The following is a 52,580-nucleotide window of genomic DNA, read 5'->3' on the forward strand; positions in this document are numbered from 1 at the left end:
TCCAGGCTGATCTGCGTCAGGCTGAGGTCGGTGTGCTGGATCAGCAACTTGGCCCGGGCCAGGCGCTGGGCGCGGATCCAGTCCTGTGGCGACAGGCCGGTGCTGCATTTGAATGCACGGGAGAAGTGACTGCGCGACAGTGCACATGCCCGGGCCAGTTCAGCCACTTCGAGACTTTCGCCCAAGCGATCCAGGATCAACTGTTTGATCTGGCGTTCGCGCTGCGGACTGAGTCCGCCAGTCGTGTTCTTCCGCGGTTCGCAGGCAGGGGCGAGGGCGACGGTTTGCTGTAGATAAGCCATGGCCAAGGTCCGTGTCGGTGGGGAATACACGGTCGGCGCATTCCCTCAGGTCAAAAAAGCAACGCTGCGCAGAGGGCTTCATTGTTGGGCGAGGGCGTGAGGCTGACGAGTTAATCGTTGTTAATTTCCTCGCTCAGGCTGGAACTCAGCACATCCTTGCAAGTCAGCGCCCGGCGCTTTGCGCGACGATGTCGACAAAGCACGGCCGCCGTTGGCCAGGTTCAAAGGGGAATGCAATGAAAGGCTTGGTGAAAGCAGCAACGACCCTGGCGGTCATGCTGGTAATGTCCGGCGCGATGGCGCAGGCACCGCAGGTGGGCACTCAGGCGCCGGGTTATTTCCGCTTGGCGGTGGGCGATTACGAAGTCACCGCGTTGTTCGACGGTTACAACGATTTGTCGCCGAAGTTGTTGCAGGGCATGAGCCAGAGTCAGATTCGCGCGCTGCTCGCACGCCGTTCGATTGAAACCGCGGGCGTGCAGACGGCGTTCAATGCCTTTCTGGTCAACACTGGCAAACAACTGATTTTGGTCGACACGGGCGCAGGACAGTGCATCGGCGCCACCGCAGGCCAACTCTCGGCCAACATGCAGGCCGCCGGTTACAAGCCTGAACAGGTCGACACGATTCTGCTGACGCACCTGCATCTCGATCACGTCTGTGGTCTGGTCGATGCAGAGAAGAAACCGCTGTTCACCAATGCCACCGTCTATGCGGCCAAGGCCGAGGCCGATTACTGGCTTGATCCGGCAGCACTGGCCAAGGCTCCGGCCGGCGCCAAAGAGTTTTTCAAGATAGCCCAGGACTCTACGACGCCCTATGTTGCCGCTGGCCGCTTCAAGACGTTCGCCGCCGGGCAGTCGCCATTGCCGGGACTGGTCGAAGCAACCCTCGAAGCCGGGCATACGCCGGGCAGCACCACGTACCGCTTCACCTCGCAGCAGCAGAGCATCGTGTTCATGGGCGATCTGGTGCACAACCTCGCGGTGCAGTTCTTGCACCCGGAAGTCTCGATCGGTTTCGACGTCAACAGTCAGCAAGCGATCGCCAGTCGGCAGGCAGTGTTCAGTGCTGCGGCAGCGAGCAAGACCTGGGTGACGGCAGCGCATCTGCCGTTCCCGGGCATCGGCCACATCGCCGCCGAGGGCAAACATTTCCAGTGGGTGCCGGTGGAGTACGGCCCTTACAAACGCGCGGCGAAAGTGCCGTTGATCGAGTAAAGTGCCCAGCGCCAGTGGCAAAACGCGTCTGACACCGATAAGGAAACCACGCCCATGAACCGTAACGATCTGCGCCGCGTCGACATGAACCTGCTGGTGATTTTCGAAGCGTTGATGTTCGAAAAGAACCTGACCCGCGTTGCCGAAAAACTGTTCATGGGCCAACCGGCGGTCAGTGCTGCGCTGGGGCGCTTGCGTGATCTGTTCGACGATCCGTTGCTGCTGCGCAACGGTCGCGGTATGGAACCGACGGCGCGGGCGCTGGCGATCCTCAAGGAGCTGCAACCGGCGATGGACGTGATTTCCGGCGCAGTCAGCCGCGCCAAGGAATTCGAACCGGCGAGCAGTTGCGATGTGTTTCGCATCGGACTGTCGGACGACGCCGAGTTCGGTCTGTTTCCGCCGCTATTGCGCCAGCTTCAGCAGGAGGCGCCGGGGATTGTCGTGGTGGTACGCCGCGCCAACTACCTGTTGATGCCGGCGCTGTTGGCCTCTGGCGAAATCTCCGTGGGCGTCAGCTACACCACGGATCTGCCGGCCAATGCCAAGCGCAAGAAGCTGCGTGATATTCCCTGCAAAGTGCTGCGCGGCGACGACCGTCCGGGGCCGCTGACGCTGGACGAATATTGCGCGCGTCCGCATGCGATGGTGTCTTTCTCCGGTGACCTGAGCGGCAATATCGATCTGGATCTGGCCAAGATCGGCCGCTGCCGCCGAGTCGTCCTCGGTGTGCCGCAGTTCAGCGGCTTGCGCGCCTTGCTCGCCGGTACCGAGATGATCGCCACGGTGCCGGATTACGCCGCCTGTGCCTTGGTCGAAGGCTGCGCCCTGCGTGCCGAAGACCCGCCATTCCCGATCGATGCCGCGCAATTGTCGATGGCCTGGAGCGGGGTGCACGACAACGACCCGGCAGAGAAATGGCTGCGCTCGCGGATCAGCCAGTTCATGGCGGCGCCGCTGGATATTCCGGCGCTTTAACCGATCTCGATTACACAAGCAGTTCTCCTGTGGGAGCGAGCCTGCTCGCGAAAGCGGTGTGTCAGTTAGTGTGGATGTGACTGACTTGACGCCTTCGCGAGCAGGCTCGCTCCCACGTTGTTTTTGTGGCGGTCTACAAATTGAATGCACGCTGCCAATCCCCGTGTGGGAGCGAGCTTGCTCGCGAAAGCGGTGTGCCAGGCAACGTATATGTGACTGACCTGACGCCTTCGCGAGCAGGCTCACTCCCACTTTGTTTTTGTGGCTGTCTGCAAATTGAGCGCATGCCGCTAATCCCTGTGGGAGCGAGCCTGCTCGCGAAAGCGGTGTGTCAGTTAGTGTGGATGTGACTGACCTGACGCAATCGCGAGCAGGCTCACTCCCACATTGTTTTTGTGGCGGTCTGCAAATCGAATGCACGCCGCCAATCCCTGTGGGAGCGAGCCTGCTCGCGAAAGCGGTGTGTCAATCAACGTATATATGACTGACCTGACGCCTTCGCAAGCAGGCTCACTCCCACATTGTTTTGTGGCTGGCGGCAGAACATCAAAGACCTGAAAAGCAACTAAGCACACCCATCCAATTTCTTCCGCCCCGGCCTTGGCATGATTCCCGTCAATGACATTCAAAGGGTCGGGTCATGATTGCTACGAGGGATGAACAGGCGCGCGACATCGGGTTGCTGTACCTGCGGGTCAGCGGCGGGTTGTTTCTGTTGTGGGTGCACGGCTTGCCCAAGTTGCTGGACTTCACCGCGCAACTGCAGCTGATCGAAGACCCGTTCCACCTCGGCGCCCGCCTCACGCTGATCCTGGCGATCTTCGCCGAAGTCCTCTGCCCATTGCTGATCGTCGCCGGTGTGCTGGCGCGATTGGCCTGCCTGCCTATTCTCTTTGTGCTGCTGGTGGCGTTGCTGGTCGTGCACCCGCAATGGAGTGTGACCGAAGGGCAGTTCGGCTGGTTGCTGTTGATTCTTTTCACCACTGTATTGATCGCCGGGCCCGGACGGCTGGCGATTCCTGTTCGTTTGCCCGGAGTGCTGCGTTATGCCTGAAGTCCTCAATTCACAAGCACCGGGGGCCGATGAGACCGTCACGTTGATCATCAAGCACTCGGTCAAGGCCGGTTTCGAGTCGGCGTATGAAGCATGGCTGCGCAATATCGTGCGGGTTGCCGGGCAGCGCGAGGGGCATCTGGGTGTGGACGTGGTGCGCGGCAAGCGCGGGCGTCTGGATTTTTACACTTGCGTGCTGCGCTTCAGCTCCACCGAAGCCATGCAAGGCTGGCTGGAATCCTCCGAGCGTCAGGCGCTGGTGGCTGAAGCGGCGCCGATGCTGGCTGACGGTGATCAGACCGAAGTCGCCCCGGTCAACGAATTCTGGTTCTCGCCCCTGGGCGATGCCGCTTCGCCGCCGCCGCGCTGGAAGCAGGCTGTCGTCACGCTGCTGGTGATTCTGCCGCACACCCTGCTGGTGCCGCTGATCTGGGCGCCGCTGCTGGCGCTGCATCCGTTTCTGTCCAACTACGTGGTCGCCACGTTCCTGATCACCCTGACCATTGTCCTCTCGGTGGTCTACGTGGTGATGCCGCCGGTTACCCGTTTGTTCACCCCGTGGCTGGAAGCCAGTCAGGCCCATGAACACCTCGATTCCCAAGAAACCTCGCCGCGTTGAGCGGGGTTTGCTTCTTTTCACTTTCGCTTGAGGAACTGCGATGAGCGCCGATCTGATTTTATTCAATGGCCAGTTTCATACCGTAGACCGGGAAAAACCACTGGCCAGTGCGGTGGCGATCAAGGACGGCCGCTTCGTTGCCGTCGGTAACGATGCCGAGGCCATGGCCCTCAAGGGCAGCGCCACACAAGTGGTCGACATGAAGGGCCGCTGCGTCATCCCTGGCCTCAACGACTCGCACCTGCACCTGATTCGTGGCGGTTTGAACTACAACCTCGAACTGCGCTGGGAAGGTGTGCCATCGCTCGCCGACGCGCTGCGCATGCTCAAGGACCAGGCCGACCGCACGCCAACCCCGCAATGGGTGCGCGTGGTCGGTGGCTGGAACGAATTCCAGTTCGCCGAAAAACGCATGCCGACCCTGGAAGAAATCAACCAGGCCGCGCCGGATACTCCGGTGTTCATCCTGCACCTCTACGACCGTGCGCTGCTCAACCGCGCCGCCCTGCGTGTGGCCGGTTACACCCGCGACACGCCGAACCCGCCGGGCGGCGAGATCGTGCGCGACAGCAACGGCAACCCGACCGGCATGCTGGTCGCGCGGCCGAACGCGATGATTCTCTACTCCACACTGGCCAAGGGGCCGAAGCTGCCACTGGAATACCAGGTCAACTCGACCCGCCAGTTCATGCGTGAACTCAATCGCCTCGGCCTGACCAGTGCGATCGACGCCGGCGGTGGTTTCCAGAACTATCCGGACGATTACCAAGTAATCGAACAACTGGCCAAAGACGATCAGTTGACCGTTCGCATCGCCTACAACCTGTTCACCCAGAAGCCGAAAGAAGAGCTGACCGATTTCCAGAACTGGACCGGCAGCGTCAAGTTGCATCAGGGTGACGACTACCTGCGCCACAACGGCGCCGGCGAAATGCTGGTGTTCTCCGCCGCCGACTTCGAAGACTTCCTCGAACCGCGCCCGGACCTGCCGCAGACCATGGAACAGGAACTGGAACCGGTGGTGCGCCACCTCGTTGAGCAGCGCTGGCCGTTCCGTCTGCACGCCACGTACAACGAATCGATCAGCCGCATGCTCGACGTGTTCGAGAAGGTCAACCGCGACATTCCGTTCAACGGTCTGCCGTGGTTCTTCGACCACGCCGAAACCATCACCCCGCAAAACATTGAGCGTGTGAAAGCGCTGGGCGGCGGTATCGCGATTCAGGATCGCATGGCATTCCAGGGTGAATACTTCGTCGATCGCTACGGCAAACAAGCCGCCGAAGCCACGCCACCGATCAAGCGCATGCTCGCCGAAGGCGTACCGGTCGGCGCTGGTACCGACGCCACGCGAGTGTCCAGCTACAACCCGTGGACCTCGCTGTACTGGATGGTCAGCGGCCGCACCGTTGGCGGTCTGGCCCTCTACGAAGAAGGCTTGCCACGCAGCACCGCGCTGGAACTGTTCACCCAGGGCAGCGCCTGGTTCTCCTCGGAGCAGGGCAAGAAAGGCCAGATCCGTGTCGGCCAACTGGCAGACCTCGCTGCACTGAGCGCGGACTTCTTCAGCGTTGAAGAAGAAGCGATCAAGTGGATCGAGTCGGTGATGACGGTGGTCGGCGGCAAGATCGTCTACGCCGCCGGCGATTTCGAAGACCTCGGCCCGCGTTCGATTCCGGTGCTGCCGGACTGGTCGCCGGTAGTCAAAGTCCCGGGCCACTGGCGCCCGAACTCGCCGTTGCAAGCGCAGGTTCACCAGTGCAGCGGGCCATGCGCCGTGCACACCCATAGCCATGAAAAAGCGCGGATGTCGAATGCACCGGTCAGCGATTTCGCCGGTTTCTGGGGCGCGTTCGGCTGTTCCTGCTTCGCGTTCTGAGTTTGAAAAAAGCGCCGGGCATCAGGGCCGGCGCTTCCCGCAACAACCATCCATCCAGGAGTTTTGCCATGAGCGTTCCTTACAAGCGTCTGAACAAAGATGATGCCGTCGTCCTGCTGGTCGATCACCAGACCGGTCTGATCTCGCTGGTGCAGGATTTCTCGCCGAACGAGTTCAAGAACAACGTGCTGGCACTGGGCGACATCGCCAAGTTCTTCAAGCTGCCGACCATTCTGACCACCAGCTTCGACGCAGGTCCCAACGGCCCGATCGTGCCTGAGCTGCTCGAGCAATTCCCTGACGCGCCGTTCATTCAGCGTCCAGGCCAGATCAACGCCTGGGACAACGAAGACTTCGTCAAAGCGATCAAGGCCACCGGCCGCAAGCAACTGATCATCGCCGGTGTAGTGACCGACGTTTGCGTAGCTTTCCCGACCCTGTCGGCGATCGCTGAAGGCTTCGAAGTGTTCGTCGTCACCGACTCGTCGGGTACCTTCAACACCACCGTGCAACAAGCGGCGTGGGCGCGGATGTCGGCCGCCGGTGCACACCTGATGAACTGGTTCGCTGTGGCCTGCGAGCTGCAGGGCGACTGGCGCAACGACATGGAAGGTCTGGCGCATCTGCTGTCCGAGCGTCTGCCTAACTATCGCAACCTGATCAACAGCTATACCAAGTTCACTGCCAAGTAATCTGGTCGAAAGTCAAAAGCCCCTCACCCTAGCCCTCTCCCGGAGGGAGAGGGGACTGACCGCGTTGTTTGCTAGAGTTGCATCGACCTGCAATACCGAGCCGAGCTCCGCTCTTGAAACGCATGGAGATCGGCTCCCTTTCCCCTCGCCCCCCTTGGGGGAGAGGGCTGGGGTCAGGGGGGCTCTTGATCTTCAGCGCTTCTGCAACCACCCCAAAAATCCTCCCTTCTTCACCGCCACCGGTTTGGCCATCAACGCGAGGCGACTGTTCTGCTGACGCACCGCCTGCAACTTGTTCAAGGCCCGGCCGACTTCGCTGCGCTTGTCCATGCACTCACGGGTCAACTGTTTGTCGAGACGATAAATGATGCTCGACGTCAGTGCTGTGAACGTCGCCTGCGATGGTGTATCGGCAAGAATGCTCTGCTCACCCATGACTTCGCTCGGCCCCATGCGCCCGGCCTCGGTCTGGCCATTGCCGTCAGGCACCGTCGCGCTGACCACGCCCGTGGCGATCACGAACAGACTGTCCGGCACCTCGTCCAGATCCAGCACCACCTGACCCGCCGTGTACTGCTGCGCGACCATCGACTCAGCCAGGCGATCACGTTCCTCACTGCTCAGCGAGCGGAAAATCTTCACCTCATCCAGCAATGCGCGAGCACGGCTCGACGGTTCGATCACGCCGTCGGGATGCCGGGAAATACCCGCCGCTTCGAGATGGCGGTGGGCGAGGTCGAACAGTTGATTGCGCACTTCGCTCTTCTTGCCCAGCTCAGCGATGAAACCGCTGGCAACGTATTCCGACATGGTTTCGCCGGCCTCTTTGAGCACGGCTTTCGGCGCCGGGCTCAGCAGCAGCGAACTGCTGCCCTGCAAAGTGCGATCAAGGGCATCGAGTACCCGCCGCGGGCGAATGTGGTTTGGCACTTTGATACTGATCGAGACGCCGTGCATGTTGTTCGGTCGGCTGAGGTTGACGATCTTTGCCTTGGCCGCCACCGAGTTCGGTACTACGGCCATGGTGCCGGCGCTGGTCAGCAGGTGCGTGGCGCGCCAGTCGATATCGAAGACCTTGCCTTCGACGCCGTCGATCATCACAAGATCGTCCACCTGATACGGCTTGGTGGTGTTGAGGACGATGCCGGAAAACACGTCGGCGAGGGTGCTTTGCAGCGCCAGACCGACCACGATGGCGACCACCCCGGAAGTGGCCAGCAGACCTTTGACCGGCAGCTCCAGCACGTAGCCGGCCGCCGCGACAATGGCGACCAGAAACACCAGCGCGCCGATGACGTCCTGCAGCAAGCGACCGCTGTGGCCGATGCGGCGCATCAACGCCAGGCCGATCACTTCGGTCAGCACCCGTGCTGCGTACAACCACCAGAGAATCCCCAGCGCCGTCGCACCCAGCTGCGCCACGCGATCATCGGCGAAAAGTGGGGCCTGCAACGGGCTGACACCGGCGTTGATCACCAGCGCGCTGAATGCCAGAAACAACGCCAGACGTACGCCGACTCGCGGTGCACGATGCGAGAAAGGCGAGAAATGCCAGAGCGCGGCGTCGAGCAGCAACAGCACAGCGCTCCAGGACAGCAGGTGGGCGTAGAAAAGAGTCATGACCGGTACTCCGCGACGCTGGTGAGAAAAAAGATCGCAGCCTGCGGCGGCTCCTACAGGGAATCGTATTCCAGGGTAGGCGCTGCCGCAGGCTGCGATCTTTTGCTTTTATGGATTCAGATGAGTCTTCAGTTCAGCCGCCGCCTGGCGCACCGCTGCTTTGACTTCCGGAATCTGGCTCAGCGGATTGAGCAGACCAAAGTCATGAATCATCCCGTTGTAGCGCACCGAGGTCACCGCCACGCCGGCCGCATCCAGATGCCGCGCATAGCCTTCGCCTTCGTCACGCAGCACGTCGAACTCGGCGGTCTGCACCAGCGCAGCGGGCAGGCCCTTGAGCTGTTCGCTGCTGGCGTTGAGCGGCGAGGCATGGATCTGCGCACGCTCGGCCGGGTTGGTGGTGTAGTTGTCCCAGAACCATTGCATCATGCCCTTGGTGAGGAAATGGCCCTCGGCAAATTGCTGGTACGAACCGTCGTCGAATTGCGCATTGGTTACCGGCCACATCAACAGCTGGAAGCGCAGCGCCGGGGTTTTCTGCTCCTTGGCCATCAACGCCACGACCGCCGCCATGTTGCCGCCGACGCTGTTGCCGGCCACCGCCAGACGCTTGCCATCGACACCGATGTTCTTGCCGTGCTCGGCCACCCATTTCGTCGCGGCGTAAGCCTGATTGATCGCGGTCGGGTACTGCGCTTCCGGCGACGGGGTGTAGTCGACATACACCGCAACAGCGCCAGAGCCGACCACCAGATCACGAATCAGGCGCTGATGCGTCGGGAAGTCACCGAGCACCCAGCCGCCACCGTGGAAGAACATGAACACCGGCAACTCGCCTTTGACCTTGGCCGGGCGCACCACTTTCAGGTTGAGGGTCTGGCCATCAACCTTGATCGCCTTGTCGCTGACTTCCACACCGGACAGATCAACCTTCACCGAAGCCTGCGCACCGGTCAGCACCGCACGGGCGTCTTTCGGGCTCAGTTGCTCCAGCGGACGACCACCGCCAGCGGCGAGGGCATCGAGGAACGCTTGGGTGTTGTGTTCGACGCCAGGGCTGCCAGCGGCGAAAGCGCTGCTGACGGACAGGGCGAGGAGCGACGCGGCGAGGGTTTTCTTGACGATGTTCATGGTGGAAATCCTTTTGAATGGTTTTGATTTTCTGATCGTTCCCACGCTCTGCGTGGGAATGCAGCCGGGGACGCTCCGCGTCCCAACGATCAGATGGCTGCCTTCGGCAGCTCTTTGTGTTCAGGGTTGTTTTCAAACCGTGAGCACAGATTAATGGGCTGCTGAAAAGCGAAAAAGCGGCTATAAAGCGTTTAACTGTCCACCAGAGAGTGACAATGAACCCGTTCGAAGACATGCGTATTTTTTGCCAGGTCATGGACTCCGGCAGCTTCACCGCTGCGGCCGATCAGTTGGGGCTGTCCAAGCAGTTCGTCAGCCGCCGTTTGATGCAACTGGAAGAGCGCCTCGGTGTGCGCTTGTTGAACCGCTCGACCCGCCGCCTCGACGTCACCCCCCTGGGGCAGAGCTATTACGAATCGGCGTTGCGTTTGCTCGGAGAAGTCGAGCAGGTCGAGCAGGGCATCGCCGGCGAAACCGCCGAGCCGCGCGGCACGATTCGCCTCAGCGCGCCGCTGTCGTTCGCGGTGGCGCATCTGGGTTGTCTGCTGCCGTTGTTCCTGCAGCGTTATCGCGAAGTCACCGTCGAGGTCGATTTAAGCGATCGCCCGGTCGACCTGCTCGGCGAAGGTTACGACCTGGCCCTGCGCATCGGCGTGCTGGAAGACTCGACACTGATCGCCCGGCGCATCGCCAGTATCGAACGGGTCTACTGCGCCAGCCCGGCCTACCTCGCCGAACGCGGCACACCACTCAAACCCGAAGACCTGCACAGCCACGATTGCCTGCCTTACGGCCACGGTCGCTCGGTGCAATGGCGCTTCAACGAAGCACCGGGCAAACCGCTGCTGATCAACGTCACCGGGCGCATGCGCGTCAACAACGGCGAACTGCTGCGGGACGCCGCGGTGCAGGGGATGGGAATTACTTATCTGCCAACCTTCATCGTCGGCGCGGCGTTGAAGGACGGGCGGCTGGTGCCAGTGCTGGATGATTTACGCCCGGAGCCACTGACCCTGTCGGCGGTTTATCCGCAGCATCGCCAGGCTTCGCGGCCGGTGCAGGCGCTGGTGGAGTTTTTGCGTGAGCGGCTTAACCAGAGTCATGTGAATCTTTGATAGTGGTTCCTGCTGGGCAAACGGCGTGTTATCGATTGGGCAAACGTCACACCGTTATTTCCTGCGATGTCTTTATGGATATTCCTGTCGGGTATGCAAAACGCTAAGTATCTCGACTCGATCCGTCACCTCATAAATCACTACGTAGTTAGGATGTACAACGATTTCCCGGGTGCCGGGAGATCGACCTTTACGGTAGAGATGGGGATGAACAGAGAGTGAGGTTGTGGATTCTTCGATGGATTTCGAGAGACTCACTGCGGCTGCAAAGTTTCTCTCGCCAATGTATCTGAGGATGTTCGAAAGATCGGCCTTGGCTTCGGGCCGCCACTCAATCTGCATCGGCCTTTTTTCGCATGGATTCGATCAAGGCATGCATGTCCGCCATCACGTCCTCATGGGGGAGACTCGGATGGGGATCATCTCTGGACGCCTGCACCTTGGCTCGCAACCAGCGATCATGACTGGCAGCCTGCTCGTCGTTTTCAAACCCTGAATCGTCGGGAAAGATTTTGCCGTCCATTGTGCCTCCGGGATCAATGCCTGGCAGTCTATTCGGTGCAGGGATTGCTGTCGTCGTTGTCTGGATGAACTGCATCTGGGTCGAGCTCCATGAGTACTTGTAGTTCGACAAATCCTAGACTGAGCGCTTCCGACGGCCAACCGACGGAAGATGTAGGAAAACGGTTGGGGTATCCCGAGTTCCTTCCTTTTTCTGTAGGACTCGCTGAAGAGGACTGCGCAGTGTGATTACAACATTGGAACAACCGCCACCCCGGGTCTGTTCTAGACTCACGCAGCTCAATCACGAGCCTCACCCGGAGTAGCGCCATGGAAGTGCCCAACCCCAAAACCGCCATCGAAAGCAATCGCCAAGCGTGGAACGATTCCGCTCGCCATCATCAGGATTCGCCGGACTGGCAGGCATTGCTCAACGATGTCGCGCAGGCAGAGTTTTGCTGCCTTGATGACACCTTGCGGGGCTTGCTGGACGTCGACGGCAAAGACGTGATTCAACTGGGCTGCAATAACGGTCGGGAGAGCCTGTCGCTGTTTGCGCTGGGTGCGCGCAGTGTCGTCGGCGTCGATCAATCCGCAGCGTTTCTTGAGCAGGCCCGCGAGCTGAACAGCCGCTCGCCGCACAATGCCGAATTCGTCGAGAGCGACATCCACCATCTGCCCGCATCGCTGCATAACCGCTTCGACGTAGCCTTGATCACCATCGGGGTACTCAACTGGATGCCTGACATCGGCGAATTCTTCCATCATGTCGCGCAGGTGCTGAAGCCGGGCGGCAAACTGGTGATCTACGAAACCCATCCGTTTCTGGAAATGGTTGATCCGCAGGCTGAAGATCCCTACCGCCTCGCCAGCTCGTATTTCCGTGTCGAGCCGTTTGTGCAGGAAGAACCGATTGTGTATGTCGGCAAGGTCGAGCAGCCGGCGGCAAAGTCGTACTGGTTCGTGCATACGCTGGGCGCGATCTTCAGCGGCGCCATTGGAGCGGGGCTGAGCATTGTGGATTTTCAGGAATATGCGCATTCGAACCGGGAAGAGGTGTATGACTGCTACCTGAACCAGCAGGCGCAGTTGCCGATGTGCTTTAGCCTGGTGGTGAGCAAGGCCTGAGAACCTTTTTTGCGACGGCTGGCCTCTTCGCGAGCAGGCTCGCTCCCACATTGGTTTCGCGTACGGCGACTATCCAGTGTAGGAGCGAGCCTGCTCGCGATGGCGGCCTTGCGACAGCTACAAAATTCAGGTAACGGCGCGATTGAGTACGTGCCCCGGCTGCGCATAAAGATCAATGCCCAACGCATGAATCACCTTCAACACTGTGTCAAAGCGCGGCTTCGCTCCGGGAGCAAAAGCTTTGTACAAACTTTCACGACCCATGCCTGAATCCTTGGCGATCTGCGTCATTCCTCGCGCCTTTAACACGTAGCCGATTGCGCGAAGGAATTCTTCGCTGTCTCCGTCTGCAAGCACCTGTGACAGGTACTCACTGATGGCTTCATCACTGTCGAGCAGGGCGACCATGTCGAAATTCGTCAAAGTCTGGCTCATGGTTAAACCTCCTTTGCCATTTTTTGTGCGCGTCGGATGTCTGCGCTTTGTGAGGATTTGTCGCGCCCGATGTCGTGCTTGACTCTATCCAAGTGGATACAGATAAACAGTCGGCCAAGTCTTTCCCGAATGTTGGAAGTGTCGTCACAGTTTGTAGGCAACCAGCCAATCGCTTGTGAGAGCTGCGGGTGCAGCTACTGGCCTCATCGCAAGCAGGCTCGCTCCCACAGGGAAACGCATTCCAGTGTGGGAGCGAGCCTGCTCGCGATGGCGTTATCAAAACCGCCGCAAATATTCAGCCTGAATCAAGCCTGCGCGGGCGTACTTGCTACTGGTCTTTCCGGCTTGCGCAGCGCCTCCAGCCTCGACTCGCTGTAGCGCGTTTCGCGGAAGAAGCGCCAGTGGCCGAACAGGTCGTAAACATGCGTGATCCGCCCTTGTTCCTTATAGCCCAAGCGCACATGCATCTTCAGGGCCTGGATATTGGCGTTGTCACAGATATCCACCACCTTTTTATACCCCCCGGCGTCCATGACTTGCCAAAGTGCGGTCTGTGCGTCGACGGTCAAGGTGCTGCCGAAATAGGGCCGGGCAATTTCGGCACCGAACTGGAAGTACTCACCGGGCTCGATCGTGAACGTGTAGCGGTAGAAGTGCCGATCGTAATAGTCGCGGGTACTGGCCCAGACGAACCCGACGGTGTGGCCTTCCTGGTCCAGGTACATGTGCCCCGTGTGCCCTTCAGCGGCCAATTCGGCCATGGTCTGCACACGGTCACCAAAGTACTTGCCGAAAGCCTTGGCGTTATCCTCGGTGATGTCGACTCTATGTAAACCTTCACAGGGGCGCAGTTTGTTCGGCGCGATCGGCGTGACCAGATCGCGCTCCATCCACAGCAATTCACGGTGAGCGAAGACATAACGTTTGCCGAAAGCGCCAAGGGTGCGGCGCAGGCCTTTTTGTTTGATGCGCAGAAGCAGTTTGTCGATGACGTTCATGATGCTCTCCGAGGCGCTAGCCCTGGTGTGGTGGATGATGTTGCCGGTTGAGTTGCGCAGGTATTTGCCGCTTTCGGTTTGCCGGCACGCTGTGCGCGCCATTTTTGCAGGGCCGGTTTGACGCAGTACCAAAGACGCAGGCCCAGGCCCAGCAGCAAGCCACTGGGGCGCCATGAGTAGAAGCTCCAGCGCCAGTGTTCCAGTTGTCCGGTCATGCGCTCGTGCAGTTGATGACTGGAGTTATCCAGGCTGACCCGCGAGGCATCGATCCAGTGCCATTGCTCGTCCAGGCCCCAGCGAATCCATTCCTCCAGCAGCACTCGACCGCTGCCCAGATCGGCATGTTGCGGCAGGAACGCCAGGTTGTAGTCGTAGAGGCGGCCCTGCTCGAGCAGGCCCAGCCGATAACTTATGCAGCGGCCGTCCAGCTCCAGTGTCACCACTCGCACCAGCCCTTGAGCGGCAAGGGCGGTGAAGGCGCTCTGTATCCATTGACGGCTGTGGTCAGTTGCGAAAATGCCGACGCCCTCGTCACCTTTCCAACTGACCGACTCGACTTCTTGCAACGCCTGTAAAACCGCAGGCATCGACAGCGCATCGGGGGTGATTCGCCGCACCTGGGCGCCGCACGCGGCAATCCGTTTGCGCGCACGACGCAGTTTGTAGCGCGGGTCGCCGGAAACTTCCTGCTGGTCGGCGTCGCTGATCAGATGCACCGGCACCCGGCAACTCAGGCGCCGTTCAGCGGTGGAGCTACGCGCCATCCAATCGGTGAGGGCACTTTCTTCCCCGGCAGGTTCCGACAGTTCGTTGAGTTGCAGCAGCGCATGGGGCAGGCGCTGACGGATCAGCATCAGCGCATCGCGCATACCCTCTGCGCCGAGCAACGACAGCAGGGCCACCCGATCGGCCAGCGGATAACCCAAGTGGCGCAAGACGCGAAATGGCACGCCCGCGAAGCGTTCGCGGCTGGACACCAGGGGCAGGCACAGGCGCAAAGCCTCTGCTTCCCAGCCGAGCAGAACGTGCAGGCACTGATTCTTTTCCAACGCCTGCTCTGCTGCGCACAACCAGCCGAGGTGGTTGAACGGCGTGTGATCGGCTACGTGAAGGCGCAGCGTTTCATACGCGGTTGCCGGGAAGTCGGCAGCGCACAGCGAGGTGCGCCATTCAAATCGCATCACCATAGGTTCAGGCCGCCGTTGCTGGGACAGGTGGACGAGAATTTTTCCGCAGTGCCTCCAGGCGCGAGCCGCTGTAGCGGGTTTCGCGATAAAAGCGCCAGCGACCGAACAGCGTGTAGATATTCATGATCCGCTGTTGTTCGGTATAGCCCATGCGCAGGTGCAGCTTGAGCGCCGGGATGTTTGTCGACTCACAGACATCGACCACTTTGCGGCAGCCTTTGGTGGCCATGGCTTTCCACAGGCGTAGTTGCAGATCAACCGACAATTCGGTGCCCCAGTAGGCGCGATTCAATTCGCCACCGAACTCGAAAAACTCGCCAGGTTTTACCGGGAACCGGCAGCCGTAGTAATGCCGGTCGATATAGTCGCGCGGCGTACCCCAGATGAACGCAACGGCATCGCCTTGCTCGTCGACATGCATATGCCCGGTATGACCCTCACTGGCCAGCTCGGCCATGACGCCGACACGGTCGCCGAAGTAACGGGTGAAGGCGCTGGCGTTGTCTGCGGTGATCTTCATTACGCGCAGCGGCGGGTAGGGTTTGAGGTTGTGCGGCGGCACGGGGCTGACCAGATCCCGTTCCATCCACAGCAGTTGCCGATGGGAAAAAATGTACATTCTGCGGATCTTCGCCAAGGTCGCTCGCAGACCTTTGCGACGGATATGTCCGCTGAGTTTTTTAAAGATATCCATGGTCTCTTCTCCTGATGAAGGTGCCGCGCGCAGCATCACGCTCGCAGGGCAGAAGGGCGGTTCATGAAGCGTTCCAGTTCAGGGCAAACAGGGTTTGCCCGGGTAATTCGAAACGCACGCGCCCGTTTTCGCAGGCGAACGGTGCGTCGCGGGCGCGATTGTCAGCGCCGAAGAAATGCAGGGCGCCTTGGTTGAGCGGGCACTTGGCACCGCTCAGAGCAACGCGTTGCAGGCGTGTGCCTTTGTTCACCCCGAGTAACGTGCGCTGCTCGTCGCCGGCCATCGCCAGTACGTCCACTTCGAAGGCGTCGTTATCCAGTTGCAGCACGTGCGGCAGCCAATGCCGGGCGATGAATTGCTGGGCCAGGCCCACCGGTTTCAGCTCGAAGCGATCGCCGCCCAATACGCGCACCATGCCCTTGGCGTAGGGCGGTTCGTCGGCCGCCTGAAACCAGTTGAGCATGCTCAGCAAGCCGTCCTGAGAAGCATTGATGACCACCGATGCCCACCACAGGGCGGCGTAATGAGTTTCCTGGTCGTACGGGCTCAGGCTTGAGCCACTGGACAGATTGGTCTGATCGAGCAGCAATGCTTTGCGCGGCTGACCCTTTGCGTCGAGGCCGACCAGTTGCGCGGCGCGGCGCACGCTGTCGCGGTAGACGCGAGTGGCGAGCAGGTCGCGGATCATCCATTCGTGCCAGGCCAACGCGTCAATCTGATCGGGCGCTTCACTGAGCAGACGCCGTGCCCAATCAATCCCGCGTTTGTCTGCGGCGTTATTGGCGAACGGGCCGTTGACCAGGCGCGAACTGGCCGGCATGGCGATGCGCACGCCGGCCCTGGCGTTGGCCGGATTGCTGCGCACCTGGCGGGCCATGCTGACAAAAATCGAGCGGTATTCGTCGTAGCTCGAATAGTTGAGGTTCGGCTCGTCGGCGAAGCCGATGTAATGCGTGCCTTGACCACCCAAGGCACGAGTACCGGCGAGCCATGTCTCAAGGCCGTTGCTGCTTTGTACATCGGCGCGCAGATTGGCCTGACGCCCGGTGCCGGCGAGCAGGGTGATGTCCTGGCGGATGCCGAAGCGCGTCTGATAAAGCTGACGAACCGGGTCTTCGAAGCGGGCACTTTTCGACGTTATGTCAACGTAGCTGTAGTAGCTCGCCGCACTCGGTTTCAACGCATCCAATGCGGCATGGCTGCTCGCGGGCGGCATCAGATTGGGCAGCGCGATGCCCAGATCCGGAGTGCGCCCGAGCACCATGGCGTGCAGGGTCAGGCGGACCTCACCCGATTCTTCATGCACTGGCTGCAGCTGCTGCGGATTCTGCGCAAACAGGTTGGCCGTGCCGTCGAGCCAGAACGCCGCTTTGCCGCTGCCCTGCAGGCGCAAGCGCCAGACCTGAGGCCGGTCACTGACCGGCAAGGCCACTTGATCGAATTGCCAATAGGCGCGGTGGGGCTTGAGGGCCAGCGACAGCTGTTGTCCATCGTCCACACGCTGTGCTTGCAGCGCGTTGACGCCGCCATGGTATTTGCCGTTCAGCACCGCATGCTCTCCCGGTGCGACCTGGAAAAACAGCTCAGTACCATTGCGGGTTTCGACGCTGAAATGCACCTTGGCCGGACTGAACAGCGCCACGGTGGTTGCGTCATGCTCGACGCGGTAACTACGGAAGCTGTAGCCGGGAATCTCCAGGCGATAACCGGCAGCTCCCGGCACCAGCGGCCAGCTTTGCGAACCGCGAACCTCACTGGCCTTGATGAAGCGATCACCTTGCAAGCGGCCATGGCCGTCAAGCAGATAGATATGCTCTTCATTGGCCTCGGCCTGCCACGCCGGAACCCAGCGCACGGTGACTGTATCCGGGCGGTCGGCTTGCAGATACAGGCTGCCGTCGCGAATGTCGCCCCACTGCATGGGCGCAGCGAAGGCGTTCAGCGTCATGCCGAGTCCGAGCAGCAGGGCCAGGCGCTTCATGCGGCTTTCCTGCGGTGCAGCATCAGCCACATCGGGCTGAGGTCACCGGGCAGAATGAACAGCGTGTGCCAGAACGGCACGCCGCTCAGCCTGCAATAAAGCACCAGCATCGCCAGGGTCACTGCCAGATAGGCGATCGAGGACGCCGCCGCTGCGCCGACGATGCCGTAGCTGGGGATCAGCAGCAGGTTCAGGCCCAGATTAAGCAACGCACCCACCCCCATCATCAGCGAGACGGTGGCAGGGCGGTTCTTGCCGATCAAGTCCAGGCGCAGAATGCTTGCGTAGCACAGGCCCAACAGCCCCGGCAGCAAAGCCAGCAGCGCCGGATAGGCCGGTTGGTAGGCGACGCCAAACAGGGTGATGATCAGCCATTCGCCGATCAGCGCCATGGTGATGCAGGCGCAGAGCATTACCGTCGCGGTCAGACGCAGCGCCAGCGGCGTGACCTTGTCCATGCCCTTGTCCTGTTGCAGCAGACGCTTCATCAGCGGTGTGGTGACTGCTTCCGGAACGATAAGCAACAGTTCAGCAGCGGCGCTGGCCATGGCGTAGTGGCCGAGCGCGCTGCTGCCGAGCAGGGCGCCGATGAACAGGTAATCGGAGCGCAGGATCACCTGTTGGAACAGCAGGTCCGGATGGCTGCGCGCACTGAATTTCAGCAACTCGTTCTGGCTCGCACGATCCCATTGCAGTTGCAGCGGCTGTGCGCGTTTGAGCCACATCCAGCCCACCAGCACCACCAGGCTGATACCGGCCAGCCAACTGATGAGCGCCGCTTCGAGTGCCGCCTCTTTCCACATCCAGAACAGCGCAACAAAAAGCAGTAATGGTGCCAGCGATTCGATCAGACGCAGGACATTGAAGGCGACCACGCCACCCGACGCGTTGTGCAAGGTCAGCAGGCCGCTTTTGAGCACGGTCAGCGGTACCGCCAGCAGCAACAGCCACGCCAGCAGACCGAGCTGCATCGTGACGTCGAGTTCGCTGCCGAATTCTCGCGCCAGCGCCACCACCAGCAACGTTAGCAGCCCGGCCAGCAGACAACCGAACACCAGCACTTGAGCGAGCAACAGACCCATCGGCCGCTGGTTCGCCGCTTGATAACCGACCGCTGAATTCAGGCCGCCGCTGGTCGCCGCACTGATCAGATCCGGCAGGGTGCTGAGCAGGGCGAACAGACCGCGTTCGCTCGGCCCGAGAATCCGCGCCAGCAACACATTGCGCAGCAGGCGCAGGGCGATCATCGCCAGTTTGGTGCCCATGCTCAGGGCGAGGTGCTTGATGTAGCTGCCGCGACTCATGGCCGTGCCCCGCGAAAGATCCGTAGCGACAGCAGCTCCGGATTGCGCGCGGTACGTTGGCTGACGCCGAAGCGCGGCAGGTTCAGCGGGTCGCCGGCGCCGCGATAGAGTCCGGTGGACGTGCCAAGGGCAAACGGATAATCGTGATTGGCGACCTGCTCGCGCACGCGCTCATCGTTGTCGCCGTTGGGGTAGCAATACACCGGCAGTGGCCGATTGCAGCCGTTGTGCAGGGCGTCGCGGCTGCGGCTGATTTCTTCGTGCAGACGCATGTCATCCAGGCCAGTGAGGATCGCATGACTGGCGCCGTGGGGGCCGAAGCGCACCAGACCGGACGCTTCCATGGCGCGCACCTGATGCCAGTCCAGCGCTTGTGGCAGAGAATCCGGCGGACACTCATTGGTCAGACGTTCGAGTTCCTGCGGATCGAGGCTCTTCAGCCCTTGCAGGTAATGCAGCAGTGCCAGGCTGCGCCGGTCGACATCGATATCGTCGAGCAGCACCGGCAGCGGATGACCGGTGATGCGCAGGTGCTCGATCAGGTGCATACGGGCCTTTTCGCCATGGCTGCCCCACAGCGTTTCACCGACGCTTTCCCACCAGAACCGTTGCCGACTGCCAATGAAATCGGTGGAAAGAAAAATGCTCGCCGGCACCTGATATTTTTGCAGCAGCGGATAGGCATTGACCGCGTTGTCACGCCAGCCGTCATCGAAGGTCAGCGCCACGCGCGGGCGCTCGGTGCGCAGGGCGTTGGGCTGCAACAGCTCCATCAGCGGCACGCAATCGAAATGCTTGCGCAGCCATATCAGCAAGTGTTCGAACGCCTGCGGGCCGACACACAGTTCATTGCGGTGCGGCAGGTTGGCGGCACGGTCGTTGGCCAGCACTCGGTGGAGCATCAGGATGACCCCGGCCCCGTGCAACTGGCTGCGCCCCACGGACGAGTTGAGATAGAGCCAGCCGCTGGTGCGTTTTATCAGTTGTTTGATAGCCATGGGATGCGCCCTCTCAACGATTCTGGTCAGGATTCCACTGTGCGTACCGTTGCCCGCGCAGGAACTGCCACAGGCCGACGCTCATGCCTGCCAGCGTCACCAGCAGGAAGGCCGCGAGGCGGAACGGTTTCGGTAAACGGTGTTGCGAATCCAGCAGGCCTGCGATGGCAATCGAGTAGCCGATCAATTGCGCGATCAGGCTCAGGCGATAGAAACCGTGCTGGTTCCACAGCCAGAAATTGCTCAGCAGCAGCGGCAGCAACAGTACTGGCGCCAGTCGACGAATCAGTTTGTGGCTGATCAACGCGATCGAATACAGGCCGTGCTTGAAGGGGTTGAGCAGTTCACGGCGTTGCGCCAGGCTCTGCAGGCCCCCGACGGTGACCCGCTGGCGGCGGCGCCACTGCTTGTCCGCTTCGTCGACACCCTGATCGATCACCTGCGCCTCGGGCACGTAGACGATGCGTTTATGCGCCACCGGTGCGCAGGTACTGATGAAGAAATCATCGTTGACCTCGGCCGGCACGGTCTGGAACAACTCGCGACGCAGGGCGAGCAGGGCGCCGTCGGCGGAGACCATGCAGCCGGTGCGATTCTCGACCCGGCGCAACCAGCCTTCGTAATGCCGATACAGGCTGTCGCCGATGCTCAGCCCGCCACCGGTAACCGGGATCACCATGTGCCCCGCGCAGGCGCCGACCTGCGGATCGCTCAACGGCGCGAGCAAGTGGCCGAGGGTGTCGCGCGACCACTGGTTGTCGGCATCGGTGAACACCAGAATGTCGCCGCTGCTCAGGGCGGCGCCGGCATTCAGCGTGGCGGCTTTGCCCTGGCGCGGCAGGTCGAGCACGGTGATGCGCGGATCAATCACTTTGTGCGCGCAAGCCACGGTGTCATCGGTCGAACCGTCGCTGGCCAGAATGATCTGCAACGCGGCCGGCTGATAGTCCTGAGCCAGCAGCGTGCGCAGCTTGTGCTCGATATGGCGTGCCTCGTTGTGCGCGGCAATCACGATGCTGACGTTCAGCGGCGGTGCGGGAGCATGTCGCCAGGCCGGAAACAGCGGCGCGAGCAAGGTCAGCAGCAGCGGATAGCCGACGTAGGCGTACGCCGGCAGCAGCAGGCACAGGCAAAAAATGAGTTCAGCCACGGGCAGGCCTCCTTGCATTCCAATGACACAGACCGAGAATCAATGCTGCGCTTGCCAAGTGCAGGCGCACCCAGTGCAGGCCCCAGAGCTGCAAGGTCAGGCTGAGGTTATGCTGGCGAATGCTTTGCCGCAGGCTGAGCAGCAGACTGGGCAGCAGGCCCGCCATCAGCAGCAGCAACGCCTGCTGCGCGTAGCCGCCCAGCAACGCAAGAATCGCCAGAGCATCAAGCAGCCACACCAGTAACGAGAGCAGCGGAAACCTCAGCAGACGCAGGCTCATGCCGTGGGCGCGGAGCAGTTGCAGGTGACTGCCCTGACGCCACAGTTCCTTGCCGATCCATTCGCGCCAGGTCATTTCGTAGCCCCAATGCAGAGCGACGCTGGTATTGACCGACAGCAGACGAGCACCGTGTCTGTGCAGACGCAGGGTGTATTCCTTGTCCTCGCCGGTGCGCAGGGTTTCGTTGAATCCGCCGACCTTGTCGAACCACTGCTTGCGCATCAGCAGGTTGGCACTGGGCAGCCATTGCACAGTGCGCGTGGCGCCACCCGACGGGCGCAAAGAGCGGCGCTGCCACGCGGCGGCGAACCATGGCGCGGCAGCAGGGGTGTGCAGGTCGAGGCCGAAGACGTCGCCCTGGTCGCCCGCAGCCAAAGCCAACATCTGCTTCAGCCAGTCTTCCGGCATCTCGATATCGGCATCAATGAACGCCAGCCATTCACCACGGGCAACCGTTGCGCCACGATTGCGCAAGGCGCCGATCAGCAGGCCGGGCAGTAGCAGAACCTGCGCGCCGAATGCGCGGGCAATCTGCGGACCTTCGTCGGTGGAGCCGTTGTCGACGACGATCAGTTCACAGTCGATGTCGGCTGCGTGCGCGGCCTTGCTGGCGGCCAGCAGCGTTCGGCCGATGTGCCGGGCTTCGTTGAACATCGGAATGACGATGCTGATCCGGCTCATGCTTTGGCCTCCGGCAGCGCTGCCTGCTCGGCTTTCAGGCGCAGCACCCAGGTCAGCGCCAGCATGATCCACAGGTATTTCAGGTTCGGCGCACTAAGGAACATCAGGAACAACGTTAACGACAGAAAGCTCATGCCCAGATGGGTAACCATGCCTGCGTGCTGCCACTCGCGCCGTTGCAGCCACGTGCGTCGTGCGCGGATCAGGTTGTAGAAACCCTGTACCAGCATGCCGACAAACAGCAGGCCGGCGGGAATCCCCAGTTCGCTGAAGATCTCCAGATAAGTGTTATGCGCCCGACGATACAGGTCGCCGATCTTGCGGTTGGCCGAGAACGCCTTGGCATAACCGGTGGTCGCGTAGTGCAGCGGGAAGGTGCCGGGGCCGGAGCCGAGCAACGGATGCTCGCGGATGATCTGGCTGCCAACGACAATGTACGAGGCGCGACGGCCGAGGGATTCGTCCTGGGCCTTGGCCCCGGCGCTGAGGATGCTCAGCGACTGAATGCGTGCCAGATAACCGGCCGGCATCGCATAGATCGCCAAGGGCAGGATGATCGCAGCACCGAGCATGGCGAAGCCGAAATGCCGTGGACGAATGCGGGTCAACTGCTGGCGGTAGTGCCAGACCCCGATTGCCAGACTCAACGCCAGTACCACCAGCCCTGAGCGCGACTCGGTTTTGGTCATGCCGCCGAGCAGCAACAGACAGCAACCAGCCCAAAATAAACGGTGCAGCAGGTTTGGGCTGCGAATCACCAGCAGCAGGCCCAGCGGCACGGCGAAAGCGATCAGCAGGGCAAAGGCATTCGGGTCTTCGAGCAGGCCGGCGGCGCGGCCCTTGTCCTGGAATCGGCTGGAAAACATCGCCATCGCGCAGGTCGCGCTGACACTGAGCGTGACCAGTCGGGCAAACAGATCCAGATTCAATTCACGCCCGATCAACAGGGTGATCACGAACAGGACCAGGCCCACGCTCAGTTCACGCAGATGAGTCTGCGACATGCCCAGATTGTCGCTGGCGAACAGGCTCAGCAGGTACAGCGCCATGAAACCGATCAGGTAGCGCCACAGGTTGCTGCGCAGGCGTTGCGACGGGATCTGGTGCAGCGCCAGTTGCAGCATCACGATCACCGCCAGCGAGGCACCGATCAACTTGCTGCCTGACACCGAGCTGTCCTTGAAGAAACCTTCGAACGGCACCAGCGCGGCAATGCCGAGCAGGCCCCAGGTCGGCTTGCGGTACAGAACGGTGAAACCGACCAGACCAATAACCGCCCCCGGTGCCAGATACGGCCAGGGGCTGGCCAGCAAACCGAGGCTGACCAGAGCGAACAGACTGACGATCGAGAGCGGGAAAATCATGCGCGTGTCTCCCGTGCCGTGTTGATGTACAGCTGCGACCAGCGTTCGGCCAAAGCCTTGAGGTCGTAGCGTTCCTGTTGGGTGCGTCTGGCGTTGTCGCGCAACTGCGCGGCCAGCTTCGGTTCGGCCAGCAGTGTGTCGAGCTGGCGGGCGAGGGCGGCGGTATCCGTCGGCGCCGCGAGCAGGCCGTTGTGGCGATCCTGCAAGACATCCGGAATACCGCCGACCGCGAACGCCACCACCGGCACGCCGGCCTGCATCGCTTCGAGCAGAATCATCGGCGTGCCCTCGGTGCGCGAGCTGATCACCAGCGCATCGAGTTGCTGCCACCAGCCTTGCATCGCCGTCTGGTAGCCCGGCAGGCGAATCCGCTGCTGCAAGCCGGCAGCGTCGATGCGCGCCTGCAAGGCCTCGCGTTCCGGTCCGTCACCGAGCATCACCGCGTCCAGTTGCGGATGCTGGTGACACAACGCAATCAGCGCATCGAGAAACAGATCCGGGCCTTTTTCACTGCTCAACCGCCCGACGTAACCGGCCAGCCAGCGTTGCCGCTCTGCCAGCGGCGGCATCGCTGGCGCCGCTGGCAAACCGTTGGGAATCACCTGCAACTTCTCCGCGCTCACGCTGGCCTTCAGATGCAGCGTGGCGATGCTCTGCGCCACGCAAACCACCCGTTTCACCGACGCCGTGCGGCACAGTTGCAGGCTCAGCCAGGTGTAGAACTTCTGCTTGCGACTGCGCGGCGTGAAGCCGTGCTGGGTGATCACCAGCGGCAGGCGCAACAGCGAGGCGCCGACCCAGCCGAACAGCAGCCCTTTGAAGTTGTGGGTGTTGAGCAACGGCTTGTCGCCACGGCGCTGACGCAAGTGCCGCAGCAATTCGCCGAGCCCGGCACAAGCGCGAGCGTCCACCCCGGCCTCGCGAAAGCGCGAGATCAATTCTGGCGGCGCGTCGAGAAACAGCACCTGGTGCTGCCCCGGCGTGGCCAGGCAATGATCCAGCAACATCCGCTCGGCCCCGTAGAGGCCGCCGCTGCTGAGCAAGTGAATGATCGGCAGGGCGACGATTGGGGTGGACACCGCGTTCAATTGCGCACCCAGTGAACCAGGCTTGGCATGGTCCAGTTCTTGTGCGGATTGCCCGGCTGCGACGTTTCCTCGTTGAGCACCAGCAACACTGGCACGCCCAGTTCATGGCTGATTTGCGCCGGATGCTTGAAGCGATGGTCGAAGAACTCACGCACGTAGACGAACGCTATTGCCAGCAGAAGCCCGGTGAACAGCCCGAATGGAATGATCAGCATCGGCTTGGGAAAGGCCGCCTCGGTCGGTTCATACGGTGGACTCAACACCCGGGCATTGGACAAGTCATTGTCCAAAGCGCGTGTCGTGCTGCTTTCGGCAAAGCGTTGCGCATAGGTGGAAAACGCTGCGTGCAACGCGCCGATCTCGGTGTCCATCTGACGCAGCTTGCTTTGGGTCTGCTGCAACTGATGGATGCGATTCTTGAACTCGGCAATGCGCGCGGTTTTCTGCTCGATGACCTGGCTCACCACCGACAGATCGATCGTGCGTTCCTGAATGCGGTTGTTGACCACTTTGAGGAACTGTTGGCGGGTGCGGGCAATTTGCTCGCGGGCCAGCAACATCGGCTCGCTGCCAGGCTGGAATACCGCCAGGTCATTCATATAGCGGCTGACCTGAGTGGTCAGCGCCTCGCCCATCTGCCTGATCTCGCGGTCCTCGAAGGCAATGTTGTCCACCGTTGTGGTGAAGGTGAACGGGAAGGTGTAGTCGTTGAGCTTGTTGGTGTTGGCGGCGGCCAGGCTGGTTTTCAGGTAATCAAGCCAGCGCTGACTTTGCAGCAAGCGATCGCGATACAGGTTGAGTGCCTGCTCTTCGGTGTTGATCGCGTTGAGGCGAAAGGTGATTTCCTCTTTCGGGTCGGAAGAACCGACGCTTTCCAGCAGGCTCAGCCGCGCGCCTTCTAGACCATCGAGCCGCACCTGATACTGATGCTTCTTGGTCTCGTAGAACGAGTGCGGCAGCTCGATCGATTGCAACGCCTGACGATCGACCAAGTAGTTCTGCAGCAACGCGGCAACAAACGTTGTGCCCTGGGCCGGATCGGGGAAGCTGTAGACGATCGAGATCACGTTGGAACCCGGCAGGGTTTCGATCTTCAGATTGTCAATGGCCTCCTGGGTCAAGCCGTCCAGTACCGTGTCGCGCACCGGATCGGTTTGCATGCCCAGCGCATCACGCAGCGGATTGACCACGTATTCGCGCAGTGGCGTGCTGACGTAACGCTTGAACGGCTCGCCAGCCAGTTTGCTGAGCACCCCCGGCGGCGGGTTGTACTGACCCTTGTCGCGCAGTTCGCTGATGGTCTGACGGATCAGCGCCGGCGAACGGAGGATGTTGCTTTCGGTTTCCATGTCCGCCAGCGATGGCGGAATGAAGGTGGCGCTGTCCTGGGTCAGCGAGGTGGTCGCATCGCCCTGAGACAGCTTTTTCGACTGCACGATGACCTGCGCGGTGATATCGAAGCTCTGTTTGAGCAGCAACGGCAGGAGCAGGGCGATCACTGCAAAGGTCAGGAAGATGCGCTTCACCGTTTGCTTGTTGGCGAAGAAAATCCTGAAGAACTCGTGCAGGTAATTTTCTTTTGGGTTCATGTCGGTCACCTGAGAGTCAGTTGTCACTGCCTTTGTTGTCGACGCGGTAGCCGAAGCTGAAACCGACGCCCTGGAACAGCACCACATCGGCCAGTTGGCGGGCGAGTTCGCCGGCGCTGGCCAGTTTGGTTTTTGGCACGTAGAGCATGTCGTCCGGCTGCAGATAGGCGATTTGTGGCGCGTCACCGGACAGTGCTTTCTCGACGTCGTAGTTCATCGCCTGCACCTGATTGCCGTTGCGCCGCATGATCACCACCGAATCCAGCCGCGCCTTGACGTTGGTACCGCGCGCCAGGGTCAGCGCCTCAAGCACTGACACCGGCCGGCGGATCGGGTAGGAGCCTGGCTGAGCGACTTCGCCGAGCACGTAGATCTCGTTGCCGGCGGTGGACTTGAGCAGCACGTCCACGGTCATTCGCCCCGGCAGTTGCGCGTATCTCTGGTTGAGGAAGGTTTCCAGCTGATTGACGGTCATGCCTTGCAGCGGCACAGCGCCGATTTCCGGAAAACTCGCGTAGCCATCGGTGCCGACGGTGATCTCGCGGCTCATGCCGGTGGCCGGATGATTCAACGCGCTTTTGAGGTTCTGCTCGTTGCTCAGCGGGCTGAGAATCTGTACCGAGAGCTGATTGCGGTTGGGCTGGAACAATTGCTTGCGCTCATACGCACGCTGGATTTCCTGACGGGCTTCTTCGCTGGTCAGCCCGGCGATTTTCACCGAGGTGTTGGCGCCCGGCAGTTCGATAGTGCCGTCGGGCAGCACCAGTTGCGTGCCGTTGAGCTGACTGGCGGCGGTGAAATTCAGGCCGATCTGGTCACCTGACTGCACGCGGTAAGCGTCCGAACCGCTGGTGCTGATGTGAAAGATCACGTCCAGCACGTCTTTCGGGCGCAGGGTCTGTTCGACCCGCGGCATGTCGGTGGCCTGGGCGTTGGCCGGTGTCGCGGTGAGGATATTCACCGGCATGTTGCGGGTCTCGGAAGTGCTGGTGCAGCCCGCAAGCGGCAGCAACAGCAGGAGAAGCATTCTGGCGTTCATGGCGTCATCCTTTGCGTTCGCTTACAGGTTTTTGTAAAGCCATTTGGGCATGTAGTACTTGCGCCGGTTGAACACGCTGCCGACCACTTTCGCCCCGGCCTGAGTCAGGCGTTGCACAGCGGCCTGGGCGACTTCCCAGCGGGTGTCTTCGGCGCGCACGACAAACACCACGCCGTCGACCTGAGTGCTGATGACCAGGGTGTCGGCGGCGGAATACACCGCGTCGCCGTCGATCACCACAAAGCGGTACTGGCTGCCCAACTGGTCGAGCAACGGGCTCAGGCGCTCGGCGGTCAGGTGCTCCAGCGTGCGGATCGGCCGGCCGTTGGGCAGCACATGGAAGGGCAGGCTCGAGACCTGCACCACGCAGTCCTGCAACAGCGGCGGGTTGCCCGGGTTGAACAGCAGGTCGCGCAGGCCGCGCTCCTTGCCGAGGTTCATCTGCTGGGTGAGGTTGTTCGCCGACTGGCTGGCGTCGACCAGCAGCACCTGGCCACTGCTCATCTGCGCCAGTTGACTGGCCAGTGCCAGCGCGCTGGTGGTGGTGCCGGCGCCGGGGTTGGCGGCGGTCAGGAACAGAATGCGCAGATCGAGATCCAGCACGGTCGAAGTCAGATTCGATTCGCTGGGGCTGGCGATGCTCAGGCTTTTATTGGTTGAACCGTCCATTAGCTTGCTCCGTGGCCGCTGAATACTTTGAAGGGGGTTTTCAACAGAATCTTCAGATCAAGCAGAAGGCTCTGCTCGGCGATGTAGCTGAGGTCCAACTCAACGCGCTGGTCGAAGTCGATGTTGCTGCGTCCGGAGATCTGCCACAGACCGGTCATGCCGGGGTAGATCGCCAGACGCGCGAGATGATTGTCCTTGTAGCGGTAGGCGTTGAACGAGGTCGGGCGAGGGCCGACCAGGCGCATGTCGCCGGTCACTACGTTGATCAGATTGGGCAGCTCATCGAGGCTGGTGCGCCGCAGAAAACTGCCGATGCCGGTGACGCGCGGGTCCTTGTCGATCTTGAAGTCGATGGCGTCTGCCCCGTGCTTGTTCAGGTGGCGCAGCGACTCTTTGAGTTCTTCGGCGTTGCTGACCATGGTGCGGAACTTGAACATGCCGAACTTGCGCCCGCGATAACCGGTGCGTTTCTGCACGAACAGCACCGGCCCCGGGCTGGTGAGCTTGATGGCCAGGGCCAGGCCTAACAGCACCGGCGAGATCAGCACGAGAATCGTCAGCGCGCCGAGGCAGGCGACCACCCGGTTGGTCCGCGACAGCTGCCATGGGCGGCCACCATCACGGCCGCTGAGCCAGCCGCGACCCTGACGGTGGATCGCCGCGTCGAGGCGCATGCGATGTTCCGGGTCGACGCGCTTGTCAGGGCGCATCTGTGCAATCGACACACTTCTTTCATGTCCAGTCATGGCGTCCTCCGCATTCAATCAGCCGCAAGCGGCGCACGGGCAGTGGGGTAGTAGTCGCGGAACCAGGCGATGAAGCGGCCCAGTCCTTCATCCAGTTCTATCCGGGGCTGGAATCCGGTGGCCTGGGCCAGATCGCTGGCCTCGGCGCAGGTGTTGAGCACGTCGCCCGGTTGCAGTGGCAGCAGTTCGACAATGGCTTGCTGATCGAGATGTTTTTCCATCAGCGCGAGGTAGGTTTTCAGCGCGACCGGCTGCTGCCCGCCGATGTTGAACAGTCGCCACGGCGCCATGCTGCTGGCCGGGTCGGGCTGTTCGCGATCCCACTGCGGGTTGGCTTGCGGTGGCTGATTGATGAGGCGTGCGACGCTTTCGATGATGTCGTCGATGTAGGTGAAGTCGCGCTGGTGCTCGCCGTAATTGAACAGCTTCAGCGGCTCGCCTTCGCTGATCGCCCGGGCGAACTGGATCGGCGACATGTCCGGCCGGCCCCAAGGCCCGTACACGGTGAAAAAACGCAGGCCGGTGCAGGGAATGCCGAACAGATGGCTGTAGCTGTGCGCCATTAGTTCATTGGCTTTCTTGGTCGCGGCGTACAGCGACAGCGGATGGTTGACGCCATCCTTGACCGAGTAAGGCGTGTGCTGATTGGCGCCGTACACCGAACTCGACGAGGCATAGATCAAGTGCTCGACCGGGTGATGCCGGCAGCTCTCGAGGATGTTCAGGAAACCGTTGAGGTTGCTGTCCAGATACGCCCGTGGATTGTCCAGCGAATAACGCACCCCGGCCTGCGCGGCGAGGTGGATCACCACTTGCGGCTGCTCGCGGGCAAACAATGCGTCGATCGCCGAAGCGTGGGCCAGATCCACCGTGGCCAGCGGAAAATCGCCAACCTGCTCGCGCACCCACTGCACGCGGTCGTGCTTGAGCTGCGGGTCGTAGTAGTGGTTGAAATTGTCCAGGCCGACCACCGAATGCCCGTCACGCAGCAAGCGCAGGACGCAATGGGCACCAATGAAACCGGCGGCACCGGTCACCAGAATCTTCATGGCCGCAGCCCTTCAGGGGCGATGTGGCGCAGACCGATGCCGCTGTAATGCAGGCCGGCGGCGGCAACCTGTTCCGGGTTGTACAGGTTGCGCCCATCGATGATCACCTTCGAACGCAGCTTCTCGGCGAGCAACTCGAAATCGACCACGCGAAAGTTTTTCCACTCGGTGCAGATCACCAGCGCATCGGCGTCTTCGAGGGTATCGTCGCGGGTCGCGCACAGATGCAGGTCGTTGCGGTAGCCGTAGATGCGCCGGCACTCGGACATGGCTTCCGGATCGTAGGCCTGCACGCTGGCGCCTTCGGCCCACAACGCGTCCATCAGATAACGGCTCGGGGCTTCGCGCATGTCGTCGGTGTTCGGTTTGAACGCCAGGCCCCAGACCGCAATGGATTTGCCGGCCAGGCCTTGGGGAAACTGCGCGCGCAATTTGCTGAACAGGATGTGCCGTTGGCTGTCGTTGACGTCGGTAACGCTGCGCAGCAATTTCAACGGCATGCCGTTGTGTTCGGCGGTGTGCAGCAAGGCCCGCAGATCCTTGGGAAAGCACGAGCCACCGAAGCCGCAGCCCGGATAAATGAAGTGGTAGCCGATGCGCGGGTCGGAGCCGATGCCTTTGCGCACCGCTTCGATGTCGGCGCCGAGCAGTTCGGTGAGGTTGGCCAGTTCGTTCATGAAACTGATGCGGGTGGCGAGCATCGCGTTGGCCGCGTACTTGGTCAGCTCGGCGCTGCGGTTGTCCATGAACATCAGTTTTTCGTGGTTGCGGCAGAACGGCGCGTACAGCTCGCTCATCTGCTCGCGGGCAGCGTCATCGCGGGTGCCGATGATGATCCGGTCCGGGCGCATGCAGTCGGCGAGGGCGCTGCCTTCCTTGAGAAATTCCGGATTGGATACCACGCGCACCTGCAGCTCGGTTTTGCCGCGCAACAGCAATTCGCTGGTGGCCGTGGCCAGGACTTGATCGGCAGTCCCGACCGGCACCGTGGATTTGATGATCAACGTGCGATCGGCTTCCATCAGGCCGGCAATTTGCCGGGCGACGTTGAGCACATGGCTGAGGTCGGCAGAGCCGTCTTCGTCCGCCGGGGTGCCGACGGCGATGAAAATCAGCTCGGCGTGAGTCACCGCATCACTGGCCTGGGTGCTGAACAACAAGCGCCCGGCCTTGATGTTTTCTTCAAGTGTTGCGGACAGGCCTGGTTCACTGATGGGCGGCACCGCTTGTTGCAGTTGTTTGATCTTGTTCGGATCAATATCAATGCATAAAACCCGATGGCCGACATCGGCAAGTGCAGCGGCTTGTATAAGTCCGACATAGCCAGTGCCAAATACGCTCACGTCCATCTGCGCACCTCAATAAAACCAGAAAAGTTAACTACGGAATGAGATTGTTAAGGGGTATAGCGCAGGGTTTGGAAAGCGTGTCAGCAAAATGACATGTTGCGCAGGTATAACACTTGAGGCGTTTTTGGCGATTGGCCATCAAGTCATTGCTGCGATTGAATTTGTTGTTTTCCTGCAGATTTGTTCAGATTTTATTTAACCGACAGACGGTCTAAGTCCCCGAAATCAAAGGCTTTAATCGCTACAGATGTGTCAGATTTGAGTCACCGTTTTTTTGACGCTTTCCCCGCCTATCAGTCATTTCTTGCGCTTTGATGGCCGGGTGCTAGTGTCAGGATCTGACCGACAAAGCTTTGACAACCTCCCATTTCGGACGGCCGGTATCGCAATGTTCAAATACGCCAAGGAACTGCTTTTAGTTACCTATCTATTGCTCTTTTCCGACTACTACCTGGATCGGTTAAATGCTATCGGGTGGGGTTTGAATGTACTTGTTTTTGGCGCGATGTTTTTGGCGCTTACTTTTGCGTTATATCTAACTGCCTATATACGTCAGGCTCTCGTTCGACATGCATTCGCATTAACAATGTTTGCCGCAGCAGTTTTTTTTGATGTTTATACACGGGTTACCGCGGATTACCTGAGGTACAGCGATTTTGTCTCGCTGGTGTACTCCGGCGGCTTCATTCAGGAAGCGGCCTATCAGTATCGCGATGCGATCCTGCGCGCGGTGCTCAGTGGCTTGCTGCTGTTGTTCGGCATCGGACTCAAGCCGCGTCATGCGCTGTTCATACCCAACACGTTGCGGGTCGCGGCGCCCCTCGTCGGCGTATTGATGCTCAGCGGATTGTTGTTTCTACGAGCGGGTGAGGGCGCACGTGGGTTGCCGATCATGTACACGCCGCTGGCCTACCTGAATCTGTTTGCCTACGAGGCGCTGCACGATACCGTTGGCCCCCGTGAAGCGGTGACGCTTGCGCGCGCCACGCCCGCCGTCGGCCACGACATCGTGCTGATCATCGACGAAAGCATTTCCGGCAATTACCTCGACATCAACGCGCCGTTCGGCGTGCACAGCAACCTCAAGCAAGCACCGGCCGGGGTCGATGTCTTCAACTTTGGCTACGCCGCCTCCATTGCCAATTGCAGCGCCGACACCAATGTCACCTTGCGCTACGGCGGCACCCGCGCCGACTACAGACGCATCAACAGCACGTTGCCGTCGATCTGGCAGTACGCGAAAAAGGCCGGGCTCGGCACGGTCTACATCGACGCCCAGCGCACCGCCGGCAACCTGCAGAACCTGATGACCGCCGCCGAAAAAAACGACATCGACAGTTTCGTGCAATTCGACCAGACCAGCGTGCGCGACCGCGACATGGCGGCAGCGGCGAAGCTGATTGAACTGCTCAACGACGATCGCCCCGAGTTGATCGTGATCAACAAGGTCGGCGCGCATTTTCCGGTGCATGATAAATACCCTGATGCGTTCATGGCTTACCGGCCGACGCTGCCCCGCGGACAGTTCACTGAAGTCGCCGACACTGGCGAACGCACCGGTTTCAACGGCCAGCCGGATGACTGGGTGCTGTATCGCAACGCCTACAAGAACACGCTGTTGTGGAACGTCGGCGAGTTCTTCGCCAGGGTGTTTGCCCAGGCCAACCTGAACAATGCGCTGCTGATCTACACCTCCGATCATGGCCAGGATCTGCACGAGCGCGGCAATCCGGGCTTGAATACCCATTGCGGCGGCGACCCGGTGGAAGAGGAAGGGCTGGTGCCGCTGGTGGTGATCCAGGGCCGTGGATTGCAGACGCCGGACTGGGCGGCGAATCTGCCGGCAAACAAGGACCGCTCCAGCCACTACAACATCTTCCCGACACTGTTGCAGGTGATGGGCTACGACTTGGGCGCAATCGAAGCGGTGTATGGCAAACCGCTGAGCGTGCCGACGGCGGATGAGTTCACGTTCAACTACCGCTTCAATGCGCGGTTGGGGGCCAAGCCTGAGTGGAAGCATATTGATCTGGGCAGCATCGTTACCCCTGAGCGGGCGCCGGCGAGTGTGGCTTCGGGGCAGTGAGTTTTTGATTGCTCGGGCGGGCCTCTTCGCGAGCAGGCTCGCTCCCACAGGGGATTGCATTCCAAGGTGGGAGCGAGCCTGCTCGCGAACAAGTCGGGACAGGCTGCGACAGTCTCAACCCTTGTTGAACCGCGCCCGATACTCCCCAGGCGCGCAGCCCAGCCAGCGCGCGAAAGCCCGGTTGAATCCCTGCACATCGCTGTAACCCAACCGATCCGCCACTTCGACCAGCTCCAGCGCCCCGGACTGCAACAGGTCCTCGGCACGATAGCGCCGATGCTCATCAAGCAGTTCGCTGAAAGTCCAGCCCAACGCCTTCAAACGCCTTGCCGCCGTGCGCTCAAGCACATGCTGCGTAGCACAGAACTGCTGCCAATCCGCTGAAGCCAGATCCTCGATCAGAAAATCGCTGAGCTGTCCGAGCAAGGTCGATTCACTGTGGCGGCGGGTCTGTTCCAGCAGATCGACAAGCGTTGTTTCCAATCCCGGATTGCCCGGTGTCAACGGCATCACGAACAGCTGAGGATCCAGATGAATCGCCGCGCATGATTGCTCTGCGCTCACCGGGGTGCGCAATGCCGATTGATGCTGCTCGCGGCTTGTCGATACCACTGCCACACCCAGCACCGGATCACGATTCACGCCGCTGGCCAGCAACTTGCGCCGCACCAGACTGCACAGGCTGACAAGGATGTAATCGGTCAGCGCCGCCGGAGCACCAAGACGGCCGGCTTCGACCAGACGCAGTGTTACGCCGCCATCTTCACTCAGGATCTGCACACGGAAGTGTCCATTGAAAAACGCAAAGTACTCGGCGAAAAACTTACAGGCACGTTCCAGCGACACGGCGACATCGAACAGATAGGTCAGTCCATTGGTGGCCGTCGAAACGAAGCGTTCACCCGCCGCCAGACCGATCAGTGGATCGCCGCTCTGTTCCACGGCAAACGCCCAGAAGCGCCGCGACATCAGCAGCGGCATGCGCGTGAACGGCGTGCGCAGATCGAACAGGCTGCGGCGCAGTTGTGCTTCGATTGCGCCTTGGCTAATGCCGCGCGCGAGCAATTCTTCAATGGCCGGCAGCAGGGTCGGCGCGTAAAAAGCGTTGACGGATTGCGGATGGGTTTTGCTCATGTTGTGCACGCGTCTCCCGTCGCTCCGTTAGCCGCCAGCAAACGCTGATCGACGCTGAGGATCGCCTCGATCATCGCCCGCGCTGCTGGCGTCAGGGTAAAACCGGCGCGGCTGACGATGCCATAACCCAGTTGCAGCGCCGGCTCTTCATGCGCGACGTCGACAAAGTCGAGCAGCTCGATCAGGCCGCGATCAAGTTGTTCACGCAAGGCCTCCAGCGTTGCCAGCCCCACCGCGTCGGAGCGCAGCACTACGCGCTGGATCGCGTCAAATTGTGCGCACTCGACGCTCGGGGTGAAGTCCTGCTCACCGAGGATATCGGCGAGCACCTTGCGGATCATCGGTGGAATGCGCGTGCCGACGATCGGGTAATCGAGCAGGGCGCGCAATCGCAGGTCTCGTTGCGCGAGGAGCGGATGGCCGGCGCGACAGAAAAACCGTCCCGGCCGCGTGCGCAGCAGGTGCACCTGGTACTGCGGATCGCTGACAAAGTGCCGCGCGTCCGCGACGAAAAACTCGATCTGCTGCTCGCGCAACCACAGCGTCAATTGCTGCCAGTCGCCCTGATGAAACCGCGTGCGAATCGCCGGATGCGCATCAATGAAGTCGGCCAGCGCTTCCGGCACCAGCACCTGCGCCGGATACGGACCGCAACCGAATTGCAGTTCGCCGCCGGTGAGGCCGTTGTATTGCGTCAATTCGTTGTGCAGCGCCTGACTGCCAGCGAGCAGGCGCCGCGCATGTTGCAGCACCAGTTGGCCTTGCCCGGTCAGGCGAAATTCGCGGCTGCTGCGCTCGACCAGCTCGCAGTCAAGGTCGCGCTCCAGAGTCTGGATGCTGCGGCTGAACGCCGGTTGACTGAGGTTGATCGCCTCGGCGGCGCGCCCGAAGTTGCGGTAATCAGCGAGGGCGACCAAGTGGCGAAGCTGGCGAAGATCCATCATGCGTCTCCTGCATTTTGCGGATACTTTTAATGCATTGGATCGATAGCACGTCCGCTGGCATAAGTACACGCCTGTTCTTCGATGGCAGGCCTTCATGTCTCAGTCTCTGTTCGCGTCCAGCGCGTTCACCCGCACGATTCTCGCGCATGCTCGCCAGTCCGGACTGTGCCCGCAACGCTTGATGGCGCGCGTCGGGATCTGCCCGTCTGTGCTTGCCGGACAGCATCAATTGGTCGCCGCACAAGCGGTTGAACAGTTGTGGCGTGAGTGTGAATGGTCAGGGGTAGCGCCGACGTTTGGCTGTGAACTGGCCGACGGGATGGCGACCGATTGCCTGCAAGGACTGAATATTCTGCTCGACTCGTCCGCGACCTTGCGGGCCAGTCTGAAGTGCTTCATCGACTGCTTGCCTCGGGTGATCAACTACGTCGCGGTGGAGTTGGTCGAGGCGGGCGACTTTGCTCATTTGCGCCTGCGTTCGCTGCAGGGGCAGTTGCATCATTTCGCTCTGGATGCGGCAGTGATAACGCTGGTGCGCAACATTGCCCGTCGATTGGGCACGGCGCCTGGAGATGTGTTTGTAAATGTCAGCCTGCGCCCGGCGCAATTGGCCGGTGGCTGGCTGCGTGAAGTGGGTATCGCGGTGGAGCAGGGCGAACATCTGTGCCTGACCTTGCCGAGATATAGCCTCGATCAGGTCTTGCTGGGCGCCAACCCGTTTCTGCACCAGAGCATGCTGCGCCACTGGCACGCTGAAACTCGCGCACCTGCGCGTGAGGACAATCTGACAATGGCGCGGCACTGGCTGACGGCGGGTGATCAACCGATCGAACGGATAGCCGAGCGGCTGGGTTATCGCCAGCCGAGCAACTTTATCCGCGCGTTTCGCAAACAGTTCGGGATTACGCCGAAGCAGTTTCGGTTGAACCCCGGTCAGGCGTGAGGGCCGTTTGGCCTAAGGCGTGACGATATTGAACTGCGGCCCGAACGTATCCAGGCTGCCCATCAATAATCCGAATTTCTGACCATTGCCCTGCAACTTCACCAGTCCTTTTTGCATCGCCGTCGGGAAGTCCAATTGCTTCAGGCTGATCTTCTCCAGCGTATCGCGGCTCAGGCTGACGCTCGCATCCGCCGCCGGATTCAAGCCGGCGCGGTGAGTCAGCACGCCATTGCGCAGGGTCAGGGTGAAATCCCTTTGCACATCGTCGAACGTCCAGTTCAGCGTCAGGTCATGGGCCACGGCTTTGTCGCTGTCCAGGCGTACCGCGAGGTAGTCGAAGAACATTTCCGGACTCATCGCCCGGACCATATCCACCGACACGGTATTGGCTGACTGCGGTGGTACGCCGTTGCGCAGTTCCATCGCGCCGGTCAGGTACATGTTGCGCCAGGTGGCGTTCTCGCTTTGATAACCCAACTGCTCCAGCGTCTCGGCTTGAGCCTTGCGTGCATCCGCGTTGTCCGGATCGGCGAACAGCAACTGGTTGCCCAACTGCGCGGCCCATCGGTAGTCAGCGCTGGCCATCGCACTGCGCATTTTCTCCAGCACCGACGCGGCACCGCCCATGGCCTCGACCGAGCGTTTAGCCGCATCCACCGGCGGCAGCGGATTGAGGTTGGCCGGGTTGCCGTCGTAGAAACCCATGTAGCGCTGATACACCGCGCGCGTATTGAAACTCAGCGAGCCGTAATAGCCACGGGTGTACCACTTCTGATCGAGCGAGCCGGGCAGCTTCTTGATCGCGTCAGCGATTTCCAATGGCGTCAGGCCCTGGTTGAGCAAGTGCAGGGTGCGGTCGTTGATGAACGCGTACATGTCACGCTGATCGGCGAGCAGAGTACGAATGCGCTCACCACCCCAGGTCGGCCAGTTGTGCTGAGCGAAAAGCACGTCGGCCTTGTCACCGTCGCGCATGAGGCTGTCGTCGAGGTATTGCGACCAGGCTTTGGCATCACGTACTTGCGCACCGCGCGGGGTGAGGATGTTGTGCATCATCTGCGTGGCGTTTTCGGCCATGCACAAGGCTTTCAGCTCCGGTAGATAAAGGTTCATTTCCGCTGGCGCTTCGGTGCCCGGGGTCAGCTGGAATTCGACTTGCAGGCCAGCGATGGTGCGGGTTTCCAACGGCTCGGCAATCAGATCGGTAGGCGCGATCAGTGTGACCGTGCCACCGCTGGGCGCACTCTTGCCGAGGCCGGCATCGACCTGACCTTTTTCACTGCGCGGCAACAGGCTGCCGAACTGGTACTGCGCGCGGCGGCTCATGGCGTTGCCGGCCATGACGTTCTCGCTCATCACGTGTTCCATGAAGCCGACCGGCGCGTAGACCTTGACCTTGCCAGCCTTGACGTCAGCCTCGTCGATCACCCCGCGCACGCCGCCGAAATGATCGACATGGGTGTGGCTGTAGATCACCGCGACGACCGGTTTGCGCGGGCGATTGGCGTAGTACAGATCCAGCGCCGTCCTGGCGGTTTCGGCCATGGTCAGCGGATCGATGATGATCAGCCCGTCGTCACCTTCGATGATGGTCATGTTGGCCAGGTCGAGGCCGCGCACCTGATACAGCTTGGGGCTGACCTCGAACAGACCGGCGTGGGCATTGAGCTGGGCCAGTCGCCACAGGCTTGGATTGACCGATTCCGGCGCCTTGTCTTTGGCGAGGAAATCATAGGCATTGACGTTCCAGATGACTTTGCCGGCAGCGTCCTTGATCTGACCCTTGAAGGGTGCGATCAGGCCTTTGCTGACGGATTCGAAATCGGTGCGGTCGCTGAAAGGCAGGGTTTACAGTACGGCAGCGTTGCTTGCGGCGGTTTGCACGCTCGGCGCCACCGGACCGTCAGCAGCGAGCAACGGCTGGCTCAGGCAAGTGGTGATCAGGCAGGTCAGCAGGCCACGCGGGCTCAGGATGAAACGGGGCATGGGTGTCTCCGGTTTTATTATCGTTATGGCCGAACAGCCAGCAGCGTATGGCGCGTCCCGGAGTTGGCGATGATCATCAGCGGACAAAAACCATTCAGGGCCGCTATCCTAGGCCCAGGTTCACTGATCGGGTTTGCCCATGCTTGAGGTTCGCGACGTTTTCAAAAGCTATGCCACGCCACAGGGATTGTTGCCGGTGCTGCAAGGCGTCGACCTGACGCTGGAGGCCGGTGGCAGCCTCGCGCTGATGGGCGAATCGGGCAGTGGCAAAAGCACGCTGCTGCACCTGGTGGCGGGGCTGGACAAGGTCGACAGCGGCAGCATCCGCAGCGGCGAACATCGCCTGGAAGCCATGAGTGAAGCGCAACTGGCGAACTGGCGACGCACGGAAATCGGTCTGGTGTTTCAGCAGTTCAACCTGATCGGCAGCCTGCGCGTGGAAGACAATCTGGCCTTTCAGGCGCGTCTGGCCGGGCGCCATGAGCCGCGCTGGCAGGCGCGTCTGGTGCAGCGTCTGGGTCTGGGCGATCTGCTCTCGCGGTATCCCGAGCAACTTTCCGGCGGCCAGCAACAGCGCGTGGCGCTGGGCCGCGCATTGGCTTCGCAGCCGAAATTGCTCTTGGCGGATGAACCCACCGGCAGCCTCGATGAAGCAACCAGCGATGAAGTGCTGCGGCTGTTGCTGGAATTGCTCGATGACACGCCGACGACCTTGTTGATGGTCACTCACAGTCAGCGCGTTGCGGCACGTCTGGCTCAGCGCGTGGTGTTGTCGAACGGACGGGTCGCCTGATGATTTGGCGGCAAACCCTGCGCGCGCTGCTCAGCCACTGGCGGCGTCATCCTGTGCAGTTTTTCAGTGTGCTGACCGGGCTGTGGCTGGCCACCAGTCTGCTCACCGGCGTCGAGGCGCTGAACAGTCAGGCGCGCGACAGCTACGCGCGGGCCAGCCAGATGATCGGCGGCGAACCACAGGCCAGCCTGAGCACGCCAAATGGGGCACTGTTTCCCCAGCGCTGGTTTATCGAATTGCGCCGTCAGGGCTGGCCGGTGTCGCCGGTGTTGCAGGGCCGGCTGACGCTCAAGGGCCACGAAGACCAGCGGATTCAGGTGATGGGCATCGAGCCGGTGTCGCTGCCGTCGGATTCCGCGGTAGCCGGGCAGGCGATGCCGATCGAGCGCATCGTCGAATTTTTCAGCCCGCCGGGCAGCACCTGGATTTCCCCGGACACGATGCAAATGCTCGGCTTGCGCGAAGGCGATACACCGCAAACCGTGAACGGCCAAACCCTGCCGCCGCTGCTCGCGCAGAAGGACATGGCGCCGGGCCTGTTACTGGTCGACATCGGCGCAGCGCAAAGACTGCTCGACCAACCCGAGCAATTGTCGCGACTGCTGCTGCCCAAGGACTTTCATCAGGAATTACCAGCGAGTTTCACCGATCGCTTGCAGCTCAAGAGCAGCGGCGAAGAAAACAATCTCGCGCGGCTGACCGAGAGCTTTCACCTCAATCTCGATGCCCTTGGATTTTTATCGTTTCTGGTCGGTCTGTTCATCGTCCACGCTGCCATCGGCCTCGCTCTGGAACAGCGTCGAGGCTTGCTGCGCACGTTGCGTGCCTGTGGCGTCAGTGCGCGAATGCTGATCGCGTGTCTGGTGGTTGAACTGGGTGTGCTGGCGCTGATCGGTGGATTGTTCGGTGTGATCAGCGGCTATTGGCTGGCCAGCGTGCTGCTGCCGGACGTCGCCGCCAGCCTGCGCGGTCTGTATGGCGCGGAAGTGGCGGGGCAGTTGCGTTTGAGCCCCTGGTGGTGGTTCAGCGGCATCGGTCTGAGTCTGCTCGGCGCGTTGCTGGCCGGGGCCAACAGTCTGCTGCGGGCGGCGCGCCTGCCGTTGCTGGCGGTGGCCGATCCGCAGGCGTGGCATCAACAGTATTCGCGCTGGTTGCGCCGACAGGGTTGGCTGGCGACAGCGCTGCTGATGATTGCGCTGGCGGCGCTGATCTGGGGCGACAGCCTGAGCAGCGGCTTCGTGCTGATGGCCGGGCTGTTGCTCGGTGCCGCGCTGGCCTTGCCGGTGTTGCTCAGCGCGTTGTTGAACCCGTTGCTCGGACGCAGTCGGTCGGTGCTCGGCCAGTGGTTTCTCGCCGACTGCCGCCAGCAACTACCAGCCCTGAGTCTGGCGTTAATGGCGCTGCTGTTGGCACTCGCCGCCAACATCGGCGCCGGCAGCATGACCGCCGGTTTTCGCCAGACCTTCAACGACTGGCTCGAACAACGCCTGAGCGCCGAGTTGTACATCAACCCGGCCAATCCGGCGCAGGCCCGCGAGATGCACAGTTGGCTCAAGCAGCAGCCCAATGTGACCGCGGTGCTGCCCAACTGGCAGGTTTCGGTGACGCTGCAAGGCTGGCCGGCCGATGTTTACGGCATCATCGACCACTCTTACTATCGCCAGCATTGGCCGTTGCTCGACAGCAGTGGCAGCGATCCGTGGGGCAAACTGGCCACGGATGATGCGGTGATGCTCAGTGAACAACTGGCACGACGCCTGAAGTTGCGGCCGGGCGAGCATCTGAACATTCCCACGCCAAACGGCACGTGGTCGCCGCGTATCGTCGGCATCTACGCTGACTACGGCAATCCGAAAGGGCACGTGCTGATCAGCAGCGAGCACCTGTTGCGCGGCTGGCCGCAACTCACGCCCAACCGCTTCAATTTGCGAATCGACCCAGCGCAGATTCCGGCGCTGCTCAACGCCTTGCAGGCGCGTTTTGCGCTGGATGACAACCGCATCGTCGATCAGGCGCGGCTCAAGGGCTGGTCGGTGCAGGTCTTCGAACGCACCTTTGCCGCGACGGCGGCGTTGAACAGCCTGACCTTGGCCGTGGCTGGCGTGGCGCTGTTCATCAGTCTGCTGACCCAGAGCCAGAGTCGCCTCAGTCAACTCGCACCGCTGTGGGCGCTGGGCGTGACGCGCAAACAATTGATGCTGCTCAACCTCGGTCAGACCTGGCTGCTCGCCGTATTGACGTTGCTGTTGGCGCTGCCGCTGGGCATTGCTTTGGCATGGTGCCTGGATGCGGTGATCAATGTGCAGGCATTCGGCTGGCGCTTGCCGTTGCGGGTGTTTCCGTTGCAGTTGTTGCAACTGATGGGCCTGGCCTTGCTGGCGACTCTGTTGGCTTCGGCATGGCCGCTGTATTCGCTGTACCGCACGCAACCGGCGGACTTGCTGAGGACGTTTGCCCATGAGGACTAAATGGCTCGTGCTGATGATTGCACTGCTGCTCGGTGGCTGCGATCAGCCTGCACCTGAGGAAAAGGGCTTTGCCGGCATGGGCGATCAGGCGCAATCCTTCACCCCGGTGGTGCCCGGTCGGGTGTTCAGCTTCCCCGCCGATCACGGCGCGCATGATGGTTTTCGCATCGAGTGGTGGTACGTCACCGCCAATCTCAAGGATCAGCAGGGCAATGATTTCGGTGTGCAATGGACGCTGTTTCGCAGCGCCCTGAAACCCGTCGCTGAGCAGGCCGGTTGGGGCAACCAAACGATCTGGCTGGGCCATGCGGCAGTCACTTCGCCCTCGGTGCATCACGCCGCCGAGCGCTACGCCCGGGGCGGAGTAGGCCAGGCCGGCGTGCGCCTGGCGCCGTTCGAAGCGTGGATCGATGACTGGATGTTTGCCAGTCAGGCGCAGGATCCGTTGCGCGATATGCAACTCAGTGCTCGTGACAAGAATTTCGCTTATCAACTGCGCCTTACCTCCAGCCGACCGCTGGTGCTGCAGGGCGATCAGGGTTTCAGCCAGAAATCCGAAGAAGGCCAGGCTTCGTATTACTACAGCCAGCCGTTTTTTCAGGCCAGCGGCACGCTGCAGATTGATGGCCAGACCTACAGCGTCAGCGGCCCGGCATGGCTCGATCGCGAGTGGAGCAGTCAGCCACTCACGGCCAATCAGACGGGCTGGGACTGGTTCTCGCTGCATCTGGACAGCGGCGAACATGTGATGCTTTACCGCATGCGGCAGAAGGACGGCGCGCCTTATCTGACCGGCACCTGGATCGCCGCTGACGGGCAGATTCAGACATTGCACAGCGAGCAGATCAGTCTTGTGCCGCAGGACACTGCCAAGGTGGCTGATCGACCGATGCCGGTGAAATGGTCGATCCGCATTCCCGACAAGCAACTCGATATCAGCGTTGATGCGCTCAATCGCAATGCCTGGATGGATTTGCGTATTCCGTATTGGGAGGGGCCGGTGAAGATTGATGGCAGTCACCCTGGCCAAGGTTATCTGGAAATGACCGGATATTAACGGTAGGTGCAGTTTCCCTGTGGGAGCGAGCTTGCTCGCGAAAGCGTCAGCGCTGTGACCGCTGAGTTAACTGACTGGAACTCTCATCACCGCTCTCCGCTCTACCCAGAAACCCGCCATTTTCGGACTCACTCATGAGCGACGACGTGCAACTCCCGAACCTCAACACCTGGCAACGCCTGTTCGACGATCAGACTCTTTGGCAGCAATCGCCCGACGCTCACTATTTCGATCTGCAGCGCATCGCCGATGACCTGCTCGGCCAAGGCGCGATCGATCTTGAGCAATGGCAGTCGTTGCGCGCCAAAGCCGATGATCTGCACAAGCAGTCACCCGAGGTCAACGTCGCCCGCGAACTCGACGATCCCGAAGCCTGAGGACTCCTGCCATGAATACCACCAGCAACCAGAACGACAATCCCGACGAATCACGCCCGGCCGGCGAAACCGAACGCGATAACGACGCCCTGCGCCCGACCGATCCCAAGCAGCGGCAGGACAGCGGCAAGGGCACGCCGAGTGGCGAATCCACTGCGCAAGAGACCGCCAAGCCACACACCCGAGGCCCACAAACCCAAGTCAAGCCCTGAACAGCGTCTATGCTCACTGGCACGCCCGCCGCTGAAGTGTTTTCGGTGGCGGGTGTCGCCATTTCATCACAGGGAAAGTAATGCATATGAAGCTCGACGCTCTGGCCAAGGCCATCACTCTCGCAACGCTGCTTTCAGTCACGAGTTTCGGCGCTCTGGCTGCCGACATTCCGTTATCCGCCGTCGTTGAGGCCGATTCCGTTACCACCAAAGTGCTCGCCGTCGACCCGGCCAATCACCAGGTCGTGCTGGAAGGCCCCGAGGGACGTCAGGTCCACGTTCAGCTCAGCGACAAAGCGAAAAACCTCGCCAAACTTAAAGTTGGCGATTCGGTGACGATCAAGGTGCAGCGATCTGTCGCCGCTTATCTTGATACAGATGTGGATAAAGGTCTGCCAGGCACCACCGAGCGCACCGGCGAACTGCGCAAGGCCCCGGGCAGCGATAACCCTGGCGGCGAGGCCTATCGGCAGGTTCAGGTGCAGCTGAAAATCAGCAAAATCGATTTGAAGACCAATCAGGTCACCCTCGAAAATCCGTCCGGACAATCGAAGACGCTCGATGTGAAGAAGCCGGAGATTCAAGCCAAGTTGAAAGATCTGAAAGTAGGGCAGAGCGTAATTGTCACTTACACCGATATCCTGAAAGTGACCAGTCAACACGATAGTTGAGTATTAGCTCTACAGCTTTATTGCTCTTGTACAACTTTATGTATGAGAGCAATCATATAAAGTTTTTTGTAAGACAATTCTCGGGGAAAATCGGTAAAACACAGTTTTTAACTTTTCAGTTCAAAAATTTCATGTTTGCCCATGACGACAGGTCCACCTGTTTGAATTAAAATCCTCGGCGTTCGCCCAGTGTCAGGGCTCTTTACCGGTGCATGGATTGCCAGGCCATTACACTGGGCGAACTCCACTAATTGCAAAAGTTGTATACAGAATCTGCAAACAAAAAAGGGCGACTTTGCAGTCGCCCTTTTTGTTTGCTTTCGATCAAGTCGAAGCTTGAATGCCGGCTTTGCCGCGCTGCCCCTGCAAGCGTTTGAGGGTCTGCTGGTACATTTTTGTCCGGCGATGATCCTTGCCATACGTGCCTGCCGCCGCGACGGTGCCGGCCTGGATGTGATCCAGATAGCGGAAGATCGTCCGCGGCGAGAGGAACCTGACGCCATAGCCCAACCCGACCATTCGATCCTGAAGCGTGTAACCCGGCACCTTCTCATCCATGCAGAAGTGCAATCCGAGCGACTTCATCAAACGCGCATTCCACAGCGTGCAGAAACTTTTCAAATGGGTTTCTTTATACGGGCGTGGCGGTTTCGAACGCAGGCCAAGATGAACTTTGAGCCGACGAACATGATGTTTGCAGAATCGCGAACTTAAACGCCAGGTATCACGCAGTAACCCGCGATCAAGTTGCTCAACACAACCGACCGCCGCCATGTCCGCACTTTTCGTGCATTCGCGCATCATCATCGCGAACACTTCCATGTCGTAGACAAAGGTATCGGTGTGCAGCAGAAACAAATAATCGGTCTCAACTTTCGCCAAGGCCAGATCCAACGCCTTGCCATGGGCGATGTGCCCCATCTCCTTGCCCGGCGACGGCCGCTCAATCAGATTGATCCAGTCCAGCGAACGCAAATAATCAAGGCTGGCATCCGCCGAATCGTTGTCCACCACCCACACTGCAATGCCCTGCGCCTGGACATGCTCGCGCAACAGCTCCAGACACATGCGGGTGATGTCCGGGGTTTTGTAATTGACCAGGACGAGGCTGAAGTTGGGATGCGGTTGGGTAGGTACATCAAAGGCTTTCATGTCGGGGCGACTCATCCACGGCTCAAGACGACAGGTTGATGAGCCGGGATGCTAGCGGGGGAAGCTTAGGTGAAACTTAATTTGGAAGGATTAAACCTACGGGAATATGACGATGTATATGGTTAGAGATGACTGCCGGACCTCTCCATGCGTTTGTCAGGTTCCGAAGTAAAGCTCATCCAGTTGGCGTTTGCGGATTGCCAGGTATGCGTCCCATACCTTGGGAAAATCCGCATCTCTGGTTAGCGGAAAAGTCAGATAGATGTGTTTTCCGACAACACTGATGTACTGGCGCGCACGTTTGAAGGCCGGCTGTTCGTATAGTGCAAGGCTTTCGTCGTAAGCGTCGTGATGATGGCGAATCGTTACTCGATGAGGGGCAATCATCCCTCGCGCAAAATCGATCACCCAGTCGCCGTCTACGGCCGTACGCAAATAGCCGTAAACACCATCGATCGAGAGCAGGATGCAGGTGTTGGCCTGGGTGCCGTCCTCGTCGTTCGCTAGAACAATCTGATCTGCGAAGTATTTGATCGTCTGGTTATCCGGCCCCTGTAGAAGCAAGCTCCAGCCCTCGACGCCCATGCGAAACTCGCCGATGTTGTGAAAGGTTGCGGTCCATCGATTGGCAAGCGTTATCTGACGGGTATTCATTTGGGCTTCAGTCTCAAATTCCCTGGTTTAATTTTCTTCTGGCGATGCTACCGAGCTACCGAGTTCGCTGAAGTGCAGCGCTTCGAGATTATCGTAGGCCGGGTATTTTGCCGACCACTTGATCTTGCCGGTGTAGTCGATCAGTTCCTGCGGCATGTGGAGGTGGTCGAGTTGGTAATAGAACGGTGCTGCTTTTAACGGGCCGATGGCGGAGTACTCAAGGTGATAGCGCTCGCGCGCTCTTTTCCCCTTCCCCTAGCTAATGAACCTTTCACCCCTATCTAATCTTGTACGCCTGTCTGTTCTACTCGGTCAAGTGGGTGATCGCAAGTTCAAGGAACAGTGAATAGTCCTAGATTGATGTTGTTGTTCTCCAAGAAAATTTATTTCTTCTTCTGTTTCCATTGTTTGGAGCTTTATGGTTGTAGTGTCGCTAGTGTGCGTTACCTGCGATTCTTTCATGATTTTTCTAGTGTAAAAAATCAGTAGAGTTGCTCATTATGTTTCTGATGACTCTGCTTTTGCAAGTAAGCTATATATTTCTGGTTCGATTTCGCTTTTTGGTGTGGTGTCTATTATCTGCTTTATGTGGTAGGAGTACTTTTTTTCTATCGATTTGGCCCAGTCGAGCTCGTAAATAGAGATAATTTTAACATCTTTATATTTCGATTCCGAAAGTAGAGTTTTCAAAATCTCTATGGCTTGGTCAGTACGATTTTCTCCAAGTGAAACGGCGCATCTTTGTTGCCAGAATTCCGGCATTTTGAGTATTGTTTTTTTTAGGACCTCCCAGTCCTGGTCATTGAAGTCTATGAGTACCGTTTTTGCAACTAGCTCGGTGCTGTATTCAGTCCAGTGCGAATCTTCAGATTCACCTATCCATGAGCAGAGTTTTTTATAAAGATTTTCTTCATTGCTAGTCGTCATGGAGTTGCTCCCGTAGGGTATGAAGAAGTGATGACATCGTTTTCTTTAATAACCTGCCATTCAACCCCGTCCACGGGTTGAGTTGCGAGTTGTCGTAGCGGTAGCGCAGTTGGCTGCCGTCGGGATTGGTGCGGCGGCTGACGAGGTGCAGGTTGTCAGCGTATTCGTAGCGGGTGAACGGCCGAGCTCGTCGCGTTCGGCAGTGACGCGACCATACGGGTTGTAGGTAAACGCACGTGTGGCGCCGCCGGGCAGGGTGACCTGAGTGAGGCGGTCAACGGCATTCCATTGGTATTGGGTGATCGCTCCGAATTCATCCTGGCGAGTGATTTGTCGGCCGAGCGCATCGTAGCGATACTTGCGTTGACCGCCATTGGGCAGGCGCTCTTCCAACAACTGGCCGAGGTGGTTCTGACCAGATTGTTAAGGAAAAGGTGACTTTCAGAAACTTACCAAATGAAGTTATTCACAGGAAGATTTCATCTAGAAAATAACAACGTGAAGTGTCTCCCAATTTTACGGTGTGAGCTTTACCATAGATCTATGCGTGCACACTCAAATTCGATTAAGTCTCCGACCATAATCCCTCCTGGTAGATAGTCCTCAATAATCATAGTGATTTTTCCAACTGTTACTACTTGTTCCGAAGGGTCTAATACTCTGGCAATGACTTTTCTGGATAGCCCTTGCTTCTGAATGTTCCAAATCCCCAGTTCAGCAAGCCCTTCGCAACGCATTGCGCTTTTCATAGATAAAATGTGCAGGGGGCCGTTTACTTCATCCCCAATATTCGCGCTGCAAGGATGGGAGAAAGCAATGCAAGTAAACTCGCCGTCGGTTATTTCAACCTCCGCCTCTTCGGAAGCTCTAGATATCCACTTTATATTTTTTACAATCATAGTCGTCACTCCGGTGTTTTTTGCCCGTATGGATGTTTCCAGCCGACATGAGGGTCTGAACCAATCGTATCTGTCTTGACAGACTTCGGTTGCGCCTTCCATCCGAGGCTCGGAGCTTTAGTTTCAAAAAATGAAACGGACTTCAAATGCATCGTTGTAATCTCCCCTGTAGCTCTATCGACTCCTACTAGTAACCCTTTTGCGCTTCCTATGCCACCTGGAATTGCAACGAAAGCATTCAGTTCCGGTGCAAACGTTCCATTGCGGATGACCGAGTTTGCATCGGCTACATATTGTTCGAGGGTGTAGTTGTCGTGCCCGAGCGTTTGTCCAATTTCCTCGCCGTGCTTTTCAAAGTGACGAACATCTTCTCCTAGCTTAAATTTTCTATCAGCGATAGGGGGAGGGGGAACTCCTTCTTTTACTTTTGTTGTTTCCTCAGGCCTTTTCGGTGATCCTGAATCACCATCCCCCGCCCCCGCCCCCGCCCCCGGACACTCGCTATGACCTAGTGGGTCTACCCACCCCGTAGGGTTCGTGACGTACTGGTAGCTATTTAACCCACCCGCAAGCTTGATCGGGTCCGGCGTCAAGAACCGTCCAGTCCCCGGATTGTAGTAGCGGTGGCGGTTGTAATGTAAGCCTGTCTCGGCGTCGAAATACTGACCCTGGAAGCGCAGCGGATTGTCGATTTCGCTGATGTCCAGCGCCGCTAGTTTGCCATAGGCGCGGTACTTCGCCGACCACATGATTTCGCCGCTGTAGTCGGTGAGTTCCTGCGGCGTGCCGAGGTGGTCGAGTTGGTAGTAGAACGGGGCCGCTTTTAATGGGCCTTGGCCGTCGAGCATTGCCAACGGGCGGAAGCTGCCCGGTTCGTAAATGTAGCTGCGGTAGCGGTTCTCGGCGCTTTCAGCGATGAGGCGTTCGCCTTGCCAGAGGAATTCAGTGGTGTGGCCGTCGACAATTTTCTCGATGCGGCGGCCGAAGGCGTCGTATTTATAGGATGCGGTGCTGCCACCTGGCAGGCTGACGCCGATCAAGCGGTGTTGGCAGTCGTAGCGGTATTCGGTGACGAGCTTCTGGCCGGTGCCGCGACTTTCGCGGATCAGATTTCCGTGGGCGTCATAGTCGTAGTGGCGGTCGCCTTGCATCAGCAGGCGATTGCCTTTGACGTTGGCGAGGTTCGCCGCAGGCAGTTCATTTTGGCTGAGCAGGTTGCCTGCCGGGTCATGCGCGAAGCTCTCAGGCATAGCTCCGCGCACGTTGATCAGGCGATCTAGTGGATCGTAGTGATAGCTGCGGTCACCTTTGCGGCTGTCGTTAATGCCGGCGAGATTGCCGTTGGCGTCGTAGTTGTAGCGACGCTGGAACAGGTGTTTGTCCCGTTGGCTGACGCTGTGTGCTTGCAGGCGACCCTGTTCATCGTATTGGTATTGGCTGAGCAGCAAGCCTTGCTGGCGCTGTTGTTCGCGACCGGCGCTGAACTGGTGAGAGGTCAGGCGTGAACCGTTCAGGTCGATGCTGCTCAGGCGTCCACCGGACAAATGACGGTAATCGAGCGTGCAGCCGTCCGGCAGACGGCAGTGGCTGAGTTGGCCGACGTTGTCGTATGCGTAACGCGTGGTGCCCCAACCTTGATGCTCGGTGATCAAGCGATCTTGCACGTCGTATTCATAAGCGAGCGGCCAATGGCCGTCGTCGACGTTTACCAGGCGACCGAGTGCGTCGTAGCTGTAATGAATCTCTTCGCCATCGGGCAGCGTCTTGACCAGCAAACGGCCAGCGGCATCGCGCTGGTATTCGGTAATCAGTTCGCGACCGTCATCGCCAAATTCGGTTTTCTTCAGCAGTTGGCCGTTGAGGTCGTACTCGTACGCGGTGCGGCGGCCGTCGAAGCCGGTTTCCTGCTGGATCAGGCCGTTCGGGTAATAATCGAGTTGATAGCGTTCGCCGCGCTCGTTTTCGATCTCGGTGAGGTTGAGTTGCGAGTTGTCGTAGCGGTAGCGCAGTTGGCTGCCGTCGGGATTAATGCGGCGGCTGACCAGATGCAGGTTGTCGGCGTATTCGTAGCGGGTGATCCGGCCGAGCTCGTCGCGTTCGGCGGTGACGCGGCCATACGGGTTGTAGGTAAACGCACGTGTGGCGCCGCCGGGCAGGGTGACCTGAGTGAGGCGGTCGACGGCATCCCATTGGTATTGGGTGATCGCTCCGAATTCATCCTGGCGAGTGATTTGCCGGCCGAGGGCATCGTAGCGATACTTGCGTTGACCTCCATCCGGCAGGCGTTCTTCCAGCAATTGGCCTAGGTTGTTCCAACCTAGGTGATGACGACTGCCGTCGGGGTGACGGATCTCTACCAAGCGGCCCTGGCGGTCATAGTTGTATTGGGTTTCATTACCCAACGGATCAATTTGTTGAGTGATATCGCCTTGTCGGTTGTAGTCATACTGCCAACGCGCTTGGCCACGTCTGACCTCAATCAGTTGGCCATTGTAGTAGTTGTAAAGCGTTGGCTCGCCTTCCGGAGGGATCACGGCCAGCAAACGGCCGGCATTGTTGTACTGATACTCGGTGACGGCGCCCAATGCATTCTTTTCAGCAATCAAACGACCCTGATCGTCGTAGGCTTTCTGCGTTTCTGCGCCGTCCGGAGCGATTTCGCTGATCAGGCGCGCATTTTCATCGTGTATGTAAACCTGCTCACTGCCATCGGCGTTATGAACCGTGACCGTGCCTTTGTCGTCCCACTCATAGCGTGTTTCCAAGGGTAAGTAGTTTGTCCAATGACGGACGCAGCGGGACAGCTTGCCTTCTCGCTCCCACTCCCAGAAGAAGCGGGCCCCACCGGCCAATTGACGCTCGAGGATTACATGTTGTTCGTTATAGCGGTAATGCTCGGTTTCGCCTGCAGCATTGGTTGCCGACACCAGTTGATGGCGAGCGTTGTACTCGTAGGAAACCAGTGTCTGTAAAGTCAGCCACGGATCCTGCCGTCTACCGGAATCGTCATACTCCGAGCGTTGCTGCTGTTGGTCCACGGCAATGATATGGCGGTCGTCGTAACGCAGCAGCAAGGCGCGACCGGAGCCATTGTCGATACGTTGAATGCGACCGACCAAGTCATAGCTGATATGCACCTGGTTTTCATACGAATCACTGATGGTGGTCAGCCGTTCTGCACGGAAATGATAGAACCGCGGCTTTGGCCCTGCTTGCGTGAGAATTAGCTCTCCGGGTGCATTCCCCAGAAAAATGGCCGCTTGAGCGAGGCTATTGGTGATGGCCGGTCGTTTCTCGGTCGGCTTTGGGAAACGGGTCTGGCGGTTTTCATTGTCTGTCCACAGCACGCCTTCGTCATCGATAAGCAAGCGATGAGACAACGAGTGGCTCCAGCCTGGCCCCATACGGTTGTCGATTTCAACAGCACTGCTGCGGTAGAGGCGTGTCCATTCCAGCGGTAAGAGACCGCCCAGTTCGCCGTCGGTGAGTTTCAGCAGCTCCTCACCCGTGACCATAGAGACGGGGTCACCGTTGGAGCAGGTTTTGTCGACGCATTGTGCGGGTTCATCAGCCGGGTTTTTTGACTGTTTAGGCGCGTTGTCGATGTTCTCCTGCTGTTCCAGGCGCGTTTCGTTCTGGGTTTTGTTTCGTGCGTGGATTTGCGCGTCGCTTTCGACTTTTCCTCCTGCCGCAGGCGAAGGACGCTTCGGAGCTGTTGCCGTTTGTGCAGGCGTGTGATCGGCGACAGTCGCCACTGCTTTTTTGCCCGAGTTGGTCACGCCGTTGCCATGAAATCTCAATGCGGCAGCAGCATCCGCATGGGGCTTGGAGCGAATCCTGCTGATTTCAATGAGCTTGGCCGTTAGCTTCTCAACCAGGTTGACCGCTTTTTGCGCCTGCAATGTGCCCTTGACCGCTTTCGCACTGGCGCGTAATGCAACCCCCAGCCCGCCGGTAAAAATGATCCCGAGGACGATATAACTTATTTCAGACTTCACTCTGGCTAGCACTTCTGTGCGAGTCTGCGGTGGCAGTAAAGTCGTCCATGCCCAAACCGCAGCGACATAAACCCACAACAATGGCTCGTCACTCGCTATCAAGAAACTGGTGCGAAGTGCTTCAGTTGAGGAGTTGTAGATTTTCTTGATATTTTCGTCGGTGAAAAACTCCTTGAGTGTTTCGTAATTTTCACGGGGGTGAGTAACAAGCTTGAACAGCGACTTGATATCGCCCCAAATGCTCATCACGAATTTCCAGAAACCATCCCACTCCGATTGCAACTGTTGCCAGAGGCGGCCAGCTATTGACGCGTTGTTATGCTCCTTCCACAAAGGCAGGCACGTAGTTGTCCATTCCGAGGACAACCACTTGCTCAGATCGCCGATGACTTCGTCGTAGGATTTGAATAGACGATCGTTGTCCGCGTTCGTCAGGTCGGGGTAGAAAGTAATTCGGTAGAGCTGGCGTGGCTTCAGGTCGCTAACGACTTCAATCCCGGTCGGGCCGATTGTTTTGCGCACGGGTTGCCCGACGGGATTGTTCTTCGAGTCGACAGGCGTCAGAACAACTGGAGTATTGCCAATCGGCACAAAACGCGCCGATTCGAAACTATGAATCAGTGTGAGTTTTCCATTCTCGGGACAAGTGGCGAAGTAAACCGGTTTGGTCTTGTCGCCCGTCGCAACGGGTTTTTTAACCTCGTCACCGACTTGAAATTGCTGCTCCATTTCCAGGCCAGGTATGAATCTGGCGGTGGACCGATAACCCTTCAGGCAGTTCTTGAACTCTGCAATGACCTTGTTGAAGTCAGGCTGTTGAGCGGTGACATGAGCGATCGTATCCAATGGGGTCATACCACCACCTCTTTTTCCAGATAGGCCTTCAACAGCCCGGTAAAGTTTTCTTCCGTGAGCGGCGTGCGTTTAACAAAGCGCGCCACTTTTTGTTTCAGGTTCGATTCGGGAAAGGAGAAATACAGATCGGCGTGTTTCTCCTGCAACCACTGCATCATGTTGCCGATCACTGTGGATGGGTTTTCTGCCATCAACCCCTCCAACAACCCCTTCGGCACCTCCCACCACGGCCAGTCCCTGACCTTCGGCACCACTCGCGTGCCCACTTCCAGCGCCTGCCCATTGATCAGATACCGCTCAAACACCGGCAGCGCTTCTCCAGCCTTCTCCCCAAGCCCCCGCAAAATCGGATGAATATGCCGCCCATCCCAAAACCGGAAAAACACCTCGGTGCCATCCGGCATTTTTACCTGCGTCAGGCTGCGCAAATGTTCGAACACTTCGTTCGGTTCTGAACGCGACACCGCCAGCCAGCCCCAGTCGAGGGCGTCGGTTTCGGCGATCCATGGCAGGAGTGCCGAGTTCGGTTTGAGTTCGGTGACGTAGGGCATCACCGGTTGCCAAGTGGAGTAGGGTGTGCCGCC

46 protein-coding genes and 3 pseudogenes (1 of these 49 cut by a window edge) are annotated in these 52,580 nt (G+C 59.7%); 16 read left to right on the plus strand and 33 right to left on the minus strand.

Annotation, left to right across the window (positions count from 1 at the left end):
- Positions 1-302, minus strand: the 5' portion of a protein-coding gene (locus tag AC0IXA_RS18930; RefSeq protein ID WP_471814318.1) for a helix-turn-helix domain-containing protein. It extends 130 nt beyond the left edge of the window; 302 of the gene's 432 nt are visible here — the first part of the coding sequence; its start codon is at positions 300-302; its stop codon lies beyond the left edge, outside the window.
- 275 nt (positions 303-577) lie between these two features.
- Between AC0IXA_RS18930 and AC0IXA_RS18935 the strand changes: the two genes are divergently transcribed.
- The 6 genes from AC0IXA_RS18935 (at position 578) to ycaC (ending at position 6,744) form a co-directional block, all read left to right on the plus strand.
- Positions 578-1,522: an MBL fold metallo-hydrolase gene (locus tag AC0IXA_RS18935; protein WP_471814346.1), complete on the plus strand. Its 945-nt coding sequence runs from the start codon at positions 578-580 to the stop codon at positions 1,520-1,522.
- A gap of 54 nt (positions 1,523-1,576) precedes the next feature.
- Entirely contained in the window at positions 1,577-2,500 is a 924-nt protein-coding gene (locus tag AC0IXA_RS18940) for a LysR family transcriptional regulator (protein WP_122506416.1), read from the plus strand.
- Between the two features lie 640 nt (positions 2,501-3,140).
- Entirely contained in the window at positions 3,141-3,554 is a 414-nt protein-coding gene (locus AC0IXA_RS18945) for a DoxX family protein (protein ID WP_341637905.1), read from the plus strand.
- Positions 3,547-4,173 (plus strand): antibiotic biosynthesis monooxygenase, encoded by a 627-nt coding sequence (locus AC0IXA_RS18950; protein WP_471814319.1) that lies wholly within the window; start codon positions 3,547-3,549, stop codon positions 4,171-4,173. The genes AC0IXA_RS18945 and AC0IXA_RS18950 overlap by 8 nt, the downstream gene beginning before the upstream one ends.
- Before the next feature lie 40 nt (positions 4,174-4,213).
- Positions 4,214-6,052 carry an amidohydrolase gene (locus tag AC0IXA_RS18955; protein WP_471814320.1) on the plus strand — a complete coding sequence of 613 codons (1,839 nt, stop codon included), beginning with the start codon at positions 4,214-4,216 and terminating at the stop codon, positions 6,050-6,052.
- 68 nt (positions 6,053-6,120) lie between these two features.
- Complete coding sequence (gene ycaC, locus AC0IXA_RS18960) at positions 6,121-6,744, plus strand: isochorismate family cysteine hydrolase YcaC (RefSeq protein WP_016774080.1); 624 nt, start codon at positions 6,121-6,123, stop codon at positions 6,742-6,744.
- A 192-nt stretch (positions 6,745-6,936) separates the two neighbouring features.
- On the opposite strand, the gene AC0IXA_RS18965 is transcribed toward ycaC, so the two are convergent.
- Both AC0IXA_RS18965 and AC0IXA_RS18970 read right to left on the minus strand, forming a co-directional pair.
- Complete coding sequence (locus AC0IXA_RS18965) at positions 6,937-8,364, minus strand: mechanosensitive ion channel family protein (RefSeq protein WP_024012433.1); 1,428 nt, start codon at positions 8,362-8,364, stop codon at positions 6,937-6,939.
- 108 nt (positions 8,365-8,472) lie between these two features.
- Positions 8,473-9,495 carry an alpha/beta hydrolase gene (locus tag AC0IXA_RS18970; protein ID WP_471814321.1) on the minus strand — a complete coding sequence of 341 codons (1,023 nt, stop codon included), beginning with the start codon at positions 9,493-9,495 and terminating at the stop codon, positions 8,473-8,475.
- A gap of 215 nt (positions 9,496-9,710) precedes the next feature.
- On the opposite strand from AC0IXA_RS18970, the gene AC0IXA_RS18975 reads away from it, so the two are divergent.
- Complete coding sequence (locus tag AC0IXA_RS18975; protein WP_024012435.1) at positions 9,711-10,610, plus strand: LysR family transcriptional regulator; 900 nt, start codon at positions 9,711-9,713, stop codon at positions 10,608-10,610.
- Positions 10,611-10,682: 72 nt separating this feature from the next.
- Here AC0IXA_RS18975 and AC0IXA_RS18980 read toward each other — a convergent pair whose 3' ends face one another.
- Both AC0IXA_RS18980 and relB read right to left on the minus strand, forming a co-directional pair.
- Positions 10,683-10,952: a type II toxin-antitoxin system RelE/ParE family toxin gene (locus tag AC0IXA_RS18980; protein ID WP_081489880.1), complete on the minus strand. Its 270-nt coding sequence runs from the start codon at positions 10,950-10,952 to the stop codon at positions 10,683-10,685.
- On the minus strand, positions 10,942-11,133 hold the full coding sequence (relB, locus tag AC0IXA_RS18985; protein WP_038862015.1) for a type II toxin-antitoxin system RelB family antitoxin: 192 nt from the start codon (positions 11,131-11,133) through the stop codon (positions 10,942-10,944). The genes AC0IXA_RS18980 and relB overlap by 11 nt, the downstream gene beginning before the upstream one ends.
- Positions 11,134-11,441: 308 nt before the next feature.
- Here relB and AC0IXA_RS18990 point away from each other — a divergent pair, with 308 nt between their 5' ends.
- On the plus strand, positions 11,442-12,239 hold the full coding sequence (locus AC0IXA_RS18990) for a class I SAM-dependent methyltransferase (RefSeq protein WP_471814322.1): 798 nt from the start codon (positions 11,442-11,444) through the stop codon (positions 12,237-12,239).
- A gap of 126 nt (positions 12,240-12,365) precedes the next feature.
- On the opposite strand, the gene AC0IXA_RS18995 is transcribed toward AC0IXA_RS18990, so the two are convergent.
- The 17 genes from AC0IXA_RS18995 to AC0IXA_RS19075 all read right to left on the minus strand — a co-directional run bounded on the left by AC0IXA_RS18995 (position 12,366) and on the right by AC0IXA_RS19075 (position 30,840).
- Positions 12,366-12,674 (minus strand): addiction module antidote protein, encoded by a 309-nt coding sequence (locus tag AC0IXA_RS18995; RefSeq protein WP_071171759.1) that lies wholly within the window; start codon positions 12,672-12,674, stop codon positions 12,366-12,368.
- A 305-nt stretch (positions 12,675-12,979) separates the two neighbouring features.
- Positions 12,980-13,672 (minus strand): N-acetyltransferase, encoded by a 693-nt coding sequence (locus AC0IXA_RS19000; RefSeq protein ID WP_136493992.1) that lies wholly within the window; start codon positions 13,670-13,672, stop codon positions 12,980-12,982.
- The gene (locus AC0IXA_RS19005) at positions 13,669-14,859 is read right to left on the minus strand and encodes a GNAT family N-acetyltransferase (protein ID WP_471814323.1); all 1,191 of its coding nucleotides are present in this window, start codon (positions 14,857-14,859) and stop codon (positions 13,669-13,671) included. Before AC0IXA_RS19005 ends, AC0IXA_RS19000 begins: the two co-directional genes overlap by 4 nt.
- A gap of 4 nt (positions 14,860-14,863) precedes the next feature.
- Complete coding sequence (locus AC0IXA_RS19010) at positions 14,864-15,553, minus strand: GNAT family N-acetyltransferase (protein ID WP_024012442.1); 690 nt, start codon at positions 15,551-15,553, stop codon at positions 14,864-14,866.
- Between the two features lie 61 nt (positions 15,554-15,614).
- Positions 15,615-17,534: a hypothetical protein gene (locus tag AC0IXA_RS19015; RefSeq protein WP_471814324.1), complete on the minus strand. Its 1,920-nt coding sequence runs from the start codon at positions 17,532-17,534 to the stop codon at positions 15,615-15,617.
- Positions 17,531-18,838: an oligosaccharide flippase family protein gene (locus tag AC0IXA_RS19020; protein ID WP_471814325.1), complete on the minus strand. Its 1,308-nt coding sequence runs from the start codon at positions 18,836-18,838 to the stop codon at positions 17,531-17,533. The genes AC0IXA_RS19015 and AC0IXA_RS19020 overlap by 4 nt, the downstream gene beginning before the upstream one ends.
- Entirely contained in the window at positions 18,835-19,836 is a 1,002-nt protein-coding gene (locus AC0IXA_RS19025) for a polysaccharide deacetylase family protein (protein ID WP_024012445.1), read from the minus strand. Before AC0IXA_RS19025 ends, AC0IXA_RS19020 begins: the two co-directional genes overlap by 4 nt.
- Positions 19,837-19,849: 13 nt before the next feature.
- Entirely contained in the window at positions 19,850-20,986 is a 1,137-nt protein-coding gene (locus tag AC0IXA_RS19030) for a glycosyltransferase (RefSeq protein ID WP_471814326.1), read from the minus strand.
- Positions 20,979-21,947, minus strand: a complete 969-nt coding sequence (locus AC0IXA_RS19035) for a glycosyltransferase (protein ID WP_341637895.1) — start codon at positions 21,945-21,947, stop codon at positions 20,979-20,981. The genes AC0IXA_RS19030 and AC0IXA_RS19035 overlap by 8 nt, the downstream gene beginning before the upstream one ends.
- A complete protein-coding gene (locus AC0IXA_RS19040) occupies positions 21,944-23,311 on the minus strand; it encodes an O-antigen ligase family protein (protein ID WP_341637894.1) in 1,368 nt (455 codons plus the stop codon). Before AC0IXA_RS19040 ends, AC0IXA_RS19035 begins: the two co-directional genes overlap by 4 nt.
- On the minus strand, positions 23,308-24,399 hold the full coding sequence (locus AC0IXA_RS19045; protein ID WP_471814327.1) for a glycosyltransferase family 4 protein: 1,092 nt from the start codon (positions 24,397-24,399) through the stop codon (positions 23,308-23,310). The genes AC0IXA_RS19040 and AC0IXA_RS19045 overlap by 4 nt, the downstream gene beginning before the upstream one ends.
- Positions 24,396-25,988, minus strand: coding sequence for a GumC family protein (locus tag AC0IXA_RS19050; RefSeq protein WP_471814328.1), 1,593 nt, complete (start codon positions 25,986-25,988; stop codon positions 24,396-24,398). Before AC0IXA_RS19050 ends, AC0IXA_RS19045 begins: the two co-directional genes overlap by 4 nt.
- 16 nt (positions 25,989-26,004) lie before the next feature.
- The gene (locus tag AC0IXA_RS19055) at positions 26,005-27,027 is read right to left on the minus strand and encodes a polysaccharide biosynthesis/export family protein (protein ID WP_471814329.1); all 1,023 of its coding nucleotides are present in this window, start codon (positions 27,025-27,027) and stop codon (positions 26,005-26,007) included.
- 21 nt (positions 27,028-27,048) lie between these two features.
- A complete protein-coding gene (locus tag AC0IXA_RS19060) occupies positions 27,049-27,696 on the minus strand; it encodes a CpsD/CapB family tyrosine-protein kinase (protein WP_024012451.1) in 648 nt (215 codons plus the stop codon).
- On the minus strand, positions 27,696-28,442 hold the full coding sequence (locus AC0IXA_RS19065) for a sugar transferase (protein WP_016774101.1): 747 nt from the start codon (positions 28,440-28,442) through the stop codon (positions 27,696-27,698). Before AC0IXA_RS19065 ends, AC0IXA_RS19060 begins: the two co-directional genes overlap by 1 nt.
- Before the next feature lie 14 nt (positions 28,443-28,456).
- Complete coding sequence (locus AC0IXA_RS19070; protein ID WP_471814330.1) at positions 28,457-29,491, minus strand: NAD-dependent epimerase; 1,035 nt, start codon at positions 29,489-29,491, stop codon at positions 28,457-28,459.
- Positions 29,488-30,840, minus strand: a complete 1,353-nt coding sequence (locus AC0IXA_RS19075) for a UDP-glucose dehydrogenase family protein (RefSeq protein WP_016774103.1) — start codon at positions 30,838-30,840, stop codon at positions 29,488-29,490. The genes AC0IXA_RS19070 and AC0IXA_RS19075 overlap by 4 nt, the downstream gene beginning before the upstream one ends.
- Before the next feature lie 388 nt (positions 30,841-31,228).
- Here AC0IXA_RS19075 and AC0IXA_RS19080 point away from each other — a divergent pair, with 388 nt between their 5' ends.
- Positions 31,229-32,926 carry a sulfatase-like hydrolase/transferase gene (locus AC0IXA_RS19080; RefSeq protein ID WP_471814331.1) on the plus strand — a complete coding sequence of 566 codons (1,698 nt, stop codon included), beginning with the start codon at positions 31,229-31,231 and terminating at the stop codon, positions 32,924-32,926.
- Positions 32,927-33,040: 114 nt separating this feature from the next.
- Here AC0IXA_RS19080 and AC0IXA_RS19085 read toward each other — a convergent pair whose 3' ends face one another.
- Together AC0IXA_RS19085 and AC0IXA_RS19090 are read right to left on the minus strand one after the other, a co-directional pair.
- Positions 33,041-34,060, minus strand: coding sequence for an AraC family transcriptional regulator (locus AC0IXA_RS19085; RefSeq protein ID WP_471814332.1), 1,020 nt, complete (start codon positions 34,058-34,060; stop codon positions 33,041-33,043).
- Entirely contained in the window at positions 34,057-35,001 is a 945-nt protein-coding gene (locus AC0IXA_RS19090; protein WP_471814333.1) for a LysR family transcriptional regulator, read from the minus strand. The genes AC0IXA_RS19085 and AC0IXA_RS19090 overlap by 4 nt, the downstream gene beginning before the upstream one ends.
- A gap of 97 nt (positions 35,002-35,098) precedes the next feature.
- On the opposite strand from AC0IXA_RS19090, the gene AC0IXA_RS19095 reads away from it, so the two are divergent.
- A complete protein-coding gene (locus AC0IXA_RS19095) occupies positions 35,099-35,947 on the plus strand; it encodes a helix-turn-helix domain-containing protein (RefSeq protein WP_471814334.1) in 849 nt (282 codons plus the stop codon).
- A 12-nt stretch (positions 35,948-35,959) separates the two neighbouring features.
- On the opposite strand, the pseudogene AC0IXA_RS19100 reads toward AC0IXA_RS19095, so the two are convergent.
- Positions 35,960-37,933 (minus strand): annotated as a pseudogene (locus AC0IXA_RS19100) (alkyl/aryl-sulfatase).
- Positions 37,934-38,072: 139 nt separating this feature from the next.
- On the opposite strand from AC0IXA_RS19100, the gene AC0IXA_RS19105 reads away from it, so the two are divergent.
- From AC0IXA_RS19105 to AC0IXA_RS19130, 6 genes are all read left to right on the plus strand, one after another.
- Positions 38,073-38,726, plus strand: coding sequence for an ABC transporter ATP-binding protein (locus AC0IXA_RS19105; RefSeq protein WP_471814335.1), 654 nt, complete (start codon positions 38,073-38,075; stop codon positions 38,724-38,726).
- On the plus strand, positions 38,726-41,194 hold the full coding sequence (locus AC0IXA_RS19110; RefSeq protein WP_471814336.1) for an ABC transporter permease: 2,469 nt from the start codon (positions 38,726-38,728) through the stop codon (positions 41,192-41,194). Before AC0IXA_RS19105 ends, AC0IXA_RS19110 begins: the two co-directional genes overlap by 1 nt.
- Positions 41,184-42,251, plus strand: coding sequence for a lipocalin-like domain-containing protein (locus tag AC0IXA_RS19115; RefSeq protein WP_471814337.1), 1,068 nt, complete (start codon positions 41,184-41,186; stop codon positions 42,249-42,251). The genes AC0IXA_RS19110 and AC0IXA_RS19115 overlap by 11 nt, the downstream gene beginning before the upstream one ends.
- Before the next feature lie 134 nt (positions 42,252-42,385).
- Positions 42,386-42,628: a hypothetical protein gene (locus AC0IXA_RS19120; RefSeq protein WP_471814338.1), complete on the plus strand. Its 243-nt coding sequence runs from the start codon at positions 42,386-42,388 to the stop codon at positions 42,626-42,628.
- 11 nt (positions 42,629-42,639) lie between these two features.
- Positions 42,640-42,840: a hypothetical protein gene (locus AC0IXA_RS19125; RefSeq protein ID WP_471814339.1), complete on the plus strand. Its 201-nt coding sequence runs from the start codon at positions 42,640-42,642 to the stop codon at positions 42,838-42,840.
- Between the two features lie 86 nt (positions 42,841-42,926).
- Positions 42,927-43,511, plus strand: a complete 585-nt coding sequence (locus AC0IXA_RS19130) for a hypothetical protein (RefSeq protein WP_471814340.1) — start codon at positions 42,927-42,929, stop codon at positions 43,509-43,511.
- 324 nt (positions 43,512-43,835) lie between these two features.
- On the opposite strand, the gene AC0IXA_RS19135 is transcribed toward AC0IXA_RS19130, so the two are convergent.
- From AC0IXA_RS19135 to AC0IXA_RS19170, 8 genes and pseudogenes are all read right to left on the minus strand, one after another.
- Positions 43,836-44,663: a glycosyltransferase family 2 protein gene (locus AC0IXA_RS19135; protein ID WP_471814347.1), complete on the minus strand. Its 828-nt coding sequence runs from the start codon at positions 44,661-44,663 to the stop codon at positions 43,836-43,838.
- A gap of 156 nt (positions 44,664-44,819) precedes the next feature.
- Positions 44,820-45,317: a hypothetical protein gene (locus AC0IXA_RS19140; RefSeq protein WP_471814341.1), complete on the minus strand. Its 498-nt coding sequence runs from the start codon at positions 45,315-45,317 to the stop codon at positions 44,820-44,822.
- A 60-nt stretch (positions 45,318-45,377) separates the two neighbouring features.
- Positions 45,378-45,521 (minus strand): annotated as a pseudogene (locus tag AC0IXA_RS19145) (RHS domain-containing protein); the annotation flags it as partial.
- Positions 45,522-45,815: 294 nt separating this feature from the next.
- A complete protein-coding gene (locus tag AC0IXA_RS19150; protein ID WP_471814342.1) occupies positions 45,816-46,244 on the minus strand; it encodes a HEAT repeat domain-containing protein in 429 nt (142 codons plus the stop codon).
- 79 nt (positions 46,245-46,323) lie between these two features.
- Positions 46,324-46,667 (minus strand): annotated as a pseudogene (locus tag AC0IXA_RS19155) (RHS repeat protein); the annotation flags it as partial.
- A gap of 107 nt (positions 46,668-46,774) precedes the next feature.
- Entirely contained in the window at positions 46,775-47,143 is a 369-nt protein-coding gene (locus AC0IXA_RS19160; RefSeq protein WP_471814343.1) for a hypothetical protein, read from the minus strand.
- A gap of 5 nt (positions 47,144-47,148) precedes the next feature.
- Positions 47,149-51,996: an RHS repeat-associated core domain-containing protein gene (locus AC0IXA_RS19165; RefSeq protein WP_471814344.1), complete on the minus strand. Its 4,848-nt coding sequence runs from the start codon at positions 51,994-51,996 to the stop codon at positions 47,149-47,151.
- The coding region (locus tag AC0IXA_RS19170; protein ID WP_471814345.1) for a DUF4123 domain-containing protein at positions 51,993-52,580 on the minus strand (588 nt) is incomplete at its 5' end. The genes AC0IXA_RS19170 and AC0IXA_RS19165, both read right to left, overlap by 4 nt.

This window comes from Pseudomonas sp. AC083 (assembly GCF_979253165.1).

What these genes read in the sequence shown, in the direction of transcription:
- AC0IXA_RS18935 (WP_471814346.1), top strand. Translation starts at nt 578, where the DNA reads ATGCTGGTAATGTCCGGCGCGATGGCGCAGGCACCGCAGGTGGGCACT.
- AC0IXA_RS18940 (WP_122506416.1), top strand. Translation starts at nt 1,577, where the DNA reads ATGAACCGTAACGATCTGCGCCGCGTCGACATGAACCTGCTGGTGATT.
- AC0IXA_RS18945 (WP_341637905.1), top strand. Translation starts at nt 3,141, where the DNA reads ATGATTGCTACGAGGGATGAACAGGCGCGCGACATCGGGTTGCTGTAC.
- AC0IXA_RS18950 (WP_471814319.1), top strand. Translation starts at nt 3,547, where the DNA reads ATGCCTGAAGTCCTCAATTCACAAGCACCGGGGGCCGATGAGACCGTC.
- AC0IXA_RS18955 (WP_471814320.1), top strand. Translation starts at nt 4,214, where the DNA reads ATGAGCGCCGATCTGATTTTATTCAATGGCCAGTTTCATACCGTAGAC.
- ycaC (WP_016774080.1), top strand. Translation starts at nt 6,121, where the DNA reads ATGAGCGTTCCTTACAAGCGTCTGAACAAAGATGATGCCGTCGTCCTG.
- AC0IXA_RS18965 (WP_024012433.1), bottom strand. Translation starts at nt 8,364, where the DNA reads ATGACTCTTTTCTACGCCCACCTGCTGTCCTGGAGCGCTGTGCTGTTG.
- AC0IXA_RS18970 (WP_471814321.1), bottom strand. Translation starts at nt 9,495, where the DNA reads ATGAACATCGTCAAGAAAACCCTCGCCGCGTCGCTCCTCGCCCTGTCC.
- AC0IXA_RS18975 (WP_024012435.1), top strand. Translation starts at nt 9,711, where the DNA reads ATGAACCCGTTCGAAGACATGCGTATTTTTTGCCAGGTCATGGACTCC.
- AC0IXA_RS18980 (WP_081489880.1), bottom strand. Translation starts at nt 10,952, where the DNA reads ATGCAGATTGAGTGGCGGCCCGAAGCCAAGGCCGATCTTTCGAACATC.
- relB (WP_038862015.1), bottom strand. Translation starts at nt 11,133, where the DNA reads ATGGACGGCAAAATCTTTCCCGACGATTCAGGGTTTGAAAACGACGAG.
- AC0IXA_RS18990 (WP_471814322.1), top strand. Translation starts at nt 11,442, where the DNA reads ATGGAAGTGCCCAACCCCAAAACCGCCATCGAAAGCAATCGCCAAGCG.
- AC0IXA_RS18995 (WP_071171759.1), bottom strand. Translation starts at nt 12,674, where the DNA reads ATGAGCCAGACTTTGACGAATTTCGACATGGTCGCCCTGCTCGACAGT.
- AC0IXA_RS19000 (WP_136493992.1), bottom strand. Translation starts at nt 13,672, where the DNA reads ATGAACGTCATCGACAAACTGCTTCTGCGCATCAAACAAAAAGGCCTG.
- AC0IXA_RS19005 (WP_471814323.1), bottom strand. Translation starts at nt 14,859, where the DNA reads ATGGTGATGCGATTTGAATGGCGCACCTCGCTGTGCGCTGCCGACTTC.
- AC0IXA_RS19010 (WP_024012442.1), bottom strand. Translation starts at nt 15,553, where the DNA reads ATGGATATCTTTAAAAAACTCAGCGGACATATCCGTCGCAAAGGTCTG.
- AC0IXA_RS19015 (WP_471814324.1), bottom strand. Translation starts at nt 17,534, where the DNA reads ATGAAGCGCCTGGCCCTGCTGCTCGGACTCGGCATGACGCTGAACGCC.
- AC0IXA_RS19020 (WP_471814325.1), bottom strand. Translation starts at nt 18,838, where the DNA reads ATGAGTCGCGGCAGCTACATCAAGCACCTCGCCCTGAGCATGGGCACC.
- AC0IXA_RS19025 (WP_024012445.1), bottom strand. Translation starts at nt 19,836, where the DNA reads ATGGCTATCAAACAACTGATAAAACGCACCAGCGGCTGGCTCTATCTC.
- AC0IXA_RS19035 (WP_341637895.1), bottom strand. Translation starts at nt 21,947, where the DNA reads ATGAGCCGGATCAGCATCGTCATTCCGATGTTCAACGAAGCCCGGCAC.
- AC0IXA_RS19040 (WP_341637894.1), bottom strand. Translation starts at nt 23,311, where the DNA reads ATGATTTTCCCGCTCTCGATCGTCAGTCTGTTCGCTCTGGTCAGCCTC.
- AC0IXA_RS19050 (WP_471814328.1), bottom strand. Translation starts at nt 25,988, where the DNA reads ATGAACCCAAAAGAAAATTACCTGCACGAGTTCTTCAGGATTTTCTTC.
- AC0IXA_RS19055 (WP_471814329.1), bottom strand. Translation starts at nt 27,027, where the DNA reads ATGAACGCCAGAATGCTTCTCCTGCTGTTGCTGCCGCTTGCGGGCTGC.
- AC0IXA_RS19060 (WP_024012451.1), bottom strand. Translation starts at nt 27,696, where the DNA reads ATGGACGGTTCAACCAATAAAAGCCTGAGCATCGCCAGCCCCAGCGAA.
- AC0IXA_RS19065 (WP_016774101.1), bottom strand. Translation starts at nt 28,442, where the DNA reads ATGACTGGACATGAAAGAAGTGTGTCGATTGCACAGATGCGCCCTGAC.
- AC0IXA_RS19070 (WP_471814330.1), bottom strand. Translation starts at nt 29,491, where the DNA reads ATGAAGATTCTGGTGACCGGTGCCGCCGGTTTCATTGGTGCCCATTGC.
- AC0IXA_RS19075 (WP_016774103.1), bottom strand. Translation starts at nt 30,840, where the DNA reads ATGGACGTGAGCGTATTTGGCACTGGCTATGTCGGACTTATACAAGCC.
- AC0IXA_RS19080 (WP_471814331.1), top strand. Translation starts at nt 31,229, where the DNA reads ATGTTCAAATACGCCAAGGAACTGCTTTTAGTTACCTATCTATTGCTC.
- AC0IXA_RS19085 (WP_471814332.1), bottom strand. Translation starts at nt 34,060, where the DNA reads ATGAGCAAAACCCATCCGCAATCCGTCAACGCTTTTTACGCGCCGACC.
- AC0IXA_RS19090 (WP_471814333.1), bottom strand. Translation starts at nt 35,001, where the DNA reads ATGGATCTTCGCCAGCTTCGCCACTTGGTCGCCCTCGCTGATTACCGC.
- AC0IXA_RS19095 (WP_471814334.1), top strand. Translation starts at nt 35,099, where the DNA reads ATGTCTCAGTCTCTGTTCGCGTCCAGCGCGTTCACCCGCACGATTCTC.
- AC0IXA_RS19105 (WP_471814335.1), top strand. Translation starts at nt 38,073, where the DNA reads ATGCTTGAGGTTCGCGACGTTTTCAAAAGCTATGCCACGCCACAGGGA.
- AC0IXA_RS19110 (WP_471814336.1), top strand. Translation starts at nt 38,726, where the DNA reads ATGATTTGGCGGCAAACCCTGCGCGCGCTGCTCAGCCACTGGCGGCGT.
- AC0IXA_RS19115 (WP_471814337.1), top strand. Translation starts at nt 41,184, where the DNA reads ATGAGGACTAAATGGCTCGTGCTGATGATTGCACTGCTGCTCGGTGGC.
- AC0IXA_RS19120 (WP_471814338.1), top strand. Translation starts at nt 42,386, where the DNA reads ATGAGCGACGACGTGCAACTCCCGAACCTCAACACCTGGCAACGCCTG.
- AC0IXA_RS19125 (WP_471814339.1), top strand. Translation starts at nt 42,640, where the DNA reads ATGAATACCACCAGCAACCAGAACGACAATCCCGACGAATCACGCCCG.
- AC0IXA_RS19130 (WP_471814340.1), top strand. Translation starts at nt 42,927, where the DNA reads ATGAAGCTCGACGCTCTGGCCAAGGCCATCACTCTCGCAACGCTGCTT.
- AC0IXA_RS19135 (WP_471814347.1), bottom strand. Translation starts at nt 44,663, where the DNA reads ATGAAAGCCTTTGATGTACCTACCCAACCGCATCCCAACTTCAGCCTC.
- AC0IXA_RS19140 (WP_471814341.1), bottom strand. Translation starts at nt 45,317, where the DNA reads ATGAATACCCGTCAGATAACGCTTGCCAATCGATGGACCGCAACCTTT.
- AC0IXA_RS19150 (WP_471814342.1), bottom strand. Translation starts at nt 46,244, where the DNA reads ATGACGACTAGCAATGAAGAAAATCTTTATAAAAAACTCTGCTCATGG.
- AC0IXA_RS19160 (WP_471814343.1), bottom strand. Translation starts at nt 47,143, where the DNA reads ATGATTGTAAAAAATATAAAGTGGATATCTAGAGCTTCCGAAGAGGCG.
- AC0IXA_RS19165 (WP_471814344.1), bottom strand. Translation starts at nt 51,996, where the DNA reads ATGACCCCATTGGATACGATCGCTCATGTCACCGCTCAACAGCCTGAC.